Raw genomic sequence first — 56,171 nt, forward strand, 5'->3', positions numbered from 1 at the left:
CTGGGGCATGGTGACCACGTGCTTCTACGAGTTCTGCCACTGCATCCAGCACCTCAACTACGCCCCGCAGCAGAAGTGGCTGAAGGACATCAAGCGCCTGCACATGTCCCACCACTTCCACAACGAGCAGGGCAACTACGGCATCACCAACTACTTCTGGGACCGCGTGTTCGGCACGCTGTACGAGAAGGCCTCCGACAAGCCCAAGAGCCCCACCGTCTTCAACCTGGGCTACACGGCCGAAGAGGCGCAGAAGTACCCCTGGGTGGACAAGCTCTCCGGTGGCACCCGTGGCGACGGTCACCCGCGCCGCTTCTGGGGCGCTGAAGTCCTGGCCGCGCCGGAAGCTTCCAGCGAACAGCAGACCTGAGCGTCAGCTCCCGCTTCACCCCGGACCTCCCCGCGCGCTTCGTCGCCCGGGGAGGTTCTTCGTTTTCAGCGCAGGTCACGCGGAGAGCGGCTGGGCCATGTCCCGCTCCTGCTCCTCGCGAAAGCGCCGGGCGGACAGGGGCGGCAGGGTGTGCACGCGCGCCACGAGGCACGCCGCGCTGCCGCCGGCCAGGTGGAACTGATCCAACCTCACGCTGACGGGCCGGCGCCCCAGGCCGCGCAGCACCGCCTCCACGCGGGGCACGCGCGCGCCGACAATGACGGTGTTTCCCACCTCCACCAAATTGAGCCCGAACGCGAGCGCGTCCTCGCGCGCGATGGGGATCACCTGCTGGATGCCCTCCGTGCGCTCCAGCATGCGCAGCGACTCCGGCGTGAAGGCCTCCGGACACACCAGCGCGGTGCCGTCGGACAGGACGGTGAGCGCGGTGTCCAGGTGGTAGAGGTACGGGTCGCACAACTCCAGCGGCGTGACGGGCGCGGACAGGAACGCCTCCAGCACGCCCGCGGCGCGCTGCGTGGAGCGCATGCCCCAGCCCAGGAGGGCGCCCCGGCCCGAGGGCAGCATGGCCACGTCGCCCCCTTCGATGTGCACGCGCGGCGGCTCGATGACGTCGAAGCCGCGCGCGGCCAGCCACCGGGCGCGCGCGAGTTGTTCACTGCGACGCTGTCCGTGGCGCATGGTGGCGAGCAGGGCGCGCAGCTCTCCCTCCTGGGAGACGAGCACCGCGTTGTCCTTGGCGAACACGGAGTCGAACGCACCGTGGACGAAGGGCAGCTCGAAGAAGCTCGCGCCGGCTTCACGCAGGGCGCGCAGGAGCTCGCGGTGCTGCGTGCACGCGCGCCGCCACGCGACGGCGCCGGGCTTCATATGCGGGTTGATGTTCCATGCGACCTGATACGCGCAGTCGCGGGAGCGGACATGGTCCTTTTCGCAACGCACCTGACTGACGGCGAAGGTGGCGGGAGCGATGTGGCCGGTGTGCAAGGTCATCCCCATACATGTGACCGGAAGGCACTCCCGCCTTCCGGTATGTGTAGAGAGGGTGCGCACCATGAGCGGGCTTGGCGAGGTGGCTGGGGAAGCGGGGACGGAGGACGCACGCCTGTCCGAACGGCTTCACCGGACCCTCTTGCGCTTCAACCAGGCGCGACTGGCTCCGGGGTTTCCCACCGAGGGCTGGCGGGCAGCCGTGCAGGAAGAGACGCAGTTGCGCTTGCTCGAAGGCGAGTACGTGGAGGCGGAGCGACAGCGCGTGGCGGCATGGGCCGCCGAAGCACCGGAGGACGCGGACGGTTTCATCGCGTGGTTCGAGGACCTGAAGGAGTCCGGTCCCGGACAGCATGATCCACTGTTCCCGTGGCTGGCCACGCAGGCCACGCGTGAGCAGATGGACTGGTTCCTCACGCAGGAGGTCGCGGGCGAGGCGGGCTTCGACGACCTGGTGGCGCTGACGCAGTTGCAGCTGCCCACGCGGGCGAAGCTGGAGCTGGCGCGCAACTACTGGGATGAGATGGGCCGCGGGCGCGAGGACGCGATGCACGGACCGATGCTCGCGGAGATGGCCCAGAAGCTGGGGTTGAAGCCCACGGAAGAGGGCACGGTGTGGGAAGCGCACGCGCTGGCGAACCTGCTCTGCGCGTTCGCGTTCAACCGCCGCTACACGTACCACGCGGTGGGCGCGCTGGGCATCGTGGAGGAGACGGCGCCGGGCCGCACCGCGTGCGTCAACGAAGGCCTCAAGCGTCTGGGGTTCGACATGCGCGTGCGGCGCTATTACGCGCTGCACTCCACGCTGGACGTGAAGCACTCCGAGACCTGGAACAAGGAGGTCCTGCGTCCGCTGGTGGAGGCGAACCCCGCGTGCGCGCGTCCCCTGGCGGAAGGGGCGCTCTTGCGGCTGACGGCGGGCGCGCGGTGCTTCGAGCGCTACCGCCATGAGCTGGACCTGGACCTGAAGTCACTCAGCTGAAAGACGCGGAGCCTGGCCGTCCTTCCCCCCGGGACCTTGCGCGTGTGCGCTGGGCTCGGGGGTGCGTTTCCCGAAGGACGGTCCGCCCGGGGCCGGGGATGCGCCGGAAGCAGTGCGGGCGCCAGCTTGGGGGGTTTTCGAAGGCCGAGCTGGAGGTCCCGATGTCCCTGTTCCGATGCATTCCCGCCGCGCTGCTGCTCCTGACGGCGTGCGCTTCCCCGGGCACGTCCATGGAGGAGGTGATGCGCCGCACCGCGCCCCTGATGCCGAAGCGCCCGGATCCGCTGACCTACGGCACCCGGCCGGAGAACCCGGTGCGGGTGGGCTGGGGCGACAAGGGCGTGATGGCGTACTTCAAGCTCTTGCGCGGGCCGCAGGGCCAGCCGGTGGCGTGGCGCCGCATGGGGGACTGCTGCGAGTTCACCGAGGTGGATGGCCAGGGCAACGGCAAGGGCCGGCTGTCCATCTTCGAAGTGACCTACGAAGGCTTGGACACGCCGGTGGTTCTCTACGTGGACGCCTTCACCGGCGGGAACGTCTACGCGCCCTGGGGCTTCCTGCTGGAGGGCCAGGGCGACACGCCGCCGCCGTCCGGGCTGGAGCCGGAGGTCATCGACCTGTAGGGGCCGCCCACCAAACTCCTGAATCCGCGAAGTCGTGGGGACTCAAGCGACCCCCTTCCGAGCGGGGCCCTTCGTGCCTAGATGCAAGGGTCGACAGGAGTGTGACTTTCCCCCGGCTGTTGACCGTCACGCTTAAAACCTCCCCTCGTGCATGGGAGGTGCGGCCCTCTTGGCGCTGCGCTAAGCGTTCGACCGCTCTCCCGACGGAGGAGGAACCGTGGCGGCTGTGAAGAAGAAGCGTTGGCCGTATGTGCTGGGAGGCATCCTCGTCCTCCTGATCGCCATCGTGGCGGTGGTGCTGTGGCGCTTGGACGCCATCCTGCTGAAGACGGCGCGGGACCAGGCCGCGACGTACTCGCAGAAGCTGGGGCGCCCCATCGAGATTGGCGACGTCTCCACGAAGCTCTTTCCCTACGTGGGCGCTCGCATCCAGAACGTCAGCGTGGGCGCCGCCGAGGGCGAGGACCTGCCGCTCGCGGAGGTGAAGGACGTGACGGTGAGCGTGGCGGCGATGCCGCTGCTCACCTCCAAGGGCAAGGACATCCGCGTGCAGGACGCGGAGGTGTCCGGGCTCACCGTGAATGTCATCCGCCTGGCGGACGGCACCACCAACGTGCAGCGCCTCCAGGAGAAGCTGGCCGCGCAGCAGCCGAAGGAGGAGACGCCGGAAGAGGAGACGCAGCCCACGGACCTGTCGGGCGTGCACGTGGAGCGCGCGGCGCTCACCGACGGCGTCATCCGCTTCGTGGACCGCGCGGGTGGCGACAAGGCGCGCGAGCTGGCGGTGAAGGACCTGGACATCGAGGTGAAGGACCTGCGCGTGGGCCAGCCGCTGAAGGTGGACCTGGCGGCGGCGGTGCTCGCGGACAAGCAGAATTTGAAGATGACGCTCGCCGCGGCGCCGCTGCCGGCGACGCTCATCCCCACGCCGGAGCAGGTGACGCTGAAGGCGGAGCACATCGACCTGTCGCCCCTGGGGCCGTTCCTGCCCCCGGACGTGGGGCTGCAGGCGGGCACGCTGGACGCGGACTGGAAGGCGGACCTGGGCGGCGCGGTGCCCGGCGGCAAGGGCCCCACGAAGCTCGTGGGCGTCATCAAGGCGCTGGGGATGAAGTTCGCCGGCTCGGAGGGCGGCAAGGCGCTGGACGTGGTGCTCGACACGGACGTGACGGGCGACATGGCCACGGGTGACCTGGCGCTGGACAAGCTGAACCTGAACCTGGGCCCCGCGGCCATCACGGGCAAGGGCAAGGTGAAGGGGCTGCTCACGGACAAGCCCGCGGTGGAGGGGCTCGAGCTGGTGGGCCGCAACCTGGACCCGGCCGTGCTCGCCGAGTACTACCCGCCGCTGCGCAAGCAGCTCAACGGGATGATCGCCGGCCCCATTGGCCTGGACGTGCGCGGCAGCGGCACGCAGGAGGCGCAGGCCATCAACATCGCGGTGGACCTGACGCCTGTGCGGCTGCGGGTGCCGGATCAGCTGTCGAAGGAAGCCGGCGGCGCGATGAAGCTGAACGCGAAGGTGACGGGCGCGGCGGCGAGCGGTGGCGCGCTGCGCTTCGACGCGAAGGCGGACCTCAACGGCGTGGACATGCGGCCGGGCCTGCTGGTGAACAAGGCGCCGGGGCAGCGGCTGGAGGTCGCGGCGGCGGGCACGTACGCGCCGGCGAAGACGGGCAGCGGGATGACGGTGAACGTCACCAGCATGAGCCTGGGCGCGCTGGAGGACACGGTGACGGGCACCGCCACGGTGACGCTCGCGGGCACGGGCAAGAAGGCGACGACGACCTTCAAGGCGGACGTGAAGGCCGCGAAGCTGGATGCGGAGAAGTTGTTGATGAGCGAGGAGGAGGTCCTGGCGCGCAATGGCGGCAAGCCCCCGCCCGAGCCGCCGCCGGGAGAGGCCAACCGCTTCAACGGCTACCGGGGTGACATCCAGTTCGCCATCGCGTCGCTGCGCTACACGGCGATGGACCTGACCAACGTGACGGGCGTCGTGAAGATGGTGGACGACCTCATCACGGTGGAGAAGTTCTCGACGGGCGTCTACGGCGGCAAGGTGGTGGCGGACGGGACGACCCTCCGCCTGGGGCCCGCGCCGGAGGCCCGGCCCTTCACCGCGAAGGTGCAGGTGCAGGGCCTGGAGGTCGCGCAGGCGCTGGCGGAGCGCACGCCGAAGCAGGTGCTGACGGGCAAGTTCAACGGCAACGTGGACGTGCAGGGCGTGGGCTACACGCCGGACAAGCTGAAGCAGACGTTGCTGGGCGGCATCAGCGGCAACCTGCTGGGAGGCACGTTCCTGGGCAAGGACCTGGTGTCGTCCGTGACGGGGCCGCTGGCCAAGGCGGTGCCCTTCGCGAAGGCGCTCAAGAGCGGCGAGGTGACGTCGCTGGGTGGGGACCTGCCCTTCAGCGTGACCATCAAGAACGGCGTGGCGCAGCTCTCCAAGCCCATCACGTGGACGCGGCCGGAGGCGGCGATGAGCTTCGACGGCGGCATCGGGCTGGACGGCACGCTGGACTTGACGGGCGGCGTGTCGCTGACGCCCGCGACCATCAAGACGCTGACGGTGGGCAAGGTGACGCCGACGGAGGCCATCCCGGTGGGGCTGAAGATTACCGGCAAGGCGTGGAGCCCGGAGGTCACGGGCATCGACGTGAAGCCGGCGGCGACGACCATCCTGAAGCTGGCCGGCGGGGCCGCGCTGAGCGGCGTGCTGGGTGAGAAGGGCAAGGCCGTGGAAGACATCATCACGGGCGGCCAGGACAAGGCGAAGGCCGAAGCGGAGGCGAAGCGTCAGGAATTGGAGGCGCGCGCCAACGAGGAGAAGAAGAAGCTGGAGGACCAGGCCCGCCTCGAGCAGGAGAAGGCCAAGCAGCGCGCCGAGGAAGAGGCGAAGAAGCGCCTCAAGGGCATCTTCGGCGGGAAGTAGCCGCCGCTCGGTTCCGGGCACCACTCGCGCCGCGAGGTTCCTCCGGGAGCTTCGCGGCGTTCGTGTCTCCGGTGTCTGGCGTAGGCTCTCAGTCCATGTCCTACCGGCTCACGCGAATCCAGGCCGAGGGCCTCCCGTCGCTCCGCGACATCGTGCCGCGACCACTGACCGTGCTGCTGGACATCGAGGGCTCCGCCACGCGCGACCTGGTGGTCTTCTTCACGCTGCTGCGCGAACTGGCCCATGGCCGGCTTCAACAGACGCAGGTGCTGGACGCGGTGGACGGCCCCGTGAAGCTGGTGCTGGGCGTGGATGACGACGACTACACCGTGACGCTGCGGCGTTTTCCGGACGGCCGATGGCACGTCGTCCAGGAGGAACTGTCCCTGCTCGCGGGGATATCGATCCCCTTCGTGGAGCCTGACGCGCCTCGCGACGAGGCCTTTCTCTCCACCTTCCCTCCCGGCCCCACGATTCGAATGGGCGACGGAGAAGCGGCGTGGCTGGGAGAGATCGCCGACAGCGCGTCGCGGGCGATGAACGGCTTCCTGCGCGGCTTCCGTGTCCAGCCCGCGGAGTCCTTTGACGCGAACGTCCCGTTCCTCCTTCTGGAGGAACGGGACGTGGACCTGCCCTCGAATGCCGTCTGGGACCGGGTCCAATCCGCTCGCGCGGCGTCCTCTCGGGTCCCCGTGCTGCTGTGCACCCCGTCGGTGGCCCTGGCGGACGCCTTCGACCTGGAAGACGTCCTGCGGGACTGAGCGGCTACTGTCCCCCGGCGGCGCGCGTGTCCCAGCCACCGCCGATGGGCCCGCCCCGGGGACCACCCGCGCCGCGCGGGTTCATGTCGTCGCGGCGCATCTGCTGGTACTGCGTCATCTGCTCCGCGCTGAGGACCTTCTGCATCTCCGCGTCGGTCTGCGTGCGCAGGTCGCGCATCTGCTGGCGCATGTCACGCCCCGGCCGGCCTCCCGTCATCGCCGCCGCCAGCTCCTGGCGCTTCGCGTCCTCGGCCTGCATCGCCTTCGTCAGCGTCTGCTCCTGGCTGTAGTTGAGCCCCGCGTTGCGGATGAAGTCCTTCATGCGCTGGGAGCGCTCGGTCTCCGCCTGCGCGCGCATCTGGTCCACCTGCTGCTGCCACTGCTGGCGCTGCTCGGTGCGCTGCTCGTCCTGCACCGTGCGCATCAGCTCCTTCAGCGACTGCTTCGCGCTGTCGTTGCTCAGCGCCTCGCCCACCACCACGCCGCGCAGCTCCTCGCGCAGCTTCGCGACCTCCGCCTCCAGGCCCGCGGGCGGAGGCCCCCCCGTGCCTGCCGAGGCCGTGCCGCCGCCCTGCTCGAAGGCCATCATGCGCCGGGACAGCAGCTGCACCGTCTCCTCCAGCGCCTTCACGCGGTTCTGGAGCGCCCGGACGTCCGCCGTCGAGTCCTGCACGCGGGGCGCCTCCTGGACGACGGGGGCCTCCGACTTCCCGGGCCCCCACAGGGCCACCCCGAGTGCCAGCGAAGCCATCCCCACCGATGCGATGCCGAGAATGCGGTTCATGATGCTCTCCCTGACGGAACTCCCGGCCGCGTATTCCATCCGCGCCCCCGGGCTCCGCCCTGCGCCTGCATCCTCCCACCCCGCCCGCCTCCCGGGGAACCGGCCTGCGACGCGCGCCTGCCTGCCCCCCATGTCGCGAGCGTTGACCTCCTCCCGAGGGACACGGAGAGTCCCCGGCCATGACGCTCCGTCCCATCACTGAAGTCGGCGCCGAGCTGGGTCTCGCGCCGGAAGACGTCCTCCCCTGGGGCCGCGACCGCGCGAAGGTGTCGCTGGACGCCCTGGGCCGCGGCTCGCGCCAGGGCCGCATGGTACTGGTGTCGGCCATCAACCCCACGCCCCCGGGCGAGGGCAAGACGACCATGTCCGTGGCGCTGGCCATGGGCCTGCGCAAGCGGGGCCGCAAGGCGGTGGCCGCGCTGCGCGAGCCGTCGCTGGGGCCTGTCTTCGGCGTGAAGGGCGGCGGCACCGGCGGCGGGCAGGCGAGCCTGGAGCCGGCGGCGGACATCAACCTGCACTTCACCGGCGACCTGCACGCCATCACCAGCGCGCACAACCTGCTGTCCGCGCTGGTGGACAACGCCGTGTACTACGGCCATCCGGTGGCGCTGGAGGGCACGAAGGTGCGCTGGCGCCGCGCGATGGACATGAACGACCGGTTCCTGCGCAACGTCATCGTGGGACTGGGTGGCAAGGCGCACGGCGTACCGCGCGAGACGTCCTTCGACATCACGGCCGCCAGCGAGGTGATGGCCATCCTCGCGCTGGCGGAGAACCTGAAGGACCTGGAGGCGCGGCTGGGCCGCATCGTGGTGGGGCAGGCGCCGGACGGCTCGCCGGTGCGCGCGAACGACGTGAACGCGGCGGCGTCCATGGTGGCGCTGCTGAAGGACGCGCTGATGCCCAACCTCGCCCAGACGCGCGAGGGTGGCCCGGCCATCGTCCACGCGGGACCGTTCGGCAACATCGCGCACGGGTGTTCGTCGGTGGTGGGCACGCGGCTGGCGCTCGCGTACGCGGACGAGGTGGTGACGGAGGCGGGCTTCGGCTTCGACCTGGGCGCGGAGAAGTTCCTGGACATCAAGTGCCGGAGCGCGGGCGTGTGGCCCCGGGGCGTGATGCTGGTGGTGACGCTGCGGGCGCTGAAGCACCACGGCGGCGCGGCGGCCGCGAAGGTCGCGGATCCGGACCGCGAGGCGCTCCTGAAGGGCTTCAACCACCTGGAGAAGCACCTGGAGTCGGTGGCGGCGTTCGGCCTGCCGGCGGTGCTGTGCGTGAACCGCTTCCCGCAGGACACGGAAGCCGAGCTGGACGAACTGCGCGCGTTCGCGAAGGCGAGGGGCGTGGGCATCGCCGTATGCGACGGCTTCGGCAAGGGCGGCGAGGGCTCGCTGGAGCTGGCGGACACGGTGCTGGCGATGCTGGACGCGACGGACGCGGCGCCGCCGAAGCCGCGCTTCCTCTACGAGCTGGACCAGACGCCGGAGGAGAAGATCCGCGCCATCGCGCGCACGGTGTACGGCGCGGACGACGTGGCCTTCACGCCGGGGGCACGCAAGGACCTGGAGACGGCGCGGGCGCTGGGAGGCGCGGCGCTGCCGGTGTGCATGGCGAAGACGCACCTGTCCCTGTCGGACGACCCGGCGAAGACAGGCCGCCCCCGGGGCTTCACGTTGACGGTGCGAGAGGTGCGCCTGTCCGCGGGAGCCGGCTTCCTGGTGGCGCTGACCGGAGAGCTGCTCACCATGCCGGGCCTGCCGCGCGAGCCCGCCGCCCGCCGCGTCACGGTCCATCCGGACGGCAGCATCACGGGCCTGATGCAGGGCGAGTGACGTCAGAGGTAGGGCCTAGCGTCTCCCGTCTTCACTCGACGGGAGCACGCGACCCTGCCCCACTCCAAGCGCACCAAGACGTCCCCCCATCATCTTGACGGAATATCATCCAAGAATGATATTCCGTCTCATCAGCCTGAAGTCGTTGGCACCGATGAGTTCCGGGACTGGTTCCTTGCTCTCGACGAGGACACAGCGCGGTCCGTGGACCACGGGGTGGAGCTTCTGGCCGCGAAGGGGGTCGCACTTGGGTTCCCATACAGCAGTCAGCTCAAGGGCTCTTCCCAGCCGCTCCGGGAGCTTCGCATCCAGTCCGGAGGGCATCCCATCCGGGCCTTCTACGCCTTCGACCCTGCGCGCAACGCGGTCCTGCTCCTGGGGGGCGACAAGACCGGAGACAGGCGCTTCTACGAGCGGATGATCCCCCAGGCAGAGAAAATCTGGCTGCAATACCTCTGGGAGAGGGCCGCAGGACTTCACGACGATTCAAAGAAGGAGACGGAGTCATGAAGCTCCACAGCTGGAAGGGGATGCGCCGGGAGAAGTTCACGCCCGCGCAGCTCAAGGAGCAGGACGCACGCGTCCGGAAGGAACTCCTGGAGATGAGCCTACGGGAGGTGCGCGAGTTCGCGGGGATGACGCAGACACAGCTCGCCGAACGGATGGGCATCTCCCAGGGACAGCTCTCCCAGACCGAGGCCCGGGACGACCACCGGCTCTCCACGCTCCGGCGCGCCGTGGAGGCCATGGGCGGAGAAATCGAGGTCTCCGCCGTCTTCGGCGACAAGCGGATCATCCTCAAGGGCGTCTGACGCACGACGGGCCGCCCCGGTGTTCCGGAGCGGCCCGTGGGCCCTGCTGGACGCTGTCCTGGACGGCTAGACGCGGAAGGTGGTGGACAGCTCCTGGAGCTTGCCCAGGGAGGTGTTGATCTGCCCCACCGCCTGCTCGGCGTTGCTCGTGGCCATCACCACGTCGCTCATCATCTCCGACAGCTGCGTCACCACTTCCGTCATCTGCGTGATGCCCGCGTTCTGCTGCGTCACCGAGGCGACGATCTGCCGCGCCGCCTGGCTGCTCTCCTGCACCACCTGGGTGATGTCCTTCAGCGTCGTCGCGGACGAGAGCACCTGCTCGATGCCCTCCTCCATCTTCTGGCTGTCCTCCTCCGCGATGCCCACCGTCTCGCGGATGGCCTGGTTGATCTCCAGGAGGATCTTCCCGATGCGCTGCGTGCTCTGCAGCGACTGGCTGGAGAGCGCCCGCATCTCCTTCGCCACCACCGCGAAGCCCCGGCCCTCTTCACCGGCCCGCGCCGCCTCGATGGCCGCGTTCAACGCGAGCACGTTCGACTGGTCCGCCAGGTCCTTCACGCTGCCGATGATTTCACCCGCGTGCACCGCCTGCTCGGACAGCACGCCGATACTCCCCACCAGCGCGCCCACCCGCGCGCGGATCTGCTGCAACCCCTCCGCGCTGCGCTCGATGGACACCTGCCCGGAGGCGCTGTACGCGTCCGCCTGCGCCGCCACCTTCAACACCATCTCCGCGCGGCTGGCCGCCATGCCGGACGTCTGGGCGATCTCCGCGATGGTGGAGCTGGCCTCCGTGAGGCTGCGCGACTGGCTGGTCAGGAAGTTGAGCTGCTCGTGGCTCGCCGCGTTCAGCCGCGCCGCCGCCGCCGTCAGCTCCGTCACCACCGAGTGCAGCGTGTTGGGCACCGAGCCCAGCCGCGTCATCAGCGACTGGATGCTGCGCGCCAGCTCGCCCACCTCGTCCTGCGCGCTCGTGTCGATGGCCAGCGACAGGTCGCCCTCCCGCACGATGCGCGTCGCCGTCGCCGTCAGCCGCGCCAGGGGCGTCGTCACCTCGCGCAGCAGCCACACCGTGGCCACCGCGAGCGCCACGATGCACGCCACCGACAGCACCAGCACCCACGTCAGCGTCGTGCCGTGCAGCGAGGACACCTCCATGAAGGTCTCGCGCTGCGACGCCTCCTGCTGCGCCGTCACGGACTCCAGGCCGTCATGCATCGTCCGGTACGCGGGCTCCAGCTTCGCGAGCGCGGCCTCCGCGGCAGCGTCATTGCTCGCCGCCAGCGCCACCACCTGCGACGCTTCCTTCCAGTAGCGCGTGAAGGCCGCCTGCAGCACCTCCACCTTCGGGCCATCCACGTCCGGATACGTGCGCAGCGCCGTGAGCCCCTTCTGGAGCTCCGCCACCTGCGCGTCCAGCGTCTCCTGCTTCACCGCGTTCAGCGCCACCGCGTCGCCGACGTCCTGGTGCAGCGCGGCGAACCCGGCGCGGGCCGTCTGCGCCTGGCTCACCGACGGCGCCAGGCTGGAACCAATGCGCTCCGAGGCGTTCCGCGTGCGCGCGCCCAGCACCACCGTCACCGTCACGATGGCCACCAGGAACACCGCCGCCACCGTCGGCAGCACCATCATCTTCTGCTTGAGCCGCATCGCCATCACGCACCCCCTCGCGCGCCCATGTCACCCATCCCGATGAAGCGCGGCCGTACTCCCGCGCCGGGCCTGCTGCGCCAGCTCATTGTCGCTCATCCTTCCGCGGCCCCCACGGGCTCTCCCGGGGGCCGGGGCTCCGTCAGGACTCGTAGGATAGACAACACCTCTCCCCCCGACTCAAGCCCGCGTCCCTTGAATTGTCTCAGAAACGGGTCGGCATTGCCCCGCAGGGTCATGCGGGACACTTCACCCTGTCAGGTGGGACTCGTGGCGAAGGACGCCGCACGTCAGCCTGAGAGGGCCCTCGGACCACCCTGGCGCGATCATTCCAGCCCACCGGCATGGATTCAACGACGGTGGGGCCGACCGGGCAGGCGGCAGGCCGGCCGCCCGGCAGGGGTCAGCGGGTGGGCTGTGGGAGGAAGGGCTCCACCTCGCGGCGGCAGGCGTCGTCGCACTCGGAGAAGCGGACGAGGAACGCCGCGTGACTCGCGCACTTCTTGGGCCAGCGCGAGGCGCCGCCATCCGCCAGGCACAGCAGGCGGAACTCCTCGCGGGTCTCCGTGAAGAGGGCTTCACGCTGCGAGGGGGACATGGCGTCCAGCGCGCGGTTCTCCCCGCCCTGGAGCCAGATGAAGACGCCCACCATCGCCACGAAGACGAGGCCCAGCCAGGTGCCCTTGCGCAGCCAGATGCTGGGCGGTGGGGCCAGCTCCTTCGCGAAGATGTTCTTCTCGTCGCCCGCCTCGTCCGGAGGCGTCCCTTCGTTGCCCATGGGCTCCCTTCCATCCATGGCGCGTGCCAGCCGCACGGCCTTGCCGCAGCAGACACCAGCCCGTTCCACGTTGCACCTTGCAACCGCCATCCGGGGCACACCGTGCCGGACGCGATGCGCCCCCCGAGGCTTGCGCCGCCCGGCATCCGACAGACGGGCCCGGCACACGGCGTGCTCTTAGACTGTGACCATGGAAGTGCGTGCCAGTGCCGAGGCCACCGAGCGCCCCATGCGGGTGCTCGTGGTGGACGACGAGCGAAACATCCGCCACACCCTGCGCGTGTGCCTGGAGGGCCTGGGCTGCGAGGTGCGCGAGGCCGCCACGCCGGAGGCCGCGCTCGCGGCGCTCGCCCAGGGCCCGGCGGACCTGGCGTTCGTGGATCTGCGGCTGGGCAACGCGTCCGGTCTGGAGCTGCTGCCCCGCCTGCTCGCCGAGTCGCCCGCGCTGGACGTCATCCTCATCACCGCCTACGCGACGTTCGACACGGCCGTGGAGGCGGTGAAGCGTGGCGCGCGCGACTACCTGCCCAAGCCTTTCACCCCCGCGCAGATCCGCCACGTCCTGGAGCGCGCGAAGGCGCAGCGGGAGCTGACGTCACACCTGGGAGACCTGGAGGGGCAGCTCGCGCAGGCGGTGCCGGAGGCCACGCTGGAGACGGCGTCGCCAGCCATGCACGCGGCCATCGGCTTCATCCAGCGCGCGGCCACGTCGGACGCCTCGGTGCTGCTGCGCGGGGAGAGCGGCACGGGCAAGGGGGTGCTCGCGCGGGCGCTGCATTCGATGAGCGCGCGGCGCAAGCGGCCCTTCGTCACCATCAACTGCCCCACCCTGTCCGAACAACTGCTGGCGAGCGAGCTGTTCGGCCACGCGCGCGGCGCCTTCACGGGCGCGGTGAAGGACCAGCCGGGGCGCGTGGAGCAGGCGGAAGGGGGCACGCTCTTCCTGGATGAAGTGGCGGAGATGAGCCCCGCGCTCCAGGCGCAGCTGTTGCGCTTCCTCCAGGAGAAGCAGTTCGAACGGCTGGGCGAGGCACGCACGCGCAAGGCGGACGTGCGCGTGGTGGCGGCCACGCACCGCGACCTGGAGAAGGACGTGGCGGAGGGCCGCTTCCGCGAGGACCTGATGTACCGGTTGAACGTCCTGGAGGTGAAGCTCCCTTCGTTGCGCGAGCGGCCGGAGGACCTGCTCCCGCTGGCCCGCCGCTTCATCGCCTTCTTCGCGAAGGCGGCGCAGCGTCCGGCCCCGGAGCTGTCGCCCGCCACGGAGGCGATGCTGAAGGCCTACCCCTGGCCGGGCAACGTGCGCGAGCTGCGCAACGCGCTGGAGCGGGCGCTCATCGTGGGCGCGTCGGGCGTGGTGGAGCCGCAGGCGTTCCCGGAGCGCATCGCGTCCGCGGTGGGGCCGGGGGTGACGCTGGGCGGGCCGCACACGCTGGAAGCGGTGGAGCGCGAACACATCCTGCGGGTAATGGCCTCCGTGCCGACGCTGGATGAAGCGGCCCGGCTGCTCGGCATCGACGCGTCGACGCTGTGGCGCAAGCGCAAGAAGTACGAAGCGGAGACGTGACGCAAGCGGCCTGTGCGCCAGTGCATGCAGCCCGGCACTGGCGGCCGGGGCGTGCAGGGGCGCTCGTCCTGGAGAGTGGATTGCGTCCTTGCGCGCGCGTGCGAACCCTGGCCCTTCATGAACCTCATCGACGTGCTCATCCAGCAGCACCGCGACGCCGAGGCCCTCTTCGAGGCCTGGCACCATGCGCCGGACGAAGAGAAGGCGGAGCTGAGCCTGCGCCTGGCCGAAACGCTCACCCTGCACAGCACTCTCGAGGAGCGCTGGGTGTATCCCGTCGCGCGGAGCGTCGTGGACGGGCCGCGCATCGACTTCGCGGTGGAAGAGCACGGGGAGATGACCCAGCTCATCTCCGAACTGTTGCGCGTCCGCCACGACGCGCGCCGCCGCGAGGCCACGGTGCGGCAACTGGAGGCGGTGGCCGCGCAACACATGACGGAGGAGGAGCGCGAGGTGATTCCCCGCCTGCGCAAGATGGACGCGAGCGCGTTCGGCCTGTCCAGCGCTGAAATCGTCCGCTCCGCGTCCGATGCGCGCAAGGAAGCGATGCGCCAGTTGGAGACGTCCGCGCCGATGTGACCGTGGGCCTCAGCCCTGTTCGGGCCGCGGCAGCGTGAACCAGAAGGTGCTCCCCTGCCCCGGGGTGCTCACCACGCCCAGCTCGCCGCCGTGGGCCTGGACGATGTCGCGGGCGATGGACAGCCCCAGCCCCGCGCCTCCCGCTGGCGCGCCCGGGGCCCGGTAGAACTTCTCGAAGATGCGCGCCTGCTCCTGGGCGGGGATGCCCTCGCCGGTGTCCTTCACCTCGAAGCGCACGTGGGGGCCTTCGCGCGACACGCGCACGGACACCTCGCCGTCGTGCGGCGTGTGCTTCACGCCGTTGCCCACCAGGTTGCCCAGCACCAGCTGCATCCGGTCCGGATCCACCCGCACCGTCTCCACGTCCGGTGACAGGGATTGCGACAGGCGCACGCCCCGGTCCTCCGCCAGCGCTCGCTGCGCGGACAGCGCCTGCTCCACCAATTCCTCCGTGCGCACCTCCCGCACGTCCAACTGGAGCTGGCCGGCCTGGATGCGCGACAGGTCCAGCAGGTCGTCCACGATGCCCTGCAAGCGCTCGCAGTCCTCGCGCGCCGCGAAGAGCAGGTCCGCCTGCTTCTCCGTCACCTGCCCCACGACCCCTTCGGCCACCAGGTGGATGGCCATGCGCAGCGACGTGAGCGGCGTGCGGAACTCGTGCGCCACCGTGGCCACCAGGTCGTTCTTCAGCTCGTCGAAGCGCCGCAGCCGCGTCACGTCCTGGAGGATGAGCGTGGCGCCCACCACGTCCCCGGTCTCTCCGTGCACCGGGCTGCCTCGCGGCAGGAGCCACCGGACGCCCTCCGGGGATGCCTCGACGCGCACCGCCTCCTCGTAGCCTCGGGGCTGGTACGCGCCCCTTCCTCCCACGACGTGGGCTCGCACGCGCTCCAACACGGCGCGCACCTCTGGCTCCACGCGGCCCAGCGCGTCCCCGCCTTCGTCCAGCCGCAGGCGCAGCACGTCCTCCGCCGCCGCGTTCACGTTGAGCAGCCCGCCTTCCGCGCCCAGCACCAGCACGGGGTCGGGCAGGCTGTCGATGGCTGCCTGGGACACCGCTTGCGCCTGGAGCAGCTCGCCCAGGCTGCTCTTGCGGTACTGCGCCAGCCGCTCCGCCATGGTGTTGAAGTCCCGCGCGAGCCCGGCGATCTCGTCCCGCCCCTCCACCACCGCTCGCGCCTCCACGTCGCCCTGCCCCAGACGGCGCACGGCTTGCGACAGCACGGACACCGGCCGGAGCGCTCGCTGCACCAGCGACGTGGTGAAGAACAGGCCGAAGCCCAGCGCCGCCACCACCGCCAGCACCATCAGCGTGTTCACCCGCTCGCTCTGCTGGCGCAGCCGGTCGTTCTTGCGCACCATCGCGTCCTGGTTCAGCGCGAGGACGGACGACGCCGCGGCCTTCGCCTCCTGGAAGGCCGGCGCGAGCGCTTCGAAGTAGCGCGTGCGCGCGGCCTCCGCGTCACGTGCCTGGAGGAATACGTCGAACTCCTCGCGGTACTTCGTCCACGCGGTGCGCAGCCGCTGCGTGGCCTCCGCCTCACCGGGTTCGGTGATGTTGCCCTGCTGGATGCCCAGCTCTGTTTCCAGCGATGGGCGCTGCGTGGCCTGCTGGGTGAGGCCCCGCTCGCGCTCTCCCGCGATGATGAACAGCGCCGCGCTGTCCATGCGCTCCAGCTGCTCCGTGATGCGCTGAGTGGCGAGCACGCTGCGGTAGTTGTCCTCCAGCACCTGCTGGCCGGAGCGGCCCACGCGCGCCAAGGTGATGACGGCCGTGGTCCCCAGGAAGAGCAACGCCAGCACCAGCGGCACCTGGGCCAGCAGCAGACGCGAGCGCAGCGTCATGGGCGCTTCTCCTCGTGGGATTCGAAGGACACGACGTGGATGTCGAAGCCCTCCCCTTCCCGCAGGAGGCGCGCGTCCGCGGTCATCCCCAATCGCTGGCGCCACTTCGCCTGGTTCGAACGGCCGATGATGATGTGCCCCACGCCGTGCGAGCGGGCGAAGTCCAAGAGCGCCGCCACCGGGTCGCTGGAGCGCAGGCGCACCACCTCCGCGCCCAGCTCCTTCGCCTTCTCGATGTTCGTCAGCAGGTGCCGCTGCGCCTCCGCGTCGATGAGGTTCGGCGCCTCGCGCGGCGTCTCCACGTACACCACGAACCAGTCCGTGTTGAGCCGGCCCGCCATGCGTGAGCCCCGGCGCAGCAGTGTCGCCGCTCGCGGTGGATGGCTGGAGAGGGCCACCATCACCCGGCCCCATGCGCCTCCCTTCTGGGATGGGTCCTCGCCTGCGCGGACCTGTCTGCCCGTGGTGGCGCGGTCCAGGCTCTCCGCCACCTCGCGCAGGGCCAGCTCGCGCAGGGTGGAGAGGTTGTCTCCGGTGAAGAAGCGCTCAAGCGCGTGCGGCACCTTGTCCGGCGCGTAGATCTTCCCCGCCTTGAGCCGTTCGTGCAGGTCCTCCACCGCGAGGTCCAGGTTCACCACCTGATCCGCCGTCTTGAGGAAGCTGTCCGGCAGCGTCTCCCGCACGGTGACGCCGGTGTTGCGCTCCACCAGGTCGTTGAGGCTCTCCAGGTGCTGCACGTTGAAGGCGCCGATGACGTTGATGCCCGCAGCCAGCAGCTCCTGCACGTCCTGGTAGCGCTTGCGGTGACGGCACACGGGCGCGTTGGTGTGGGCCAGCTCGTCCACGATGGCCACCTGCGGCTTGCGCGCGAGGACGGCGTCCAGGTCCAGCTCCTCCACGGTGACGTCGCGGTACGTGAGGCGCTGGCGGGGCACGAGCTCCAGGCCCTCGACCAGGGCCTGCGTCTCCGGACGGCCGTGGGTCTCGACGAAGCCCAGCACCACGTCCACGCCTCGCGCCTTGAGCGCGTGCGCCTCCTCCAGCATGCGGAACGTCTTGCCCACGCCCGCCGCGAAGCCGATGTAGAGCTTCAGCCGGCCGCGCCGGCCTCGCTCCACCAGCTCCAGGAAGTCCTCCGCGCGAGGGCGCCGCGTCGTCATGCCTGCGTTCTCCTCACCGGGAGGCCGTGGGCGCGGGCCCGCCGAACTGACGGTCCATCGCGAGGTTCAACGTGAGCACGTTCACCCGGGGTTCTCCCAGCACGCCGAACGTCCGTCCTTCCACCCGTGACAGCACCAACGCCCGCACGCGCGCCGGGTGCACGCCGCGCGCCCTGGCCACGCGGGGAACCTGCCACAGCGCGGCTTCCGGCGACACCTGCGGATCCAACCCGGACGCGGAGGCTGTCACCAATTCAGCGGGCACGGGGCCTTCGGCCTCGGGGTTCTCGCGGCGCAGCCGGTCTGCTTCCGCCACGGCCCGGTCGCGGAGCTTCTGGGAGGTGGGGCCCAGGTTGCTGCCGCCGGAGGCCGTCGCGTCCCAGCCCGTGCCGGCGGCGGAGGGACGCGGTTGGAAGTAGCCGGCTTGAGTGAAGCCCTGGGCGATGAGCGCGCTGCCCACCACCCGGCCCCGGTCGTCCTTCACCAGCGACCCGTTGGCTTCATGCGGGAACAGCACCTGCGCCACGCCGGTGACGGTCAGGGGATACAGCACGCCCGTGAGGGCCAGCGTGACGGCGCTGACGCGCAGGGCGGTGAGGAGCGAGGAGACCATGGGTGTTCCTTTCTTGTGTGCTCAGGCCAGGCCCACGGTGGTGAGCAGCACGTCGATGACCTTGATGCCCACGAACGGGACGATGACGCCGCCCACGCCGTAGAGGAGCAGGCTGCGGCGCAGCAGGGCCGCCGCTCCTAGAGGGCGGTAGCGCACGCCCTTCAGCGCCAGCGGGATGAGCGCCACGATGATGAGCGCGTTGAAGATGACGGCGGACAGGATGGCGCTGAACGGCGACGTCAGGCCCATCACGTTGAGCGGGGCAATCTGCGGGAAGACGCCCATGAAGAGCGCCGGGAGGATGGCGAAGTACTTCGCGACGTCGTTGGCGATCGAGAACGTCGTCAGCGTTCCTCGCGTCATCAGGAGCTGCTTGCCCACCTCCACCACCTCCAGGAGCTTGGTGGGGTTGGAGTCCAGGTCCACCATGTTGCCGGCCTCCTTGGCGGCCTGGGTGCCGGTGTTCATCGCCACGCCCACGTCCGCCTGGGCCAGCGCGGGCGCGTCGTTGGTGCCGTCGCCCGTCATCGCCACGAGCTTGCCCTTGCCCTGCTCCGCTCGGATGAGCGCGAGCTTCGCCTCCGGGGTCGCTTCCGCCAGGAAGTCGTCCACGCCGGCCTCCCGCGCGATGGCCGCCGCGGTGCGCGGGTTGTCTCCGGTGATCATCACCGTGCGGATGCCCATGGCGCGGAAGCGGTCGAAGCGCTCCCTGATGCCGCCCTTCACCACGTCCTTCAGGTGGATGATGCCCAGCACCCGCGCGCCCTCCGCCACCGCGAGCGGCGTGCCTCCCGCGTCACCGATGCGGCCCGCCGCCTGGGTCAGCTCCTCCGGCACGGTGCCGCCCTGCGCTTGCGTGTGGCGGACGATGGCGTCTACGGCGCCCTTGCGGATGCTTCGCGGGTGCGGATCCACCAGGTCGCAGCCGCTCATGCGCGTCTGCGCGGTGAAGGGGACGAAGGTGGCCTGATGCGCTCGCAGCTCGCGCGGACGCATCTTGTAGGTGTCCTTGACCAGCGTGACGACGGAGCGTCCTTCCGGGGTCTCGTCCGCGAGGCTCGCGAGCTGCGCGGCCTCCGCCAGCTCCTCCACGCGCACGCCTGGCATGGGCAAGAGCTCCGTGGCCATGCGGTTGCCCAGGGTGATGGTGCCTGTCTTGTCGAGCAGCAGCGTGTCCACGTCCCCTGCTGCCTCCACCGCTCGACCGCTGAGCGCGAGCACGTTCTTGCGCAGGAGCCGGTCCATGCCCGCGATGCCGATGGCGCTCAGGAGGCCGCCGATGGTCGTGGGGATGAGGCACACCAGCAGCGCCACCACCGCCGTGCCAGAGAGCGGCACGCCCGAGTAGAGCGCCAGCGGCACCAGCGTCACGCACGCCATCAGGAACACCAGCGTGAGCCCCACCAGCAGGATGTGCAGGGCGATTTCATTGGGCGTCTTCTTGCGGGCCGCGCCCTCCACCAAGCCAATCATCCGGTCGAGGAACGACTCGCCCGGGTCCACGCTGATGCGGACGACGATGCGGTCGGACAGCACCTTCGTGCCTCCGGTCACGGCGGAGCGGTCGCCACCCGACTCGCGGATGACGGGGGCGGACTCGCCGGTGACGGCGGACTCGTCCACGCTGGCGATGCCCTCCAGCACCTCTCCGTCGCCGGGGATGATGTCTCCGGCCTCGCACACCACGCGGTCGCCCTTGCGCAGGGCGGGGGCTCCGACGCGTTCTTCTCGTCCATCGTCGGTGAGGCGGCGGGCCTGGGTGTCCTGACGCATGCGGCGCAGGGCGCTTGCCTGGGCCTTGCCCCGGCCCTCCGCCACGGCTTCCGCGAAGTTGGCGAAGAGGACGGTGAACCACAGCCACAGCATCACGGACACTGTGAACCACATGGGCGCGGTGGGTTCGTGCTGGGACGTGAGGTCCTTGAGGACGAACACGGTGGTGAGCAGGCTTCCGGCCCACACCACGAACATCACGGGGTTCCGGGCCACGTCGCGAGGGTGGAGCTTCTTGAGGCTCTCCCAGACGGCGGGCTTGAGCAGCGCGGGGTCCAACAGCGAGGCCTGTTTGCTTGCGGGGGCCATGGTCAGAACACCTTTCCGGCCTTGCCGAGGAAGTGCTCGACGATGGGGCCCAGGGACAGCGCGGGGAAGAACGTCAGCGCGCCCACGACGACGACGACGCTCACGAGCAGGCCGGTGAAGAGGACTCCGTCGGTGGGGAAGGTGCCGGGCCCGGGAGCCACGGTCTTCTTGCCCACGAGCGAGCCCGCCAGCGCCAACACCGGCACCATCATCAGGAAGCGGCCCGCGAGCATCGACACGCCCAGGCTGATGTTCCAGAACGGCGTGTTGGCGTTGAGGCCCGCGAAGGCGCTGCCGTTGTTGGCGACACCGCTGGTGAACGCGTAGAGGATTTCGGACAGGCCGTGCGGCCCGGCGTTGTTGAGGGACGACGTGCCCTGCGGGAGCACCGCGCCCACGGCCGACAGGCCCAGGATGACCAGCGGGAAGACGAGCACGTACAGCATCGCGAGCGTCATCTCGCGCGCTTCGATCTTCTTGCCGAGGAACTCCGGCGTGCGGCCCACCATCAGGCCCGCGATGAAGACGGCGAGCACCGCCATCACGAGGATGCCGTAGAGGCCCGCGCCGACGCCGCCGAAGATGACCTCGCCCAGCTGCATGTTGACCATGGGCACGAGCCCGCCGAGCGGCGTGAAGCTGTCATGCATGGCGTTGACCGCGCCGCAGGACGCGTCGGTGGTGACGGTGGCGAACAGCGTGGAGGCCGCGACGCCGAAGCGCGTCTCCTTGCCCTCCAGGTTTCCGGAGGGGAGGACGTTCGCGGCGGTGAGCGCGGGGTTCGGTTGGGATTCGGCGGCGTAGCTGGCGCCAGCGCCCACGAGGAAGAGGACGGACATGGCCGCGAAGAGGACCCAGCCCTGCTTCGTGTCGCCGGTCATCTTGCCATAGGTGTACGTGAGGCCCGCGGGCAGCAGGAAGATGAGCAGCAATTGGACCAGGTTGGTGAGCGGGGTCGGGTTTTCGAAAGGGTGGGCGCTGTTGGCGTTGAAGAAGCCACCGCCGTTGGTGCCCAGCATCTTGATGGCCTCCTGCGAGGCCACGGGGCCGAAGGCGAGCGTCTGCTTCACGCCCTCCACGGTGGTGTGCTCGGGGTACGGCGCGAGGTTCTGGAGCACACCCTGCGAGACGAAGAACAGGGCCGCGAGGAAGCTCAGGGGCAGGAGCACGTAGAGCGTGCCGCGCACCAGGTCGACCCAGAAGTTGCCCAGGGACCGGCGGGTGAGGCCGCGCGCGAGGGCGAGCGCGACGCCCAGGCCCGTGGCCGCGGAGACGAAGTTCTGCCACGTCAGCCCCAGCATCTGGGTGGCGTAGCTCATCGTGGATTCACCGGCGTACGACTGCCAGTTGGTGTTGGCCACGAAGCTGGCGGCGGTGTTGAAGGCGAGCGCAGGGCCCACGGCGGGCAGGCCCTGGGGGTTGAGCGGGAGCACGTGCTGGAGCCGCTGGAGCGCGTAGAGGACGACAAGGCCCACGGCGCTGAAGGCGAGCAGGGCGACGGTGTACTGGCCCCATGTCTGCTCGTGTTTGGGGTCCACGCCGCACAGGCGCAGCAGGGCGCGCTCGATGAGGCCGAGCACTCGGGGCAGGGGTTGGGTGTCGGCCTCGAAGACGCGGAAGAGGTAGAGGCCCACGGGCTTCGTCAGCGCGAGGATGAGCGCGAAGAACAGCAGGGTCTGGAGCCAGCCAATGAGGGTCATGGCGGGCTCCTAGAAGCGCTCGGGCCGAAGCAGGGCGTAGACGAGGTAGATGGACAGGAGGACCGCGAGCGCGGTCCCTGCGGCGTATTCGAAGCTCATGGCTCCAAGGGCATGAGCATCCGCCGTACCGGAGCGGGCCTCCGTCAGGCCCAGGCATTCCGAGGGGTTGCGGACGTGGCACTCACGCCCGGATTGCAATGTGCACGAACCCGCTCCGTGCGCCCCTGCGAGGTGAAAGGGGGCGACGGCGTTACAGTGGAGAGCGGAGGTGGTTGGCGTGCATCGGTACCGGTGGAGCGAGAGCATCGAACCCAGGCTTCAGCAGGCGACCGAGCGCATGCGCCGGTTGCGTGCCACCCGGATGCCTCCTGCGGCAGTGGAGAACCTGCGGCACTGGTTCCGGATCCACCACACGTACAACTCGAATGCGATTGAGGGGAACCGGCTGACCCTGCCGGAGACGCGCGCCGTCGTGGAGGATGGCATCACCATCGCGGGCAAGTCGCTGAAGGACCACTTCGAAGCGGTGAACCTCGCGCATGCGCTCGACTTTGTCGAAGCGTTGGCCAGCAAGGATTCCGTCCTGGGTGAGCGGGACGTGCGCGAGATGCATGGCATCGTCCTGCGGGCAATCGACACCGAGAACGCCGGAGCCTATCGGCGCATCAACGTACGAATCGGCGGTACGAAGTACGTTCCTCCACAAGCGGTCCAGGTGCCGGAGGAGATGCGGACGTTCGGAGAGTGGTTGGCTGGAGCCAAGACCGAGCATCCGGTGGTCGTCTGTGCCATCGCGCATGCGTGGTTCGAGACCATTCATCCCTTCGTGGATGGGAACGGACGGACAGGGAGGTTGCTCGCCAACCTGTTGCTGATGCGGGAGCACTACCCTGCCATCGTCCTGCTCGTCGAGGACCGGGCCCGGTATTACCTGGCGCTCGATGCATCCCATTCGGGAGACATCACCGCGATGGTGGAGTTGACGCTCGATCGTCTGGACCAGAGCTTCGAAGAATACGAGCGCGCGTCCCGTGAGATTACCGAGGTCCGTGAGCCTGCGATTGATTACCTGGCGGAGCAACTGGGCAAGACGCGAGCCGCGACGTCATCCCAGTTCGGTCGTTGGTACGAAGCCGTCCGTGTGCTTCATGGATCACTCGTGGACTTCGCGGGGCAGTTGATGGCGAAGTTCCCGGAGGGCAATCGACCGCGCCTGCAGGTGTCCGACCTTCCTGCACTGACTGAGCGTGAGTGGGCCTCCATCCAGAAAGCTCCCTACTGGCTCTTCGGCCTGGTGGGCGACAGCCATGGCGCGCACATGGACCTGTCCTTCAGTGCGATCCCTCCGGGAGGAGGGATTGGCGGATGGAACAAGGAAGGCACTGGCGTTCGACTGACCCTTCCCGGCACGGAAGCCGCGCCCCGGGACCACCGCATCGAGGCCGTTCCCACAGGGCACACCTTTCGCGTCCTAAGCGACGGGAACTCCAGCCAGGCCGAGTCCGATGTCTCCGTGATCAAGCTCGCCACGGAGCTCTGGACCGCCGCCATTCAGCATCTGCTCCAGACTCGCTGACATCACGGGCTGCTGGACGTGGATGAATCGCAGTCCGAGGTGCACTTGCCCGAGCAGGCGACCTGTCCGGGGTACGAGTCCAGGATGGCGCACGTGGTGCCGCCCGTGCAGGACACGAGCTCGGTGCAGACCTTGGAATCGTCCACACAGCGTGCCTTGGACTCGCCGTCCAGCTTGAGCACGAGGCAGGACAGGCCTTGCGGACACTGGGGCAGGTCCACGCCGCACTCCTGCGCCAGGTCCAGCGACTGCCCTTCGCGCAGCTTCAGCCTCCCCTGCCCTCCCTCGCCGTCCGAACCACAGGCCGCGAGGGCCATCACCGTCAGACAACCGCCCAGCATCCGCATCCAGCGCATCGTGGCTCCTTGGAATCGTGAAGCTCCATGCCGGGAGCAAGGCGTGGACCAGGGGAGCGTCGCTGGGATTCCGCGCGCTTGGCGACAGGCGGCTGCCTCGGAATTCTGATGCAGCCTCGAATCCCTGGCGGCTCACGCTTCAGCGGAACTCGTCCACGATAGACTCGGGGATGAGGATGTTCTGCCCCTTGATGACCAGGGAGAGCGTCTCCAGGAGCATCTATGCGATTGATGTGGTTTATCGCGCTACTCCTTTTCGTGGGAGGGTGTGCGACGACTCGTGTTGTCCACATTGATGTTGGAGACGGCAGGCAGGTGGTTCACGAGTCCCGGGAGATTGGTCCGGTTCAGGTGAGTGAGGACGCGTTCGAAGCGGCCCTCACGCAGCTCATCCTGGACATGCGCATGGACGTTGCCTTCCGCGAGACGGATGCGGCCGACCAGCAAGGATGGGTGAGGTCCGGATCGCTGCTCGCATCCTCGAAGGGGCTCCCGAATCCAGGGACTGGGGCGTCTCCGGAGTCCCTCTATTCGCGCATCTGCCCCGATGGGGACGACTGTCTGACCCTGGTGAGAGGAACAGGGCTGCCCTTCTCGCGCAAGGACCGGACATTGATGGCCTTGTCGTTCGCGCTGGATGCGGTCTGGGAGAGTGTCGAGGCCGAAATCGGCAAACTGCTGAACCCGGTGGTGCTCAAGGCCATGGTGACCTCGGCCGCGTTGTCCGTACTCCTCACGATGACGCTGCCCGAACCCGTCACGAAGGTCATCGCGGTGGCACTGACCGCGGCGATGGTGGCCTACCTGGGGGTGGTGCCGGTCTGGGAGATGGGCCGGGGCTTTGTGCGACTGTGGGATGATGCAGGGAGGGCGACGAGCGTCATCGAGTTGCAAGATATCGGACACCGCTTCGGGCGTGTATTGGGGACGAACGGAACACGCGTCCTGGTTCTGCTCGTGACGACGGCCCTTGGCGGCAAGAGTGCGATGGCGGCTCAGGGGCCCAGGCTCCCGGGCTTCCCCCAAGCCGCGATTCGGGCCCAGACTGAGTCAGGATTCCAGCTGACAGCAGCGTTGACGGGCGGAGTGGGCTCCATCTCATTGCCGGCTGCCGGTGTGCTCAACGTGGCGCTGGCTCCGGGAGCCGCAGCGGCACTGGCGATGTACTCGGACGGGCGGTTTCCGGGTGACGAGTCGGGACCTGTTCATCACATCTGCACGAACAAGAACCCCATCTCCGATGCTACCGGCGGTCCCTGGACGCCACGGTGCGAGAAGGTCTTCAAGAAGGCCGGGATGACGCTCGAAGATGCCGCGAACAAGGTGCGGCTCAATGGACATGAGGGGCCACATCCAGAGCGCTACCATAAAGAAGTGATGGACCGCTTGGAGCGAGCTGTCGAGCGATGCAGATCAACGGAAACCTGCCGGACCCGCTTGATGAAGGAACTCGCGCGGATAGCGAACGAGCTTCTGACACAGGGCTCCGATTTGCGGAGTCTCATCGTGAAGGCGGAGGGGTGAGGTGGAGCGCGATTTCTACTGGGTGCGACTGGGTGATGTGCCGCAATGGCTCATCGAGACACCGACACGGGATTCAGGTGAGGCCTTTGACGAGCCTTGGATGTTCGCGGATGGCCGTGTCCTCGATGAACCAGGGAGGATGAAGGCCTTCATTGCAACCCCAGGCCAGACGCGGGCGTTCGTATTCTCCGTGATCGAGCGGGCCCCCATTGTCAGCGAGGCCATCGCGAACGTTTTCCGAGCACTGGCCCCCGATGACGTTCAGCTCTTTCCGGTGATGGTGGAGGGAGAGGCCAACCCTTTCTTCGTCGTCAATGCGACCAAGGTGCTCGATTGCATCGATGAGGCCCGGTGCCGGGAGGTTCACCACGATGACGAGGACGATCCCTCCCCTGGCCATGAAGGGGAATACCAGTGGATCTATGGACTGCGAATCGACCCCTCCAAGACCGGGGGCGCGCGTGTCTTCCGGCTGAAGAAGTTCAAGACGGCGTTCATCGTGTCGGAGGACATCAAGAACGCACTCGAGGGAGTCGGGAACCTGGGCGTGTCGTTCGAGCGCGTGACTGGAGCGCCTGAGCCCCACTGACGAGTGTTCAGGGCTCGAAGCGCGCCAGGAAGACCTTGTACTGGAGCGAGACGAAGAGCGTCTTCGGCGCCACCAGTCCCGCCTGCGCGAACATCGCGAACAGCGCCGCATCGGACTCGATGGGCTGCATCTTCGCCATGGCCTGCCCCCGGGCCTCCAGCTTCTCCCGCGTCACGCCATACGCCCGCAGCCGCCGGAACTCGATGTTCGTCAGCTCGGGGTCCTGGCCGATGCGGCAGCCCAGCACCAGCGGCGATCCCGGCTTGAGCCTCCGCGTCACCTCGCGCAGCAGTTCGACGCGAGCCTCCTCCCCCTCGACGTGGTGCAGGACACCCATCAACTGCGCGCCGTCGAACGGCGGACCTTGCGGCAACGTCCGCAGCTCGCCTTCGTGCAACTGCGTGCGCGAGAGCAGCCCCTCCTCTTCCAGACGCTTGCGCGCGACGGCGAGCATCGGCGCGGAGGGCTCCACGCCCGTGAAGCGCCAGCCCGGCACGTTGAAGCGGTGATAGGGCAGCAGCTCCGCGCCCGTGCCCAGGCCCACGTGGAGCAGTGACGCCGTCTCCTGGCCGTCCAGGTGGGCGGCCAGGGCGCTGACGCCCAGCTCGTATGCCGCCTGGTAGCCGGCGAGGCTCACCGCGGCCTGGGCGTCGTAGTGGGGCGCGCGGTCGGCACCGAAGCCATGCACGGGGGCGTGGGCGGAATGGTCGTGGTTCATGACCGGAAGATGCTTCCGCACCGCGCTGAATGGCAGAGCGGGGATTCAGACGGAATCAGCGGATCTTTCGGTGGCGGCTCACTCCTCCGGAACGAACCCGTTCCCCTCGCGCCGGAACACCGCGCCGACCGGCGCGTCCAGGATGGCGTCCAATTCCTTGTACCGTCCCAGCAACGCGCGCAGCGGGACGATGACCGCGTTGTCGCTCTCCTCCATGTACTCCTCTGTCTCCAGCCCCGAGGTGAAGAGCCAGCCGCTGTCCTCCTCCGCCGCGGGCTCCGAGCGCTCCGCGAAGCGGATGGGCTCCCCGTTCTCCGTGATGAAGCGCGTGGCGAGCGCCTTGCGCTGACGCAGCCGGATGCCGCGCAGCAACTTCTGCCGCTCCTCCGTGCCCAGCTCCACCCGGACGCGCACCGTTCGCCCCTCCGCGTCCAGGTGCCGGCTCACCGTGAAGATGCCGTCTCCCCAGCGGTTCCCGCACCCCACCACGCGCGCACCGTCCAGCACGAGCGAGGCCGCGTCCTCCTCGCTCCCACGCAGCGCGGCGTTCAGCTTCTCCAGGTTGCAGTGCGGCCGGTAGTCCACGCCCACCGCGAGCCCTTCGTTCTCGATGCGCTCCTGCAACGGCGTGGCCTTCTCCCCCACCCGCTCCACGGGCAGGTCCTTCCACCCATACAGCCCGCCCCCCAGGTCACTCGCGCCCAGTTCCTTCGCGAGCTTCGGCGCGTCCCGGCCGTGAAACACATAGTCGGCCAGCCCGTCCTCCGGCTCCCACATGCGGAACCGTCCCATCGGGCCCAACCCGGTGAACATCAATTGACCGTGGTCCACCATCACCCCGGCCACCTGCTCCGACCGGACCGCTTCCGCCTGCCCGTCCACGACGATGTCGATGGAGTGCCAACGCCCGCCGAACTCCCCCGGCGGCATGGGGATTCCAATCACTTTCAAGCCCTGGCCCACGGGCAGGTCTCCCACCACCACCGCCCACAGGCCGTTGTACTTCACAACCCCCAATCCCTCTCCATGCTCCAGCGCCAGCCGCGCCCGCTCCATGTGTGGAACCCGCGCTGACAACACCTCTGCTCGTGCGTTGAACCCCCGCTCCTTCGCGAACGCCGCGAAGTGCGCCGCGGCGTCCGCCGGGTCCTTCCGGTCGAAGAGGAAGCGCGGGTCGAACTCACGGTCATAGGCCCGGCCCGCGGCGTCCGCGTCCGGCCCGGTGATGCGCAGGTCGTACTCTGGCGGCGCCTTCTTCCGAGGTGACAACGGCTCCGCGTCATGCCGCCAGAAGCGCCCGAGGCCTGGATCCAGGATGAGCAACACCCCCTCTGGCAGGTCGATGTGCCCCAGCTCCACGGGCTTCGGTGTCGTCACGGTTCGAGCCATGGCTCCGACCCTATGCCACGCGGTCAAACACACCCCAGACAAACATTCCAAATCCTGGACTGCGTGGCTTTCCCCAGTGCCGAGACACGAGAACCGCCAGCCAAATCCACCCAACCCGTAAGGGTTTAACAAGGTCTTAAAGGAATCAGACCTATTACGTTTTCTTTCCAGTACCGGCACTGGGGGCCGCACGATGAGAGAAGAACTCGACAATTCCGACATGGAGTACGCCGATTTCGCGGTCCGTCATCAGCCCATCCTGATGGCGGTCGCGCGAAACATCTGTGGGGGGAACGCCACGGCTTGTGACGACCTGGTCCAGGACGTCCTGCTGCGGGCCCTGTTGAAGTGGGACTCGCTGCGCGGCTGGGGGGAGCCGGAGCGGCGCGCGTGGCTGGTGCGGGTGCTGCACAACCGCTTCCTCGACCAGTGCCGCCGCACGCGCACGGAGGCCACCACCGCCATCAACCTGGGCAACGTGCACAAGCTCTTCGAGGAGCCGCAGGCGCCGGACCTGGAGCTGTGGGAGTGCATCACCGAGGCGGAGCTACAGAAGGCCGTCGCGACGCTGCCCTTCAACCTGCGCCGCACCTTCGAGCTTCACTCGGAAGGGCTGCGCCACGCGGAGATTGGCCGCCTGCTCGGGTCGCCCGTGGGCACGGTGGGCACCTGGCTCTACCACGCGCGGCTGAAACTGCGTGACCAGCTTCGCGACATGGCCGAGGCCCGTCGGAAGCTGGGGAGCGGATGAACAGCCACTGCGCCCACCTCCCGGCTTTCGTGGACGGGGAGCTTCCGCTCGAACACCACGAGGACTTCCGCGCGCACCTGGCCTCCTGCGAGGACTGCAGCGTGCGGTTCCATGACCTGCTCCAGGCGGACATCCTGGGGCGGCTGGCGCACGCGAAGGCGCCGCCCACTCCGGAGGCCACGGGCATCCCCCCCGCCCCGTGGCCCCTCACCCCATCCGAGCCTGCTGGCGTCCGGGCACCTCCACCACCTCCCCGCCGCTGGCGCCCCCACTGGAGTCACGTGGGGGCGTTGGCCCTGGCCCTCGCCGCCGTGGGCACCTGGACCGCGCGCGTCCTCCGCGAGCCGTCCCCGTCCTGGCCCGCGCCAGCGTCCACTCGCGCGCTCGAAGCCCGGCTGACCTCCGGCCCCCTGGATACGCACCGCCCCTACGTGCCCATGCGCGGAGGGGCTCCCGCGGCGGCCCCGCTGCCGCTGCGGGAGCTGGCCGGGATGGAGGACCGCCAGGACTGGCGGGGCATCGCCTCCGCGTACCTGCTCGCGGGCGACGCGCGGCAGGCCCTGAACTACCTGGGCAACGCGCCCGCGTCCCCGGATGTGGACTCCGACCGCGCGGTGGCGCTGGCGCTGGCCCATGCCGGGGCCTCCGAACAGGCGTCGCTCGACGAGGCCCTGGCCGTGCTGGAGGACGTGCTCCGGAAGCAGCCAGAACATCCGCAGGCCCTGTGGAACCTGGCGCTCGTCCTGCGCGGCCTGGACCTGCCCCTGCTGGCGGCGGACGCGTTCGACGCCGTGGCGAACCTGGGCGAGCCCGGCTGGCGCGAGGAGGCGCGGACCAAGGCACGCGGGCTGCGCGAACAGACGCTGGCCCGGGGCCGCGCCTGGAAGCAGGCCTTCGCCGCGACGCAGGACCTGATGGCGGACGCCAACGCACCGCTGCCCCTGGAGGAGGCCGCGAAGCTGCCGGGCATCGTCCGGCTGGCCTTCTATGACGCGGTCCGCGCGGCGCCCTCGAAGGACGCGGCGCTGCGGCTGCTGCCGCTGGCGGACACGCTGGACCGGGCCTACGGCGGCGGCACGGTGCTGCGCGCGACCGTCACCCGCGTGGCCGCCCGGGACTTCCAGAAGCGCGGGCCGCTGGCACGGGACTACGCGCGGTTCGTGCGCGGCAGGACCCCGTTCCCTCCGGCCTTCCTGGAGACGCTGCGGAGCTCCGGCGAGGACGACCTGTACGTGGGTGCGCTCGGCTACGAGCTCCAGGCGGGACGGCCCGTGGACGTGGCGGCGTTCGCTCGCGCCGCGGACGGACTGGGCGACCCGTGGTTCCACCTCATCGCCGAACGCGAGCGCGCCAACCTGGAGGTGCGCGACGGCCAGTGGTGGAAGGCGGAGGCGCGCGTGCTGGAGGCGCTGCGCACATGCGAGGCGGAGCGGCTGGACTACCGCTGCGTCGACCTGCGGGCGTGGCTCACGGACATGTACCTGGGCGAGTTGCACCGGCCCGCCGAGGCCCAGGCGCATGCGCTGGCCGGCTGGCGGCTGGCGAAGCAGCACGGGGAATGGCAGCAGGAGCGGCTGTTCCTCCAGGAGCTGGCGCAGGTGGCGCGCTTCCACCACGTCGCCCCCACCTCGGGCGCGTACCTCCGCGAGTCGCTGGCGCGCGTGCCGGACGACCCCGCGCAGGTGGGCTACGTGCACCGCAACCTGGCCACCCTGGCGTGGATGGACTTCCGCGTGGACGAGGCCCGGCGGCACTTGGAGCGGGCGATGGAGTCCGGCGGGCCGCTGGGGCTGAATGGCGTGGGCGTGCTCGCGGACCTGGCCCGCTTCGGACCCATGCCCGGCGCGGCGGACGCGCTGTCCCGAGCCCTCTCCGGACTGAGACAGGTCCAGCAACGTCCAGGCGAGCGCGCGCTGCTGGACGCCCTCCAGGGCGAGTTCGAGCTGGAGCGCGACCCCGCCGCCGGACGCGCCCTGCTGAACAGCGCCCTCACACAGGCGGAGCTCGCGCCCGACGACACGTACGCCCGACGCGCGCGGGCCCGCGCCTCCGCCGCGCTCATCTCCGACGCCGGACGCACGGGCGCGTACCTGGAGGCGCTCACCCTCACGGGCCGCCAGCTCCAGGTGACGGAGGTGCCGGAGCGCTGCGTGCTCGCGGTGTCCGTGCAGCATGAGCGCACGCTGACGGTGGCGCGGGGACCTTCGGGCGCGGTGCTCGGGGACTTCACCGGGACGCGCACGGCGCCGCTCGGACAGGACGCGTCCGGGCTGGTGCCCCCCGCGTTGCAGGAAGCGCTGCGCGGGTGCGACCAGGTGCGGGTGCTGGCACCGCCTCCGGTGAACGGCCTGCCCCGGCTGCTGTCGCCGGACATCGCCTGGAGCTACCGGTCGGGCCACGCGACGCCAGGCACGCCCCCGCCGGTGGACGGCGGCACGCACCTGGTCGTCTCCAACGTGGACACGCCCGCGGCCTTGGGCCTCCCGCGCCTTCCGCCCATGTCTCCTCCCCCAGGGGAAGACACCCGGCGCGTGATGCTGGAGGGGGCACGGGCCACGCCCGCGCACGTGCTGAAGGCGATGTCCACCGCCACCGAGGTGGAGATCCACACGCATGGCGTGTTCAGCCCGGACCTGTCGGACGCATCGCTCCTCATGCTGGCGCCGGAGCGGGATGGCCGGTACGCGCTCACCGCCGGACAGGTGCGCGCGCACGGACTGCCCAAGGCACCGCTGGTGTTCCTCGCGGCCTGCGGCGCCGCGCGCACCGCTCCTTTCCCGCATGAGTCGTTCAGCCTGCCGGTGGCCTTCCTCGACGCCGGAGCGCGCGCGGTGCTGGCCGCCACGGTGGACATCCCGGATTCGGCGGGCCGCTTCTTCAACGACGTGCGTGAGCGCATCCACGCGGGCGCCACTCCCGCCGTGGCCCTGCGCGATGAGCGCCAGGCGTGGCTCCGGGCCGCTCCTGGAGACCGCTGGGTGCACGACGTGCTCCTGTTCGAATGAAGACCTGAAGGGTCGCTGAAAAGAACCCGACCTGACACGTTTTCAAGAGGAAGCCGCACGCGGGGGTTGGCAAGGCCGGACCCCGCGGCGGCCGCGTCAGGAGGACACGGTCATGTCGAGATGCCGGATCAGCCCCATCCTGGTACCCATCCCCCACAAGCCCCAGCAGGACCTCCCGGACAAGCCGCCCCCGGGACCCGCCGGACTGGATACGAAGACCGCCGTGTCTCCGAAGAAGCCCCGCCACGAGCCCCAGGACAACCCGCCGACCATGCCTTCGTCATGGCTGGATGGCTTCGATCGCTGACGCTTCAAGGCATGGCGCGGGCCTATGCTCCCGCGCCATGCCGTCGCATCCGTATGTCGTGAGGGCCGTGCAGTCCCGGGATGAGCTGGAGCAGGTGCTGGCCCTGCAGCGCCGCAACCTGCCCCCGTCGCTGTCACCGGAGGAGCAGCGGGCCCAGGGCTTCGTCACCGTCCAGCATGACCTGGCCACGCTTCTGCGCATGCATGCGCTGGAGCCCAGCGTCATCGCCGTGCAGGGGTCGGACGTCGTGGCGTACGCGCTGGTGATGCCCCGCGAGTGCCGCGCGTGGGTCCCCGTCCTGGACCCGATGTTCGCGCTCCTCGAGGGGCTCGAACACCGGGGCCGGCCGCTGAAGGACCAGCGCTTCTACGTGATGGGGCAGGTGTGCGTGGACAAGGCCCACCGGGGGACGGGCCTCTTCGACGCGCTCTACCACCAGCACCGCGAGCAGCTTCGCTCGCGCTTCGACTGCGTGGTGACGGAGGTCTCGGTGCGCAACACCCGCTCCCTGCGCGCGCACGCGCGGGTCGGGTTCGAGACCGTCCACACCTACCGCGACGCCACCGACACCTGGGCCGTGGTGCTCTGGGACTGGGGCGCGGGCACGTCGCGCTGAAGCAGCGGATCCACACGCACTGCCGGCGTGGGCCGGTTCGCCATCCGCTTGTGGTGCATACCGGACAGTTTCAGCGCCAGCTCCGGACCGGTGACACCCTTGGGGATGTAGCCGTCCGCGCCGGACGCGCGCACCAGCTCGCGCAGCCGCGACTCGTCCATGGACGAGTACAGGATGAAGAGCGTGTCCGGGTCCGCGAACTGGCGCACCACGCCCAGGATGCGGTCGCCGCTCAGCGCCGGGATGTTCACGTCCAGGAGCACGATGTCCGGCTGCTCGGTCCGCAGCAGGTTGGCCACGCCCAGCGCCGCGCGCGTGGTGACGACATCGAAGCCGTAGCGGCTGATGGAGCGCTCCACCAGCTCCAGCACGAGTGGGTCATCATCCACCACAAGCGCCTTCAATTTGCCTTCCGCCATCGCGTCTCCGCCTTTCAAGACCCCGGGGGAAAGGTCTGAAGTGCATTACGTCCAGGTAGGCTGTGCAATATACGCCATACCTGTATTCATGCACAATGCCCCAAGGCCTGAAGACCTGGGAGACCTGTACTTTGAGTACGGATTCCCGGTCTCGAAGTCGCGCGGAGGTGGGGAAAAAGGGCCCTACGCCGCAGGGGCGGCGGCGACCCCAGACTGATACTCGCGGTGAATGATGGGCGGCCTCGCGCGGGTGGGAGGGCGGGCTTCGAAGCGGCCTTCGGCGCGGGCGCGGCAGTTGTCGCAGCGGGCGCAGTCGTCCTCCAGCGGCTCCTCGAAGTAGGTGCCCAGCACCTTCCAGCGGCACGCGGTGGTGCTCCCGTAGCGCATCATCGCGTCCAGGCGCTCGCGGTCTCCCTGGTGGCGGTCCTCGTACGCGCGCAGGTACGCATCCAGCTCCTCGAGTGACTCGAACGCGCGCAGCCGCTTCACGCCTCGCGCGCCCTTCTCCAGCACGCCCGCGGCCACCAGCTGCGCCACCAGCACGCGGGTGCGCTTGTCGCCCAGGCCGCTCGCTTCGGACAGCCGCTTGAGGGCCACGGGCTTGCCGTCCGCGCACAGCGTGTTCGCGGCCTGGTAGAGGCGCTGGCTCTCGTCGCGGCGCGGGTACTTGCCGCCCAGGAAGAAGCCCTGGATGCGCCGGTCCTCCAGCCGGTACAGCAGCGCCGCCTTCGCGGGCAGCCCGTCGCGGCCCGCGCGGCCGCCTCCTGGTAGTAGCTCTCCAGCGAGTCGGGGAAGTGGTAGTGCACCACGAGCCGCAGGTCCGGCTTGTCGATGCCCAGGCCGAAGGCCTTCGTCGCCACCACCACCGGCGTGGTGCCGTCCATGAAGTGGCGCTGGTTCTCCTCGCGCTCGGCGGCCTTGAGCTTGCCGTGGTAGCGGCCCGCCTCCAGTCCCTCCGCGCGCAGCCAGCGCCACAGCTCGTCCGCCTTGCGCACCGTGGCCGTGTAGACGATGGCGCTGCCGTCGTTGGCGCGCAGCAGCTCCAGCAGCTTCTGGCGCTTGAGCTCCGGGTTCACCGTGCGGTGGACCTCCAGCGTGAGGTTGTCGCGCTGGATGCCGGTGCACACCACCACCGGGTCCTCCATCCCCAGCTGCGCGCGGATGTCCTCGCGCACGCGGGGCGTGGCGGTCGCCGTGAGCGCGAGCACCCGGGGGCGGCCGAGCGCGCGGATGGCGTCACCCAACGACAGGTACGCGGGCCGGAAGTCGTGGCCCCACTGCGAGACGCAGTGCGCTTCGTCCACCACGAAGAGGCTCACGTTCGCGCGCTTGAGCAGCGCCAGCCGCTCCGGGTTCTCCAACTGCTCGGGGGTGACGTAGATGAACTCGTGCTCGCCCCGGCGGATCTCCTTCTGAAGCGCCTTGAGCTCACCGGCCTTCAGCGTGGAGTCCAGCTTCGCCGCGTCCAGGTCGTAGCGCTCCGTGAGGTGTTCGCGCTGGTCGTGCATCAGCGCGAGCAGCGGGCTCACCACCACCGTGGCGCCGGGCACGAAGAGGGCGGGGAGCTGGAAGGTGAGGCTCTTGCCCGCGCCCGTGGGCAGCACGCCCAGCACGTCGCGCCCCGCGAGCACCGCCTCGATGATGTCCCGTTGGCCCGGCCGGAAGTCCTCCACGCCGAACCGCTCGCGCGCCTCCTGCTCGAGCTGGGGCCAGAGGGGGGAGCGGTCCTGCGTCGCGGTGGTCATGGCCTGAAGGTAGGGATGGCCCCCGTCTGGCTCCTCCCCGTCACGCGCGGTGCGCCTGGCCGCCTGCCGGGCTGGGAGGGGGTGTCCTCCCGTGGTGCTCCGTTCACGGGCTCTCGTAGGAAAGCCGTGCGCGGGGGGGCGGGGCGAGGCAGCTTTGCGGGATGGATGACTTTGCCCTGCTGGTGGCGGTCCTGCCGCCGTCGCTCCAGGAGGCGGTGCGGCAACTCCCCGAGGCGGAGCTGCTGGAAGTGGTGATGGACCTGGGCCGGCCTCCGGAGGCGCGGCTGGTGCACGGCGTGGCGCGCCTGTCGGAAGCGCCCGTGACGCAAGAGGCGCTCCAGGCGGTGCTCGCCCACGTGGGCGAGGTGGGCGGCGACAACCGCGCGGGCATCGAGCGCACGCTCCACCGCGTGTCGGCCATCCGCAACCGGCAGGGCCGCGTGGTGGGGCTCACGCTGCGCGTGGGGCGCGCCATCCAGGGCACCATCGACATGCTGCGCGACCTGGTGGAGTCCGGGCGCAACCTGCTGCTGCTCGGGCGGCCGGGCGTGGGCAAGACGACGAAGCTGCGCGAGGTGGCGCGCGTGCTCGCGGACGCGCTGGGCAAGCGCGTGATGGTGGTGGACACGTCCAACGAGATTGGCGGCGACGGGGACATCCCGCACCCGGGCATCGGCGGTGCCCGGCGCATGCAGGTGAGCCGGCCGGACCGCCAGCACGACGTGATGATCGAGGCAGTGGAGAACCACATGCCCGAGGCCATCGTGGTGGATGAGATTGGCACCGCCGCGGAGGCCGCCGCCGCGCGCACCATCGCGGAGCGCGGCGTGCAGTTGGTGGCGACGGCGCACGGCAACACGCTGGAGAACCTGGTGTTGAACCCCACGCTGTCGGACCTGGTGGGCGGCGTGCAGACCGTCACGCTGAGCGACGACGAGGCCCGTCGCCGGGGCACGCAGAAGACCGTCACGGAGCGCAAGGGCACGCCCACGTTCGACATCGTGGTGGAGATGGTGAGCCGCGACGAGGTGCGCGTGCACCGCGACACGGGCGGCGCGGTGGACCGGCTGCTCGCGGGCGCGGAGGTGGGCGGAGAGAAGCGGCGGCAGCAGGACGGCGCCGTGCACGTGGAGGCCGCGCCGGAGGTAGTGGAGGCCACGCCGCCGGGAGGACGCGTGCCGAAGGGGACTCCCGCGCTGGGTGCACCCCGGCCCGGGCCCACGCGCATCGCAGCGCACGCGGTGAGCCGTGAGTTGCTGGAGCGCGTGCTGCGCGACCTGCCGGTGGAGGCCGTGGTGGTGGGCCGTCCGGAGAACGCGGAGGTGGTGCTCACGCTGCGAAGCCGCGCGAATTCGCCCCGGCTGCGCCGCGCGGCGGAGCGCGTGGGCGCGCGGGTGCTGGCCATCAAGCGCAACAGCGCCACGGAGATCCGCCGCGCGCTGCGCACGGAGTTCCACCTGCTGGAGGGCGTGGACCCGGCGGACGTGCACGCCGCGGTCGCGGACGTGGAGGAGGCCATCCAGCGCGTGCTCTCGGAGGGCATCAGCCTGCCGCTCGCGCCGCGCCCGTCACGCTTGCGGAAGTTGCAGCACACGGTGGTGGTGAAGAACCACCTGGAGGCCGTGAGCGTGGGCAGCGAGCCCCTGCGCCACCTGGTCATCTACCCGCTGGGCACCGTGCTCACGGAAGCGTCCGACAGAGCACCGGAGTACGTGGACGATCCGGAGCCGGACGACGAGGTGGAGGACGACGACACTTTGTCCGCGGACGAAGAAGCCGGGGATGACGAGGACACGGCTCCGGAAGCCTCGTCCTCGGACGAAGGCATCGCTCAGCTCCCCAGGACCTGAGTGCTGCCGCCCCTCCGGCGGCGACCCGCGGAAACCTGTCCGACTGTCGGACAGGTTTTGGACCGGGGGCCGGCGGGGCGGACTGCCTGAACCGGTCCGACTGTCGGACAGGTTTTGAGCCGGGCGGGCGCCGGGAGGTGGAGCCTCGAACTGGTCCGACTGTCGGACAGGTTTTTGGACCGGAGGGGGCGGGGGCGGACCGCGCGAACTGGTCCGACTGTCCTACAAGTTGTTGATCACCGCGTCCGTCGGGAGGCGAAGCGCGCGAACTTGTCCGACTGTCCTACAGGTTGTGGCTCGGGCCGGGCGGCGGAGCGCTCGAACCAGTCCGATTGTCGGACAGGTTTGATCATCGTCTCCGGAAGGAGGCGCATCGCTCGAACCGCTCCGACTGTCGGACAAGTTGGGCCTGGGGCCAGCGGGTGGCGGAGCGCTCGAACCGGCCCGATTGTCGGACAGGTTTGATCATCGTCTCGGGAAAGAGGCGCATCGTTCGAGCCGCTCCGACTGTCGGACAAGTTGGGCCTGGGACCAGCGGGCGGTGGACCGCGCGAACTTGTCCGACTGTCGGACATGTTTGACCGGCTCAGGCCAGGTGGACCGCATGAACCAGTCCGACTGTCCGACAGGTTTGGACCGGGCCGGGCGGGTGGAGCGCGCGAGCTTGTCCGACTGTCGGACTGGTTTTGGACCCTGACCTGCCGACGGCGGACCGCGCGAGCTGGTCCGACTGTCGGACAGGTTTTGGACCGGAGGGGGCGGGGGCGGACCGCGCGAACTGGTCCGACTGTCGGACAGGTTTTGGACCGGGCGGGCCCGGACAGGGCCGCCCCTGGGTGCGCAGCGTGCTGCACACGCCGCAGGGAGTCATGGAGGCCCCTTTCCCTGGAGATTCGCGGGGTTGAGGGGGGCATGACGGTTGCTGAAGGCTCGGGTACGGTCCCTCGCGATGGCGCGGGGGGAGCCGCACCGTCTTTCCGGAGACCTTCATGCGCCGCATTGCCTTCGCTGCCCTCGCTGCCCTCGCCACCACCGCCTGTGGGGACAACCTGCCCACGCAGGAGGAGATCGACGACGCGAAGGCCCGCGTGGAACGCCTGGCGGCCTCCACGCACCAGGTGCGGGGCGCGTTCGAGATTCTCGGCCTGATGCCCGTGTACACGTGTGGCGAGCCCCGGCCCTCCTTCCTGAACCAGGCCGTGAAGGGGTTGAGCGCCTCGGTGGCCTGCGCGACCGCTCGCGTGGAGGCCGTGGACGACGTCACCGACGCCGTCATCGTGACCTTCCCCTCCAGCGGCTGTGACGTTCACGGCCTGCGCTTCACCGGACGCGCGGTGCTGGAGTACCGCGGCGGCGAGGACCTGATGGAGATGAAGGCCGACCTGCGCGAGCTCGCCGTGGATGGCCAGACGCTCCAGGCCAAGGTGGGCTACGGCACGTGCTCGGATGAGACGCGCCTGTTCGCGGAGGTCGAAGGCCAGGTGCCGGGCCGCGAGGGCCACATCTTCCACATCAACAGCACCGTGGGGAAGCGCGACGGGCTGCCCATCATCGGCGGCACGGCGCTGGTGTTCGACGGTCCGGGTGAGCTGACGGGCCCGAACGGCACGGACCGCATCACGCTCACCGCGCTCGAATATGAAGTCGGCAACTACCTTCCCAAGGAGGGCACCGCCCTGCTGGAGACCGCGGACGGACACCGCCTGAGCTTCGCGTTCCAGCCCGTGCTCTGGCGCGTGGGCAAGGTGGAGGTCACCGTGGACGAAAAGGACCCGGTGACCGTGCCCGTCGTGCGCTGAGGCCTACTCCTGGAACGACCGGGTGAGCCGGGCGATGGCGCCCGGCAGCCCCCGCACGCGCAGCCGGCTGCCCGTCTCGTCGTAGGCCTGGGACACCACGGTGGTGTGCTCGTACACCTCGCCGATGCGGGCCTGCCGCGCGTAGGGAATCACCAGGTCCGCCTCCACCATGGAGGCCTCGAAGAAGGCGATGATCTCCCTGCGCAGCCCGGCCACGTCGTCCGGCCGGTGCGCGGACACGAGGAGCGCTTCGGGGTGTCCGGCCCGGAGCGCCTCCTGCGCCGCCGCGTCCAGCCGGTCCACCTTGTTGAAGACCAGCTTGCCCGGCACCACGTCCGCGCCAATCTCGCGGAGCACCGTGCGGGTGACCTCCAGCTGCGCGGCCCAGGTGGGGTCGGACGCGTCCACCACGTAGAGCAGCAGCGACGCCTCCAGCGCCTCGTCCAGCGTGGAGCGGAAGGACGCCACCAGGTCGTGCGGCAGCTTCTGGATGAAGCCCACCGTGTCGGAGACGAGGATGCGCGGCCGGGTCTCCGGCTGCATCGCGCGCACCGTCGTGTCGAGCGTGGCGAAGAGCTGATCCGCCACCAGCACCGTGCTGCCCGTCAGCGCCCGCATCAGCGAGGACTTGCCCGCGTTCGTGTAGCCCACCAGCGCCACGCGCAGCTGGTCGCGGCGCGCGTAGCGGCGCTGGTCCTGGTCCTTCTGGATGGCGGCCAGGTCCTCGCGCAGTTCCGCCAGCCGGTCGCGAATCTTGCGGCGGTCCAGCTCGATCGCGGAGTCACCGGAGCCTCGGCCCTGCTGGCGCTCGCGGCCTCCCGGGGCTTCGCGCAGACGCGGGGCCAGGTAGTTGAGCCGGGCGATCTCCACCTGCATGCGCGCCTCATGGCTCCTGGCGTGACGGTGGAAGATGTCCACGATGACGCCCGCGCGGTCCAGCACCTGCACGCCCGTGGCGCGCTCCAGGTTGCGCAGCTGACTGGGGGACAGCTCGTGGTCCACGACCACCACCGTGGGCCTGGGGCCCGGTTCGATGGCGGTGGCCTCCGCGTCCGTGTCCGCGTCTGACTCCGAGTCCGGGAAGGCGTCGTCGTCCTCATCCGACGGCTCGGCTCCAGAGCCGTCCGGGTCCGCGTCGCCGGGCGCGACCGGGGCGTCCAGCTCCTCGGGCTCCGCGTCGGTCGCGGCTTCCCACTTCTCACGTGCCTTCGACGTCTTGCCCTGCGCGCCGGACGGGATGACGCCCGAGCCGCCGGTGAGCGCGGACAGCTCCTTGAGCTTGCCGGAGCCGAGCACCGTGCCGGTGGCCAGCCGCTGCCGGCGCTGGGTCACGGTCGCCACCGCATCGAAGCCCAGCGTGTGCACCAGCCGCTTCAGCTCCGCCAGGTCCGCGGCATGCGCCTCGTCCGTGACACCGGGAAGCTGGACGCCAACGAGGACCGCGCGCGGGCGCTCGGGAAGGGTTTTCGCCATGCAGGGCTCGTAACACGCCGGGCCCGGCCGTGCCCCTGCATCGCCCATTCAATTTTCCGCTTAGTCTTGAATAACCAGTTTAAAAGCAACTCAATCCCAGACATTGAGACAACCCTGTCACCGCGCTCCCGTCGCGGTTTCCCCATCCCCTGGAGTGAAATGACACATCGATTTCTCGCACTCACCGTGATGACGCTGATGGGCGGCTCCGCCTTCGCGGAAGCGCCTCCGAACCCGACGGACCTGCGCCGCGTGACCAGGGCGCGCGAGAGCCTGGTCCCCGCCGTGGAGAAGGCCTTCGGGCCCAAGGCTCGCTTCGTCCAGCTCTTCGGCCAGGGCCGCGAGATGCTGGCGGGCATCGTCGCGGAGATCCCCGCGGAGCCGCTAGGGACGGATGACCTGCCGCTGCTGGCCATCGTCCGGTACGCCGAGGACACCGGCACGGTCCGCGTGGTGGCCCCGGAGTTCAAGTACCGCGAGGCGCGCATCGTGGGGCAGGAGGTGGCGCTGCTGGACGGCGAGGGCACGCTGCGGCTGCGCGACGCGAACGGCAGGGAGCGGCTGCTCGCCGAGCAGGTGGGCGGCGACCTGTTCCCCTCGGCGAAGGGGGACGCGCTGGTGGCCACGCTGAAGACGGGCGCCCCGGGTCCGCATGAGACGGCGGTGGGCATCATCGACATGAAGGGGCGCGTGAAGGTGCTGGCGGACGGCCCGGGCGTGGACGCGACGCCGAGCATCTCTCCGGACGGCAGGACGGTGGTGTTCGTGTCGGGCCGGACGAGCGTGGCGTCGTTCTTCGTCACGACGGTGGAGGGCGCGGAGCCCCGGCAGCTCACCAACGTGGGCCTGGAGAACTGGATGCTGTTCGGCGGGCCGCCGAAGGAGTTCGTGCCCCCGCCCGTCTCCAGCCACCACATGGAATGGCTGAACGACGACGTGCTCCGCTACAACGCGGGCGGCGGCGCGTTCTGGACGCTCAACGTGCGCACCGGCCATGCGGCCGCGGACGTGGGAGGTGCCAAGTGATGCGCCTTCAGCGGCTCATGGTGGTGGCGGCGTTCGCGCTGCTTTCGTTCCCGGCGGTCTCCACCGCGCAGACGATGTTCCGCTTCCCCGCGTCGCAGCTCGCGGACCAGTGCGGCAACGGCGGCTGCACGGTGAGCGCGTACAAGGACTACGGCGGCCGGGACTACGCCTGCGGCGGCGTGCGCTACAGCGGGCACACGGGCACGGACTACGCGCTGGTGGGCGGCTTCTCCAAGATGGACTACGGCGTCTGGGCGATGAACGCCGCCCGGGGCTACGTCGAGGCGTCGGTGGATGGGTACTACGACCGGTGCAACTACTGGAACCAGTCCAATCCCTATGCCGCGTGCGGCCTCTACACGGCGAACTACATCATCATGCGGCACCCGGACAACACGCAGACCTGGTACTGGCACCTGAAGGCATACACGCAGCAGTTCGCGAGGGGCACCACGCTCGCCTGCGGCAACTGGATTGCGCGCGTGGGTTCGTCCGGCGCTTCCACGGGCCCGCACCTGCACTTCGAGTACTGGGTCCCGGGCTACGGCACGGATGACCCCTACGCGGGCTCCTGCGGCACGCCCTACACGCGGTGGACCGCGCAGGGTGCGTACCGGGGTCTTCCCGGCATCACCTGCCAGTAGGCCGTGGGGACGGGAGAGGCCAGGGATGGCCCTCCCGTCCTGAACCGGGCGTCGCGCGGAGGAAAACCCGTGAGCGGCGGGGCGAAGCCGTTAGCGTGTCCGGGAACCCCACGGGTCCATTGCTCCGTGGCGCCGGAAGGAAGTGCCCGTGCTGCTTCGTGGTGATGCCGCCGTCCTGCTGGAGAACGCCCCTCCGAAGCGCCAGGCGCTGGCGGAGGCGGCGTTCGTGTTCTTCGCGGTGCTGGGCCCCGCTTCGGTGGCCCGGCTGAGCCAGTGGGCCGCCGTCGCGGTGGAGCTGGTGCTGCTGGCGTGGGGGCTGATGCTCCTGCGGCCCTGGGAGTCCTCGCGGCGCGGGGCGTGGTGGGGCGTGCTGGGCCTGGTGGTGGCGCTGGGCGGCGCGGGCGCGGGCGCGTGGGTGGCGGCGTCGGAAGCGGAGATGGCGAAGGGCTTCTCGCTGTCCATGGCGCCGCTGGTGGTTCGGGCGCTGGGCATGTGCCTGCTGGTGGCGGTGCTGCTGTGGCGCGACGGTCAGGGCCCCGCGCAGGTGGGGCTGGTGCGCGAGGGCTGGGCGCGCGAGCTGTTGCTGGGCGGCGTGGTGCTGGCGGGCACGTACGCGGTGCACATCGCGGTGTCGGTGCCGCTGGCGGCAGTCGCGGTGGCGCTGAAGCTGGCGGGCGCGGAGCTGGCGGCGCGCAAGGGCGTGGCGGCGGCGCTGCTGGACACGGGGCTGGGCATCCCGGCCTTCGCGGCCATCATGGTGGTGGTGACGGGCTTCGAGGAGTTCGTCTTCCGAGGCTTCCTCGTCCCCCGGCTGAAGGTGGTGCTGGGAGGCTGGGTGCCGGCCATCCTGGGGGCCGCGGTCCTCTTCTCCGTGGGGCACTTCTACGAGGGCACGCTCGCGGTCGTTCAGACGTTCGTGATGGGCGCCTGGTTCGGCTTCGTCCTCTGGTACCGGGGACGGCTGCTGCCGCTCATCGTGGCCCACGCGGCCTTCAACACCATCAGCTTCGCGCTGATGCTGTGGCTGTCACGCTCGGGCTTCCTGGAGAAGCTGCCGCCCCTGTGACGCGAGGAGCGGCGCAGGAGCAATGGATTACGCCAGCGCTCCGGGCATCAGCTCGGACGCCAGCTCCCTGACGAGCCCGCGGGCGACTTCCGCGGAGGGCAGCCCGGAGTGGCGGGCCACTTCGTCCGGCAGGTGGCTGGAGGCCGCGTCCTGCTCCAGCTCGCGCCAGGCTTCGCGGCGGGCTGATTCCACGCGCTCGCGGGCTTCCGGGGGCAGTTGTTTCAGCGCCCATGCGTGGATGGCCCAGGACAGCTCCGCGTGCCTCAGCTCGTCCGGGGCGATGGCGCTCAGGGACTCGCGCACCTGCGCGTCCTCCGCGCTCCGGGCCTGCCAGCCCGCCAGCAGCGCGCCGTAGGTCTCCCGCACGCAGCCCTCCACCGCGTTCTCGATGGCGAGCGCCTCCAGTGACCTCGCCTGGAACGGCGCCACCTTCAGCTCCGGCATCGGGGCTCCGTGGCGGCGGGCCAGCGACTCCATCGCCTCCGCGTGGCGCACCTCTTCCTTCGCGGAACGCCTGGCGCCCCGCACCAGGTGCCCCGGGGCTCCGTGCGCGGCCAGCTCTTCCGCGAGCCTTTCGAAGGCCGGCACGGACGCGGCCTCCAGGTGCGCCATCTTCGCGAAGAGCGCTCCCAGCGTGGGCGTCCCCCGCGCCACCGCGCCGTCACTGCACAGCCCTTCCGGCCTGCGGCCATCGCAGATGAGCGGCGCCTCACAGCTCACCGTGTCGGGATAGGTGCCGCCGTCCGTGTCTCCTGGAATGCGAAAGCAGGGCGCGGACTCCCCGAGTGCCTCGCACAAAGCTTCGCAGGACGTGTCCGCCGTGGGCACGCTTCCGTCACGCAGGGTGGCGGGCAGGGGAAAGACCTGCTGCTCCGTGCCCTTCTTGCAATCCCACGTCGAGGAACACCCCACCCCCAACGTGGCGACGGGCGCGAGCAACCACAGACGCTTGAACACGGGACGCAGCTTGGGGCGGGACATGCGGACTCCTGATTCCATCACGAACCCGCCGGCCCCCGGGCCACCGCAGCCTATCTCAATCCTTGTCAGGCCTGGGGTGCCTGAGTTTGCGCGGAGCGCCTCCGCAACCAGTTGCGCAGGAAGGCCTTCACCTCCGGGTGCTGCGACTGGCGGAAGTGGTCCGGCGGGCCGTACTCCACCACGCGGCCCTCGTGCATCAGCGCCAGGTTGTCCGCCATGCCGAAGGCGGAGGCCACGTCCGGCGTAATCACCAACGACGTGGCGCCCAGCTGCTGCTTGCCCGTGGTGATGATTTCGTTCACCGCCGCCGTGGTCAGCGGATCCAGGCCCGCCGTGGGGTCGTCGTAGAGGAGAATCTTCGGCTGGAGGATGGTCGCTCGCGCGAAGCCCACGCGCTTCTGCATGCCGCCGGACAGCTCTCCCGGAAAGCGCGTGGCCGCGTGCGACAGGCCCACCTTCCCCAGGGTCTCGTTCACCGTCTTGGTGATATCCGGCTCGGACATCTTCGTGCGCTCGCGCAGCGGGAACGCCACGTTGTCGAAGACGTTGAGCGAGTCGAACAGCGCGTTCGCCTGGAAGAGGATGCCCAGCTTGCGGCGCATCTGGTTGAGCTCGGGCTCGTTCATCTTCGCCACCTCCGCGCCCTCCACCAGCACCACGCCCCGGTCCGGCCGCATCAGGCCCATGATGTGCTTCATCAGCACCGTCTTGCCCGAACCGGACACGCCCATCAGCACGCAGGTCGTGCCCTCTGGCACCACCAGGTCCACGCCCCGCAGCGCCGCCTGCCCGCCAAACGACTTGTGCAGGTCCCGCACCTCGAGGGTCAGCTTCGGCGCCGGCTCACGGCTCGCGTCACTCATCGCCTGGAACCCTACCGCGCACGCCCCGCCGGCCGCTTCGGATTCACGCCGTCGCCTGCCCGCTCCCCCGCTTCCGGCGGCGCATCCCGAACCCCCACAGCCCCAGCGCCAGCAGGCTGGCCCCCGTGGACACGCCCAGCAGGACACCCCGCCCCATGCCTCCGGTGGCGGGCCGCACCGGCACCAGCGCCGCGTCCCCCATCACCCCCAGCCCGGCCCACATGGCCGCGGGCTCACCGTCCTCCCAGGCCTCGCGCTGGGCTTCTCGCAGCGCGGACGCCGCGCTCCGTCCCTTCGACAGGTGCCGGTAGTAACGCTCCAGCAGCTCCGCGGCCTCGGCGTCGCGCATGGGCCACAGGCTGGCCACCACGGCTCGCGCTCCCGACTCGAAGAAGGCTCGCGCGAGGCTCAGCACGCCTTCTCCCGCGAGCAGCGCGCCGGAGGCTCCCCGGCAACTGGAGAGCACCACCAGCGCGTCCCGCAGCCGCAGCTCCGCGATCTCCCGCGGCTGGAGCAGACCATCCTCCTCCGCCTCGCCCGGGGCCAGCACCAGGGCGGAGCGCTCCGGGGATTCGACGTCCACGACCGCGTGCGCGGCCACGTGGAGGATGCGCACCACGTCCCAACGGGACGCCTTGAGGGCCTGCTCGGAGGCTTCCGCGCCGATGAGCAACCGGGGCTTCACGGCCGTGTCCTCCAGGGACTCGCTCACGGTGCGGCCTTCGCGCCGTGCCTCTGGAAGCGCGCCCAGGCTCGCGGTCTCCAGGAACATGCCGCCTCTCGCGGAGGCCACTCGCGTACCCTGGAGGGTTTCGCTCCGGTCGGGATCCGCCAGGACCAGGGCCTCGCCCTCGGGAGGACGGGCGGGCTGCGCGCGCCAGTAGTGGAGCAGGCTCGCGGAGGGCACTCGCGCCAGTTCGTACCGGGCCATCAATGGCGGAGCGTCCGCGTGCTCCCGCAGCGCGGCGAAGGGCAGGTCGTGCAGCGGACCATCCGGCACGAGCAGCAGGCGGGACACCTTCGACGGAAGGTCCCGCAGCGCGGGAGCAAGCAGCTGCGAGTACAGCGCCGCGGCGGCCGATGCCTCCGAACCATCGCGGCGCTCGATGAGCCCCGACAGGAGCGCCACCGAGGGGCGCAGCCGTGCTCGCTCCGGAATGCGGTACGCGCGCGTGCCCTCGCGTGTCACCGCCATCACCCACGCGCCTCCCGCGCGCTCGCCCACGAGGTCGTGGTCCACACCCGCGAGGAAGACGAGCAGTGCCTCCTCCTCCCCCAGGCGTTGCTCCGTCGCGGCGAGCGACGCGAAGGGAAGCTCCGCATGGTTGACCGCGGAGCCTGACTCGCGTTCCTGCTCCGGTTGTGTCCCGGTCGTGGTGCGCGATGCGGACGGGAGCTCCCTTCTCCTCGTCGCGGGTCGCAGCTCTCGCTCGCGGCGCTCCAGGTCCTGGAGCTCTCCCAGCAGCCGTGTTCGCTCGGACTTGGACAGGGCCGGGTCCAGCAGCCTGCGCTGGATCGCGGACAGGTTCCGCAGCACGCCGTCCCGGGCCTTGCGCTGCTCCGGTGTCTCCTCTTGCGTGGGGAGCGCGCGTGAAGCCACCAGGGCCTCGAACAACGTCCTCGCCCGCAGGCGCTCACTCACCGCGAAGGCTCGCTCCAGGGCCTCGCGGGGTGGCAGGGCGGAGGTCTCTGCGGCCTCCAGGGTGAAGCCCGCGAGCCGGTGGTAGTCACTGGCCCAGTTGGAGAAGAGCTCGGCCTGGCTGGAGGCGTCCCGCTGCCACTGGCGCAGCACCTCCACCGCGTCGAGCGCTCGCTCCGCGTGTCCCAGGGCCTCCGGCAACGGACGCGTGCGGAACGCCACCGTCGCCCGCGTGCGCCACACCGAGGCGAGGTAGAGCGGGTTGTCGTGCTCAGCGGCCAGCGCCAGGGCCTCGTCCACGTCACGCCACGCGGCGGCCGCGTCCACCGCCGCTCTGCGTTCGGCGCGCGTCCACAGACAGGTGATGCGCCGCTCGGTCATGCCCGTCTCCCGGGCGATGTCGATGCAGCGGCCGAGCGCGTCCTCCGCTTCGCTCCGCTCTCCAGGCCCGTCGCCCAGCAGCTCCGCCACGAGGCGCAGCGAGCTCGTCTCCAAGACCTTGCTGCCCGCGCGCTCGGACGCCGCGAGCGCCGCGCGTCCGAGCCGCAGCAGCGCCGCCCGGCCTCCCGCGTCGGGACGCGCGTCCAGCCGCCGCCAAGCGAGGCTCGCGAGCGCGAAGCGGACGCGCGCCTCCGTGCTCGCGTCCTTCGTGCGCTCCGCCAGCTCCGCGAGCCGCCCGTACACGTCCAGCGCCTCGTCGAAGCGCCCCAGGTTCACGCTCACCGCGGCCAGCGGGACCAGCAGCTGCTTCTTCAGGCCGTCCGTCCCGTCCGGAAAGGCGAGCCCTTCCGCGCGCTTGAGCAGGCGCCAGGCACGCCCCAGGTCCTGGCCCAGGTCGGAGAGCTCGGCCGCCTCCAGGATGAGCGCGCGCACCTCCAGCCAGGGGTTCCCGGAGGCCCGGGCCACCTCGCCCACGCGCAGCACCCACTGGTGCGCCTCCTCCGTCTGGCCGCGCAGGCCCAGCGCGTTGCGCACGTTGATGCCGGCCATCACCTCGCCCTCGGCATCCCCCTGACTCCGGAAGGCGAGGGCCGCGCGGCGGTAGGACACCTCCGCCAGCGCGGGATCGGAGGGCAGCTCCATGTGGCCGAGCACCAGCATGAGCCAGGGGCGCTCCGGGTGCCGTGCGATGAGGGCCTGCAGCCTGCGCCGGGCCTCGTCGCGCGCCTCCTGCCCCTGGGCGCTCCGGAAGAAGCACATCGCCGCGTCGGAGGTCTCCGGATGGGCGTCGAAGCCCTCCTCGCACCGGGCGAGCGCGGAGGACTCCGCGGCGGCCCGCGTGGGGGCGCACAGGGCCAGCCCTACCGAAAGGGTGAAGCCGCCCCATTGCCATACGCGCAGCCGCCGCATCACCATCACCTCAGGTCTTCTGGGTTTCCACCCTGCATCCCCAGAGGGTGACAGGGTCTCCGCCCGGTCCGGGATCCCTGCTGACCGGAATCTCACAGACCTCCCGCGTGGGCGGCGGCGGCGGGTCGCCCTGCCCCAAGCGCTCGATGACCAGGATGCCAGCGGACATCTTCCCGGCACCGGGCGGCAGGGTGAGCTGCGCGCGAACGCCGCCGGCCGAAGGCGCCAGCACGCTCACCCGCAGCGGCGCCGTCGTGCTCACGGTGCCCGTGACGGTCGCGAGCACGGCCCCGGCGTCATCCAGGATGCGCAGGGTCATGGGCACCGTGGACGACGGCCCCAGGACGCCCGCGTCCACCACGGAGGCCACCACCGTGTCGTTCGCGGCGCCCGTCAGCGGCTCCGTGGTGATGATCATCGTGTACGTCACGGGCGCGGGCTGCGCCACGGCCGAAACGCCCCACAGCATCGCCATCATCGACAGCGCGCGCACCCATCCCCTGCAAGCATTGATTGTCTTCATACATCCCCCAACTGCATGTCATTGGGCCGCCGGCCTGGCCCAAGGTGGCGCGGCACTCACCGCAACCGGTTCACGAACGTACTGCCGCGCTGGACGCTTCCATCCGGAAGCCGCGCCTCCACCTGCCACAGGACGCGCGCTCCGGAGGGCAGCTCCGCGAGCACCTCCGGCGGCACCGTGTACTCGCGCGACTCCAGCCGCTCCGCGCGATGGAACACCTTCAAGTCCTCCGACGACACCTGCACGCTCCAGGACACCGCCTGGGGCACCCCACTCCAGCGGAGCACGAACTGCTCGCGGGGAAGCGCGGTGGCCTCCGGCACCTGCGAGGCGATGGCCCCCGAAGCGCCGCCCCGGATGCGCGTTGGATCCACCCCCGCCTGCTGCTGCCGCACCACCACGACCGCGCCCACCAGGACCACCACCGTCGCCGCCATCGCGGCCATTGCCCCCATCGCCGGCCTTGCCTGCCAGAAGCGCCGGGCGGTCAGCGGCACCACCTTCGCGGGTGCCTCCTCGCGTGTCGCTGGCACCTCCGCCCTTCCCCCCACCGGAGCCCCCCGCTCCACCTCCGCCGCTGCCTGCGACATCGCCTTGGCCAACCGCCACGCCTGCGCCCACGCGGGATCCGCCGCGACGCGCTCGACGACCGCCCGGCGCTCCTCCACCGGCAACTCCTGCCTCACCGCGCGCCAGACGAGGTCCGCGTCCACCGGCTCCCCTGCCGCGTCATCCTCACGCAGCGCCGTGCGCAGCCGCTCCACGCCCGCGGCATCCTGCGTGTCATCCTCGGGACGGCGGTCGCTCACGGCTGGACTCCCTTCAGGGAGAGACAGGCACGCAGCGCGCTCAGCCCCCGGTAGATGAGGTTCTCCGTCCGCTTGGCCTCCCACCCCAACAGCTCCGCGGCCTCCGGAACGGTGTGTCCCTGCAGGTGCAGCGTCACGGCGAGGCGGCGGTCCTGCACCAGCCCCTGAAGACAGTCACGCACGGCCCGGGCAATCTGCGCGGCCCCCGCCGCACGCTCCGGGTCCCCTGGCGCCACCGGTTGGGCGGGCCCCTGCTCGACCTCCTCCAACGCCACCTCCTTGCGCGCCCCCATCCGGCGAAGCTCGTCGATGAGCGTCGTGTACGCCACCCGGTACAGGTACGCGGGGGTCAGCTCCGCCTGGCCCTGGGTGCGCCCGCGCAGCTCCACCACCTTCATCATCGCGACCTGCAACAGGTCCTCCCGCCGGTCCGCGAGCGACGCGGGACAGACGCTCGCGAGCGCCCGGCCCAGGTCACGCCGCAGCGTCTCCAACCCGGCGTCCGGGGATGCACCCGCCCATGGGCCGTGCCGCAACTCCAAGATGCCTCTCCTCGCGAATAGGGCGCCGTGCGTCGTTCGACCGCATCATCGGCGCCTGGGAGAAGCCGGGCAATCCGGGAAAATTCCCCGGAGCCCACCGGCTCCGGGGACAACACTCGTGCTACCGGAGGTTCGCGTCCCAGGCAATCAGACGCAGGTCCCCGCCCCCCGTGCCCGTCGTCAGGCGCACGGCGGTGACGACGAGGCGGACGCCCACGGTGGTGGAGGTGGCGGACAGGCCGGACACGATGGCGCCCGCGCGCTCCTTGCCGGTGCGGCGCACCTTGCCGTCCGAGCCCACATCCCAGGTGTAGACGCGCAGGTTGCCCGTGGTGTCGCGCACCGGGGTCACCAGGTGCTGGGCCCCCACGCGCGTCGCGCTCAGGTCCAGGATGGTCTCGCCGTCCTCGTGGTCACGGCGCACGAACTGTCCGGCCGCGGTGACGTCGAAGGAGATGTTGCGCAGCACGCCGTTGGTCAGGCGCGTGCTGGCCACCACCATCTCGCGCGAACCGTCAGGCACCATGACGGTGCTGAGGGCCACGTCCGTCACCGCGCCGGCCAGGTGGGAGCCCCGCTGGATGAGCGTCTTCTGCGGAGTGATTTCCCACGCCGTCAGGCTCAGGTTGCCCGTGGGCGTGCGCACCGCCGTGACGACGCCGGTGAAGCGGTTCACGTCCCCGGCCACGCGGCCATTGAGGACGGTCGTCATGGCCACCTTCGTCGCCTCCTCGCCGTAGCCGTTGTCCATGCGGGTCAACGTGTCCAGCGTCGTAGGCGTCTCCCAGGTGCTGACCTTCAGGTGGCCCGTGGCGTCGCGGATGGCGCTCACCACGCCCAGCCCCGAAGGCAGGGGAGCGACGTTGATCTCCGTCGCGTCCGCGTCACCGCCGGCCTCGCCCTTGCGCACGATGGCGCCGGTCGAGCCGACCTGCCACGCGATGAGCTTGAGGTTCCCGCTCCCATCCCGCAGCGCCGTCACCACGTCGCGGGTGCTGCCGGTGTGCGGGTGGGCCATGGCGATGGAGCTCGCCGCGCCCGCGGAGGCCTCCTGAAGCTTCGTGAACTGGCCGCCCGCCGTGAGCTGCCACGAGCCCAGCGCCAGCCGCCCCGTCACGTCCCGCGTGGCCGTCACCACCATGCTGCCCGAGGACGCCGTCGCCACCTCCAGCACCGGGTCCCCGGTGATGTCCCCCCGGCGCAGCAGCGGATCCGGGTGGATGGCGGAGGGGAACTGGTTGAGCGCCTGGTTCTGGAGCGGGACGAAGTGGATCGACGAGTCGTGGTCCGCATTCCCGTTCTTCTGCCATGCGTGGGAGAAGGGCAGCGGCAGGGACGTGCCCACCGTCGTCTCGCTCGTCATGGGTTGCAGGTGCACGTGCAGGTGGGGATGCGCCGAAGCGCCGGAGCTGCCCACGCGGCCCAGGAACTGCCCGCGCTTCACGCGCACCCGCTGCGCTGCGGGGACAATCACTTCACGAGGCAGGTCCCCCACGCGGTCCTCCGCGTCGTCCACGTAGGTGTCGTTGAAGGGGCAGAGCTCCTCCGGGACGCTCCCGGGCTGGAGGTGCGCGTAGAGGATGATCTTCCCGTCGTCCGTGCGGACGTTCACGTGGTTGCCCGAGCGCGGGATGCGCAGCGGGTTGGACGTGCGGCCCGGGTGGGGCACGTCGTCACCGCCGTGCACCGCCGGCTTGAGGCCCTCCGGAGCGTTGCGCCAGCAGGTGAGCACCTCGCCATCCGCGATGGCGGAGACGGGCAGCCCGTAGATGACCCAGTCGGAGTTCTTCGGGTCGGCCTCGTAGTCCGCGAAGGGAATCTTCACGCGGGTGAAGCGCTTCTCGCCGTCGTCGAAGCGCGCGGCTTCCAGGTCGCGGTTGTTCGTGCCGTCGTGGTCGCTGGCGATCCACCAGTGGCTGCCTTCAGGCAGGTCCGCGCTGGCGCCGGGAAAGGCATACGTCGTCGTCTGCGCGGACGCGCTGAAGCCCAGGGTGGTGAAGGCCACGGCGGTGAGCCGGGCCATGGAACGAAGGCGAGGGGACGGTGACATGGGGTTGCTCCCGATGGATGGCGCCCGGCGGCCGTGAGGGCCCTTCCGGTTTCGCGCCTGTCCCCACCCAACGGAAATGACCCCTTTTTTCCCTCACCCCCTCCGCGCGACTCCTCCTCCGCCTACCCGGCCACCACCGGCAGCGACAGCGCGAAGCACGTGCCGGCCGGGGACGAGGAGACCACCTCCAGGGTGCCGCCATGCGCCTCCGCGATGCGCCGCGCGAGGTACAGGCCGAGGCCCAGCCCCTTGGAGCCGGGACCCCGCGAGAAGCGCTCGAAGAGCGTGGGCAGCTGCACGGGCGGAATGCCCGTCCCCTGGTCGGTCACCGTCACACGCACCCACGGCCCCTCTGGACGCGACTGCGCTTGCAGGTGGAGGTCCACGGACCGCCCCGGGGGCGAGTGCTTGAGCGCGTTCGCCACCAGGTTCTCCAGCACCTGCCGCACGCGCTCCGGATCCGCGACCGTCACCAGCTCCTCGGGCCCCTCGAAGCGCACCGGGTGCTCGGGCGTGCTCGCGGTCGCGGCCAGCTCCCGCACCAGCCCCGTCAGGTCCACCGGATGGGAGCGCAGGCTGAAGAGCCCCTGGTCCAGGCGCCCCACGTCGAGCAGGTCGTTGATGAGCCGGGTGAGGGAGCGCAGCGACGCGGCGGCGCCTGTCGCGTCCCGCAGGTCCTCCGGCGCATTGTTTCGCTTTGCCCGCCGCTGGATGAGCTGGATGCGGGCCTGGAGCGGCAGCAGGTGGTTGGCCATGTCGTGCGCGAGCACGGTGATGAGCTCCTCGGCCGCCTTGCGGCGGGCCTGCTTCACCGCCAGCTTCGTCAGCTCCTGCACCAGCTCCACGCGGTGGGCCACCATGCCCACCCAGCGCGCCACGGCCTGGAGGAAGCGCAGGTCGTGCTCGGTGAAGAAGTCGTTCCGGGCCGACGCCACGGCGAGGACGCCCCGCGTCTCCATGCCGATGGGCAGGGGCACCATCAGGGCGGAGCGCACCCCCAGCCGGTGCTTGATGCCGGGGAGCTCGTTCGGGTCCTCCTCCTGGTGGCCGGCCATGAACGGTTCTTCCGTTTCGTACACCTGGACCGCGCGCCCTCCATTGGCCAGCGGCATCCGGTCCAGGCCCAGCGACTTCTGGAGATGGGCCATGGGCGTCTGGCTGGTGCCCATCGCGACCAGGCTCTGGGTGGCCTGTTCGAAGAGAAAGACGTCCACCTTGTCGGCGTGCAGCAGCTCCGAGACGAGCTGGCCCGCGGTGTCCAGCGTGGGGCGCAGCTCGGCCACGGGGAGGTCCAGCAACTGCTCCAGCGCCCGCAGCCGGGGGTCCTCCCATCCACTGCCCATTCCTGGCTTCTCGTCGCTCACGCACCAAATGGTGGGAACGCCTGCCGCCTGGAGCCACCCGCCGGCGTGGGCATCCCTTCCGGAGCGCGGGCCCCCTGGGCCGCCCGGTCCCCTGCCCGCACGTCAGGCGTTCAGACCATGCCGCCGTTGGCGCGCAGGACCTGACCGTTGATCCACCCGCCCTCCGGGCCTACGAGGAAGGCCACGGACGCGGCGATGTCCTCCGGCGTGCCCAGCCGCTCCAGCGGGTTCAGCTTCGCCATGCGCTCCACCAGCTCCGGGGACTTGCCGTCGAAGAAGAGCTCCGTGGCGGTGGGGCCGGGCGCCACGCAGTTGACGGTGATGTTCCGGCCGCGCAGCTCCTTGGACAGGACCGCGCTCATGGTCTCCACGGCGGCCTTGGTGGCCGAATAGACGCCGTAGTTCTCCATCCGCAGGCCAATGACGCTGGTGGAGAAGTTGATGACGCGCCCCCCGTCGCGCAGGCGGCGCGCGGCTTCGCGCATGCCGTTGAACGTGCCCTTGATGTTGACGGCCACGTGCTGGTCGAACAGCGCGTCGTCGAAGTCCGCGAAGCGCACGAACTTGCCGATGCCGGCGTTGTTCACCAGCACGTCCACGCCGCCGAACGCCGCTTCCGCCGCGTCGAACATCCGGGGGAACGCGGTGGGGTCCGCGACATCCGCCTGGAGGCTCAGGGCCCGGCCGCCCGCCGCTTCAATCCGGCGCACCACGGCCTCCGCCGCGTCCCGGTTGCCCGCGTAGTTGATGAGGACGTTGAAGCCGTCGCGAGCGAGCCGCTCCGCCACCGCGGCGCCGATGCCGCGCGAGCCCCCCGTCACAAGGGCCGTCTTCTTCTGGGTCTGGGTCGTCATGGGTCTTCTCCTTGAGGTGGAGACAAGATGGACCTTTCCGCGCCACGGATAATCGGCTTTGTTCCGGCATCACTGTTCGACAGGGCGGACAATGGACCGGTTCGACGCCATGAAGGCCTTCACGCGCATCGTGGAGCGCCGGAGCTTCACGCAGGCCGCGAAGGACCTGGGGCTGCCGCGCTCGTCGGTGACGGACGCGGTGAAGCAGTTGGAGGAGCGGCTGGGGGTGCGGCTGCTCCAGCGCACCACGCGGCACGTGAGCCCCACGCTGGATGGCGAGGCGTACTACCAGCGCTGCGTGTCGCTGCTGGCGGACCTGGAGGAGGCGGACGCGGCGTTCGTGGGAGGCCAGCCGAAGGGGCTGGTGCGCGTGGACGTGCAGGGGACGCTGGCGCGCAGGGTCGTGCTGCCGCGGCTGCCGGAGTTCCTGGAGCGCTACCCGGGCATCGAACTCTACATGAGCGAAGGCGACCGGCTGGTGGACCTGGTGCGCGAGGGCGTGGACTGCGTGCTGCGCGCGGGCGAGCCCAGGGACAGCGACATGGTGGCCCGCCGGGTGGCGCTGCTGGAGGAGGTGACGTGCGCGTCCCCGGCCTACCTGGCGCGGCACGGCGTGCCGGAGAGTGTCGAGGCGCTCCAGCACGGGCACCGCATGGTGGGCTTCCGCTCGTCGCTGACGGGGAGCCTGATTCCGCTGGAGTTCACGGTGGGCGGCGAGGTGCGCCACGTCGTGCTGCCCACCACGATGTCCGTGAACGGCGCGGAGACCTTCGTCGCCGCCGCGCGGCTGGGCCTGGGACTCATCCAGGCGCCGCGCTACCGCCTGGAGGAGGACTTCGGGCGAGGCACGCTGGTGCCCGTGCTGCCCCAGCACCCGCCGACGCCCACGCCCGTGTCCCTGATGTACCCGCGCAACCGGCAACTGTCCCCGCGCGTGCGCGTCTTCATCGACTGGCTGACGCGGGGCTTCACCGCGCCCTGAGGCTCGGAGCTGTCAGCCCAGCTTCAAGCCCTTGGGCCGGGCTTGCAGCCGGTCCACGTAGGCCTCCAGCTTCGGGCGCCCCGTCGAACCGCCCAGCATGCGCTGGTAGATGAACATGGAGCCGATCATCACGTCCGCGGCGGTGAACCAGTCGCCGAAGAGATAGGGGCCGTCCCCCAGCTCGCGCTCCACGGCGTCCAGCGTCTGCGTGTACTCCGTCCACCCGCGCTGCGGCAGCGTGGGGGCCTTGGCCATGTGGTCGCCCATGGACGGCTCCAGCTGCGACGTGGAGTACACCATCAGCGACAGGTACCGGCCGCGCTCGGGCGCATCCACCGCGGGCGCCAGCTTCGCCTTCGGGTACTTGTCCGCGATGTAGAGACAGAGGGCGGCGTTCTCGAACACGCGCGCCTCTCCGTCCACCAGCGCGGGCAGCTTGCCGGCGGGGTTCACCTTGAGGAACTCCGGCGACTTCTGCTCCCGCTTCTCCAGGTCGATGGGCACGATCTCGTACTCGACCCCCGCCTCGTCGAGCATCCACTTGCCAATGACGGCCCGGCTGCGCGGATTGAAATACAGCTTCATGCAGGCACCTCTCGTGCGTCAGGGAGCGGCCTGCGCCCCCAGCTTCTGAAGCGCGGCCGCCGCGTTGGTGTTCTTCGGGTCCAGCTCCACGGCCTTACTGTAGTTCACGCGGGCCTGCTGTTTGTCTCCGACCGCGAGGTACGCCTCGCCCAGGCTGTCGTAGACGTTGGCCACCTTGGGGAACATCTCCACGTTGAGCTTGAAGACCTCGACGGCGTCCGCCGGGCGCTTCATCCGGAGCAACTGGTAGCCCAGGCTGTTGAGCTCCCCGTCGGAGTAGTCATACGCGTCCGGCTTCGAGGCCTTCAGCTCGCGGTAGTGCGCGAGGGTCTTCGCGATGGGCTCCTGGTCGATCCGCTGGCTCAGCAGCTCCCGGATGCCGAGGCGGGGCGCCTTGGGCGGGATGCCGTGGAGCACGCTGAAGAGGCCCGCGGACAGCTCCTTGAGCTTGCCGCCGCGCGACGTGTTGTCCAGGAGGATGACCACCTCCCTGCCCACCGGCACGCGGTAGATGCGCGAGCTGAACCCGTTGATGCCGCCGCTGTGGCCGATGGTGGCGAGCACCGTCTTGCCGTCGTCCAGCGGCAGCGGGTCCATGCTCAGCCCGAAGCCATAGTTCTCCAGGCCGGGCGTGAACATCTTCTGCTTCAGGGCCTCCGGCAGCAGCTTGTTCTCATAGAGCGCGCGGTCCC

51 protein-coding genes (2 of these 51 running past the window's edge) are annotated in these 56,171 nt (G+C 70.3%); 23 read left to right on the forward strand and 28 right to left on the reverse strand.

Annotation, left to right across the window (positions count from 1 at the left end):
- Positions 1-370: the 3' end of a sterol desaturase family protein gene (locus ACX114_RS38930; RefSeq protein WP_459300396.1), read on the forward strand. The gene continues 383 nt to the left of window position 1, outside the view; the window shows 370 of its 753 coding nt (coding positions 384-753); its start codon lies off the left edge, out of view; it ends in the stop codon at positions 368-370.
- A 75-nt stretch (positions 371-445) separates the two neighbouring features.
- Here ACX114_RS38930 and ACX114_RS38935 read toward each other — a convergent pair whose 3' ends face one another.
- On the reverse strand, positions 446-1,384 hold the full coding sequence (locus tag ACX114_RS38935; protein WP_459292971.1) for a dimethylarginine dimethylaminohydrolase family protein: 939 nt from the start codon (positions 1,382-1,384) through the stop codon (positions 446-448).
- A 61-nt stretch (positions 1,385-1,445) separates the two neighbouring features.
- Here ACX114_RS38935 and ACX114_RS38940 point away from each other — a divergent pair, with 61 nt between their 5' ends.
- The 4 genes from ACX114_RS38940 (at position 1,446) to ACX114_RS38955 (ending at position 6,679) form a co-directional block, all read left to right on the forward strand.
- The gene (locus tag ACX114_RS38940; RefSeq protein ID WP_459292973.1) at positions 1,446-2,363 is read left to right on the forward strand and encodes an iron-containing redox enzyme family protein; all 918 of its coding nucleotides are present in this window, start codon (positions 1,446-1,448) and stop codon (positions 2,361-2,363) included.
- 161 nt (positions 2,364-2,524) lie between these two features.
- Positions 2,525-2,986, forward strand: a complete 462-nt coding sequence (locus ACX114_RS38945) for a fibril protein (protein ID WP_459292975.1) — start codon at positions 2,525-2,527, stop codon at positions 2,984-2,986.
- Positions 2,987-3,203: 217 nt separating this feature from the next.
- A complete protein-coding gene (locus ACX114_RS38950; protein WP_459292977.1) occupies positions 3,204-5,918 on the forward strand; it encodes an AsmA family protein in 2,715 nt (904 codons plus the stop codon).
- Positions 5,919-6,013: 95 nt separating this feature from the next.
- Positions 6,014-6,679, forward strand: a complete 666-nt coding sequence (locus tag ACX114_RS38955; RefSeq protein WP_459292979.1) for a hypothetical protein — start codon at positions 6,014-6,016, stop codon at positions 6,677-6,679.
- 4 nt (positions 6,680-6,683) lie between these two features.
- On the opposite strand, the gene ACX114_RS38960 is transcribed toward ACX114_RS38955, so the two are convergent.
- Positions 6,684-7,463: a hypothetical protein gene (locus ACX114_RS38960; RefSeq protein WP_459292981.1), complete on the reverse strand. Its 780-nt coding sequence runs from the start codon at positions 7,461-7,463 to the stop codon at positions 6,684-6,686.
- Positions 7,464-7,642: 179 nt separating this feature from the next.
- Here ACX114_RS38960 and ACX114_RS38965 point away from each other — a divergent pair, with 179 nt between their 5' ends.
- The 3 genes from ACX114_RS38965 (at position 7,643) to ACX114_RS38975 (ending at position 10,107) form a co-directional block, all read left to right on the forward strand.
- On the forward strand, positions 7,643-9,295 hold the full coding sequence (locus tag ACX114_RS38965; protein ID WP_459292983.1) for a formate--tetrahydrofolate ligase: 1,653 nt from the start codon (positions 7,643-7,645) through the stop codon (positions 9,293-9,295).
- Between the two features lie 120 nt (positions 9,296-9,415).
- Positions 9,416-9,805 carry a type II toxin-antitoxin system RelE/ParE family toxin gene (locus ACX114_RS38970; RefSeq protein WP_459300398.1) on the forward strand — a complete coding sequence of 130 codons (390 nt, stop codon included), beginning with the start codon at positions 9,416-9,418 and terminating at the stop codon, positions 9,803-9,805.
- Positions 9,802-10,107, forward strand: coding sequence for a helix-turn-helix domain-containing protein (locus ACX114_RS38975; RefSeq protein WP_459292985.1), 306 nt, complete (start codon positions 9,802-9,804; stop codon positions 10,105-10,107). The genes ACX114_RS38970 and ACX114_RS38975 overlap by 4 nt, the downstream gene beginning before the upstream one ends.
- Before the next feature lie 66 nt (positions 10,108-10,173).
- Here ACX114_RS38975 and ACX114_RS38980 read toward each other — a convergent pair whose 3' ends face one another.
- The gene (locus tag ACX114_RS38980; protein ID WP_459292987.1) at positions 10,174-11,766 is read right to left on the reverse strand and encodes a methyl-accepting chemotaxis protein; all 1,593 of its coding nucleotides are present in this window, start codon (positions 11,764-11,766) and stop codon (positions 10,174-10,176) included.
- Between the two features lie 397 nt (positions 11,767-12,163).
- On the reverse strand, positions 12,164-12,538 hold the full coding sequence (locus ACX114_RS38985) for a hypothetical protein (RefSeq protein WP_459292989.1): 375 nt from the start codon (positions 12,536-12,538) through the stop codon (positions 12,164-12,166).
- 229 nt (positions 12,539-12,767) lie between these two features.
- On the opposite strand from ACX114_RS38985, the gene ACX114_RS38990 reads away from it, so the two are divergent.
- Both ACX114_RS38990 and ACX114_RS38995 read left to right on the forward strand, forming a co-directional pair.
- Positions 12,768-14,105, forward strand: coding sequence for a sigma-54-dependent transcriptional regulator (locus ACX114_RS38990; RefSeq protein ID WP_459300400.1), 1,338 nt, complete (start codon positions 12,768-12,770; stop codon positions 14,103-14,105).
- A gap of 117 nt (positions 14,106-14,222) precedes the next feature.
- Positions 14,223-14,684: a hemerythrin domain-containing protein gene (locus ACX114_RS38995; RefSeq protein ID WP_459292991.1), complete on the forward strand. Its 462-nt coding sequence runs from the start codon at positions 14,223-14,225 to the stop codon at positions 14,682-14,684.
- A gap of 9 nt (positions 14,685-14,693) precedes the next feature.
- On the opposite strand, the gene ACX114_RS39000 is transcribed toward ACX114_RS38995, so the two are convergent.
- Genes ACX114_RS39000 through kdpF form a run of 6 tightly spaced genes read right to left on the reverse strand, consistent with a single transcriptional unit; the run spans position 14,694 to position 22,183 of the window.
- Positions 14,694-16,529, reverse strand: coding sequence for a HAMP domain-containing sensor histidine kinase (locus tag ACX114_RS39000; RefSeq protein ID WP_459292993.1), 1,836 nt, complete (start codon positions 16,527-16,529; stop codon positions 14,694-14,696).
- The gene (locus tag ACX114_RS39005) at positions 16,526-17,689 is read right to left on the reverse strand and encodes a sensor protein KdpD (protein WP_459292995.1); all 1,164 of its coding nucleotides are present in this window, start codon (positions 17,687-17,689) and stop codon (positions 16,526-16,528) included. The genes ACX114_RS39000 and ACX114_RS39005 overlap by 4 nt, the downstream gene beginning before the upstream one ends.
- A 13-nt stretch (positions 17,690-17,702) precedes the next feature.
- A complete protein-coding gene (gene kdpC, locus ACX114_RS39010) occupies positions 17,703-18,302 on the reverse strand; it encodes a potassium-transporting ATPase subunit KdpC (protein ID WP_459292997.1) in 600 nt (199 codons plus the stop codon).
- 21 nt (positions 18,303-18,323) lie between these two features.
- The gene (gene kdpB, locus ACX114_RS39015; protein ID WP_459292999.1) at positions 18,324-20,384 is read right to left on the reverse strand and encodes a potassium-transporting ATPase subunit KdpB; all 2,061 of its coding nucleotides are present in this window, start codon (positions 20,382-20,384) and stop codon (positions 18,324-18,326) included.
- A 2-nt stretch (positions 20,385-20,386) separates the two neighbouring features.
- Complete coding sequence (gene kdpA, locus ACX114_RS39020) at positions 20,387-22,084, reverse strand: potassium-transporting ATPase subunit KdpA (protein WP_459293001.1); 1,698 nt, start codon at positions 22,082-22,084, stop codon at positions 20,387-20,389.
- Between the two features lie 9 nt (positions 22,085-22,093).
- The gene (gene kdpF, locus ACX114_RS39025; protein ID WP_206786790.1) at positions 22,094-22,183 is read right to left on the reverse strand and encodes a K(+)-transporting ATPase subunit F; all 90 of its coding nucleotides are present in this window, start codon (positions 22,181-22,183) and stop codon (positions 22,094-22,096) included.
- Positions 22,184-22,352: 169 nt separating this feature from the next.
- Here kdpF and ACX114_RS39030 point away from each other — a divergent pair, with 169 nt between their 5' ends.
- Positions 22,353-23,660 carry a Fic family protein gene (locus tag ACX114_RS39030; RefSeq protein WP_459293003.1) on the forward strand — a complete coding sequence of 436 codons (1,308 nt, stop codon included), beginning with the start codon at positions 22,353-22,355 and terminating at the stop codon, positions 23,658-23,660.
- Between the two features lie 2 nt (positions 23,661-23,662).
- Here ACX114_RS39030 and ACX114_RS39035 read toward each other — a convergent pair whose 3' ends face one another.
- Positions 23,663-24,016 carry a hypothetical protein gene (locus tag ACX114_RS39035; protein WP_459293005.1) on the reverse strand — a complete coding sequence of 118 codons (354 nt, stop codon included), beginning with the start codon at positions 24,014-24,016 and terminating at the stop codon, positions 23,663-23,665.
- A gap of 222 nt (positions 24,017-24,238) precedes the next feature.
- Between ACX114_RS39035 and ACX114_RS39040 the strand changes: the two genes are divergently transcribed.
- Positions 24,239-25,540 carry an AHH domain-containing protein gene (locus ACX114_RS39040; protein ID WP_459293007.1) on the forward strand — a complete coding sequence of 434 codons (1,302 nt, stop codon included), beginning with the start codon at positions 24,239-24,241 and terminating at the stop codon, positions 25,538-25,540.
- A 1-nt stretch (position 25,541) separates the two neighbouring features.
- Positions 25,542-26,129 (forward strand): imm11 family protein, encoded by a 588-nt coding sequence (locus tag ACX114_RS39045; RefSeq protein ID WP_459293009.1) that lies wholly within the window; start codon positions 25,542-25,544, stop codon positions 26,127-26,129.
- 7 nt (positions 26,130-26,136) lie between these two features.
- Here ACX114_RS39045 and ACX114_RS39050 read toward each other — a convergent pair whose 3' ends face one another.
- Positions 26,137-26,847: a class I SAM-dependent methyltransferase gene (locus ACX114_RS39050; protein ID WP_459293011.1), complete on the reverse strand. Its 711-nt coding sequence runs from the start codon at positions 26,845-26,847 to the stop codon at positions 26,137-26,139.
- A 78-nt stretch (positions 26,848-26,925) separates the two neighbouring features.
- A complete protein-coding gene (locus ACX114_RS39055) occupies positions 26,926-28,236 on the reverse strand; it encodes a DUF2185 domain-containing protein (RefSeq protein WP_459293013.1) in 1,311 nt (436 codons plus the stop codon).
- Positions 28,237-28,456: 220 nt separating this feature from the next.
- Between ACX114_RS39055 and ACX114_RS39060 the strand changes: the two genes are divergently transcribed.
- The 4 genes from ACX114_RS39060 to ACX114_RS39075 all read left to right on the forward strand — a co-directional run bounded on the left by ACX114_RS39060 (position 28,457) and on the right by ACX114_RS39075 (position 32,915).
- Positions 28,457-28,987, forward strand: coding sequence for a sigma-70 family RNA polymerase sigma factor (locus tag ACX114_RS39060; RefSeq protein WP_052313186.1), 531 nt, complete (start codon positions 28,457-28,459; stop codon positions 28,985-28,987).
- A complete protein-coding gene (locus ACX114_RS39065) occupies positions 28,984-31,992 on the forward strand; it encodes a zf-HC2 domain-containing protein (protein ID WP_459293015.1) in 3,009 nt (1,002 codons plus the stop codon). The genes ACX114_RS39060 and ACX114_RS39065 overlap by 4 nt, the downstream gene beginning before the upstream one ends.
- A gap of 112 nt (positions 31,993-32,104) precedes the next feature.
- Complete coding sequence (locus ACX114_RS39070; protein WP_459293017.1) at positions 32,105-32,299, forward strand: hypothetical protein; 195 nt, start codon at positions 32,105-32,107, stop codon at positions 32,297-32,299.
- Positions 32,300-32,336: 37 nt separating this feature from the next.
- Complete coding sequence (locus tag ACX114_RS39075; RefSeq protein ID WP_459293019.1) at positions 32,337-32,915, forward strand: GNAT family N-acetyltransferase; 579 nt, start codon at positions 32,337-32,339, stop codon at positions 32,913-32,915.
- Here the strand turns inward: ACX114_RS39075 and ACX114_RS39080 are convergent.
- The 3 genes from ACX114_RS39080 to ACX114_RS39090 form a co-directional block, all read right to left on the reverse strand.
- Complete coding sequence (locus tag ACX114_RS39080; protein ID WP_459293021.1) at positions 32,849-33,304, reverse strand: response regulator; 456 nt, start codon at positions 33,302-33,304, stop codon at positions 32,849-32,851. The genes ACX114_RS39075 and ACX114_RS39080 overlap by 67 nt on opposite strands.
- 213 nt (positions 33,305-33,517) lie before the next feature.
- Positions 33,518-33,931 carry a RecQ family zinc-binding domain-containing protein gene (locus ACX114_RS39085; RefSeq protein ID WP_459293023.1) on the reverse strand — a complete coding sequence of 138 codons (414 nt, stop codon included), beginning with the start codon at positions 33,929-33,931 and terminating at the stop codon, positions 33,518-33,520.
- Positions 33,820-35,079 (reverse strand): RecQ family ATP-dependent DNA helicase, encoded by a 1,260-nt coding sequence (locus tag ACX114_RS39090; protein ID WP_459293025.1) that lies wholly within the window; start codon positions 35,077-35,079, stop codon positions 33,820-33,822. The genes ACX114_RS39085 and ACX114_RS39090 overlap by 112 nt, the downstream gene beginning before the upstream one ends.
- 161 nt (positions 35,080-35,240) lie before the next feature.
- On the opposite strand from ACX114_RS39090, the gene ACX114_RS39095 reads away from it, so the two are divergent.
- Both ACX114_RS39095 and ACX114_RS39100 read left to right on the forward strand, forming a co-directional pair.
- On the forward strand, positions 35,241-36,929 hold the full coding sequence (locus ACX114_RS39095) for a R3H domain-containing nucleic acid-binding protein (RefSeq protein ID WP_459293027.1): 1,689 nt from the start codon (positions 35,241-35,243) through the stop codon (positions 36,927-36,929).
- A gap of 989 nt (positions 36,930-37,918) precedes the next feature.
- Complete coding sequence (locus ACX114_RS39100) at positions 37,919-38,728, forward strand: hypothetical protein (protein ID WP_459293029.1); 810 nt, start codon at positions 37,919-37,921, stop codon at positions 38,726-38,728.
- 3 nt (positions 38,729-38,731) lie between these two features.
- On the opposite strand, the gene hflX is transcribed toward ACX114_RS39100, so the two are convergent.
- Complete coding sequence (gene hflX / locus ACX114_RS39105; protein WP_459293031.1) at positions 38,732-40,201, reverse strand: GTPase HflX; 1,470 nt, start codon at positions 40,199-40,201, stop codon at positions 38,732-38,734.
- Positions 40,202-40,360: 159 nt separating this feature from the next.
- Between hflX and ACX114_RS39110 the strand changes: the two genes are divergently transcribed.
- From ACX114_RS39110 to ACX114_RS39120, 3 genes are all read left to right on the forward strand, one after another.
- Positions 40,361-41,227, forward strand: a complete 867-nt coding sequence (locus tag ACX114_RS39110) for a TolB family protein (RefSeq protein ID WP_459293033.1) — start codon at positions 40,361-40,363, stop codon at positions 41,225-41,227.
- Positions 41,227-41,871 (forward strand): M23 family metallopeptidase, encoded by a 645-nt coding sequence (locus ACX114_RS39115; RefSeq protein ID WP_459293035.1) that lies wholly within the window; start codon positions 41,227-41,229, stop codon positions 41,869-41,871. Before ACX114_RS39110 ends, ACX114_RS39115 begins: the two co-directional genes overlap by 1 nt.
- A 148-nt stretch (positions 41,872-42,019) precedes the next feature.
- Positions 42,020-42,937, forward strand: coding sequence for a CPBP family intramembrane glutamic endopeptidase (locus ACX114_RS39120; RefSeq protein WP_459293037.1), 918 nt, complete (start codon positions 42,020-42,022; stop codon positions 42,935-42,937).
- A 27-nt stretch (positions 42,938-42,964) separates the two neighbouring features.
- On the opposite strand, the gene ACX114_RS39125 is transcribed toward ACX114_RS39120, so the two are convergent.
- The 9 genes from ACX114_RS39125 to ACX114_RS39165 all read right to left on the reverse strand — a co-directional run bounded on the left by ACX114_RS39125 (position 42,965) and on the right by ACX114_RS39165 (position 53,912).
- Positions 42,965-43,918, reverse strand: coding sequence for a hypothetical protein (locus tag ACX114_RS39125; RefSeq protein WP_459293039.1), 954 nt, complete (start codon positions 43,916-43,918; stop codon positions 42,965-42,967).
- Between the two features lie 65 nt (positions 43,919-43,983).
- A complete protein-coding gene (locus ACX114_RS39130) occupies positions 43,984-44,781 on the reverse strand; it encodes an ABC transporter ATP-binding protein (protein WP_014400664.1) in 798 nt (265 codons plus the stop codon).
- Between the two features lie 43 nt (positions 44,782-44,824).
- Positions 44,825-47,776, reverse strand: coding sequence for a CHAT domain-containing protein (locus tag ACX114_RS39135; protein ID WP_459293041.1), 2,952 nt, complete (start codon positions 47,774-47,776; stop codon positions 44,825-44,827).
- 4 nt (positions 47,777-47,780) lie between these two features.
- On the reverse strand, positions 47,781-48,293 hold the full coding sequence (locus ACX114_RS39140; RefSeq protein ID WP_459293043.1) for a hypothetical protein: 513 nt from the start codon (positions 48,291-48,293) through the stop codon (positions 47,781-47,783).
- Positions 48,294-48,349: 56 nt separating this feature from the next.
- Positions 48,350-49,102 carry a hypothetical protein gene (locus ACX114_RS39145; protein WP_459293045.1) on the reverse strand — a complete coding sequence of 251 codons (753 nt, stop codon included), beginning with the start codon at positions 49,100-49,102 and terminating at the stop codon, positions 48,350-48,352.
- On the reverse strand, positions 49,099-49,644 hold the full coding sequence (locus ACX114_RS39150) for an RNA polymerase sigma factor (protein WP_459293047.1): 546 nt from the start codon (positions 49,642-49,644) through the stop codon (positions 49,099-49,101). The genes ACX114_RS39145 and ACX114_RS39150 overlap by 4 nt, the downstream gene beginning before the upstream one ends.
- 121 nt (positions 49,645-49,765) lie before the next feature.
- Positions 49,766-51,694: a M23 family metallopeptidase gene (locus ACX114_RS39155; protein WP_459293049.1), complete on the reverse strand. Its 1,929-nt coding sequence runs from the start codon at positions 51,692-51,694 to the stop codon at positions 49,766-49,768.
- A gap of 122 nt (positions 51,695-51,816) precedes the next feature.
- Entirely contained in the window at positions 51,817-53,037 is a 1,221-nt protein-coding gene (locus ACX114_RS39160) for a GAF domain-containing sensor histidine kinase (RefSeq protein WP_459293051.1), read from the reverse strand.
- 131 nt (positions 53,038-53,168) lie between these two features.
- A complete protein-coding gene (locus tag ACX114_RS39165) occupies positions 53,169-53,912 on the reverse strand; it encodes an SDR family oxidoreductase (protein ID WP_459293053.1) in 744 nt (247 codons plus the stop codon).
- Positions 53,913-54,003: 91 nt separating this feature from the next.
- Between ACX114_RS39165 and ACX114_RS39170 the strand changes: the two genes are divergently transcribed.
- Positions 54,004-54,894, forward strand: a complete 891-nt coding sequence (locus tag ACX114_RS39170) for a LysR family transcriptional regulator (RefSeq protein WP_459293055.1) — start codon at positions 54,004-54,006, stop codon at positions 54,892-54,894.
- Positions 54,895-54,906: 12 nt separating this feature from the next.
- Here ACX114_RS39170 and ACX114_RS39175 read toward each other — a convergent pair whose 3' ends face one another.
- Together ACX114_RS39175 and ACX114_RS39180 are read right to left on the reverse strand one after the other, a co-directional pair.
- Positions 54,907-55,479, reverse strand: coding sequence for a glutathione S-transferase family protein (locus tag ACX114_RS39175; RefSeq protein ID WP_459293057.1), 573 nt, complete (start codon positions 55,477-55,479; stop codon positions 54,907-54,909).
- A gap of 18 nt (positions 55,480-55,497) precedes the next feature.
- A protein-coding gene (locus ACX114_RS39180) for a serine hydrolase (RefSeq protein ID WP_459293059.1) crosses the window boundary here: on the reverse strand, positions 55,498-56,171 show its final stretch. 793 nt of this gene lie beyond the right edge of the window; 674 of the gene's 1,467 nt are visible here — the last part of the coding sequence; the start codon falls outside the window, past its right edge; its stop codon occupies positions 55,498-55,500.

The sequence above is a fragment of the Corallococcus sp. M7 genome (assembly GCF_054512695.1).

Bases quoted from the DNA above. Each gene is read 5' to 3' on its own strand.
- ACX114_RS38935 (WP_459292971.1), bottom strand. From the start codon at position 1,384: ATGACCTTGCACACCGGCCACATCGCTCCCGCCACCTTCGCCGTCAGT.
- ACX114_RS38940 (WP_459292973.1), top strand. From the start codon at position 1,446: ATGAGCGGGCTTGGCGAGGTGGCTGGGGAAGCGGGGACGGAGGACGCA.
- ACX114_RS38945 (WP_459292975.1), top strand. From the start codon at position 2,525: ATGTCCCTGTTCCGATGCATTCCCGCCGCGCTGCTGCTCCTGACGGCG.
- ACX114_RS38955 (WP_459292979.1), top strand. From the start codon at position 6,014: ATGTCCTACCGGCTCACGCGAATCCAGGCCGAGGGCCTCCCGTCGCTC.
- ACX114_RS38960 (WP_459292981.1), bottom strand. From the start codon at position 7,463: ATGAACCGCATTCTCGGCATCGCATCGGTGGGGATGGCTTCGCTGGCA.
- ACX114_RS38965 (WP_459292983.1), top strand. From the start codon at position 7,643: ATGACGCTCCGTCCCATCACTGAAGTCGGCGCCGAGCTGGGTCTCGCG.
- ACX114_RS38975 (WP_459292985.1), top strand. From the start codon at position 9,802: ATGAAGCTCCACAGCTGGAAGGGGATGCGCCGGGAGAAGTTCACGCCC.
- ACX114_RS38980 (WP_459292987.1), bottom strand. From the start codon at position 11,766: ATGGCGATGCGGCTCAAGCAGAAGATGATGGTGCTGCCGACGGTGGCG.
- ACX114_RS38985 (WP_459292989.1), bottom strand. From the start codon at position 12,538: ATGGGCAACGAAGGGACGCCTCCGGACGAGGCGGGCGACGAGAAGAAC.
- ACX114_RS38990 (WP_459300400.1), top strand. From the start codon at position 12,768: ATGCGGGTGCTCGTGGTGGACGACGAGCGAAACATCCGCCACACCCTG.
- ACX114_RS38995 (WP_459292991.1), top strand. From the start codon at position 14,223: ATGAACCTCATCGACGTGCTCATCCAGCAGCACCGCGACGCCGAGGCC.
- ACX114_RS39000 (WP_459292993.1), bottom strand. From the start codon at position 16,529: ATGACGCTGCGCTCGCGTCTGCTGCTGGCCCAGGTGCCGCTGGTGCTG.
- ACX114_RS39005 (WP_459292995.1), bottom strand. From the start codon at position 17,689: ATGACGACGCGGCGCCCTCGCGCGGAGGACTTCCTGGAGCTGGTGGAG.
- kdpC (WP_459292997.1), bottom strand. From the start codon at position 18,302: ATGGTCTCCTCGCTCCTCACCGCCCTGCGCGTCAGCGCCGTCACGCTG.
- kdpB (WP_459292999.1), bottom strand. From the start codon at position 20,384: ATGGCCCCCGCAAGCAAACAGGCCTCGCTGTTGGACCCCGCGCTGCTC.
- kdpA (WP_459293001.1), bottom strand. From the start codon at position 22,084: ATGACCCTCATTGGCTGGCTCCAGACCCTGCTGTTCTTCGCGCTCATC.
- kdpF (WP_206786790.1), bottom strand. From the start codon at position 22,183: ATGAGCTTCGAATACGCCGCAGGGACCGCGCTCGCGGTCCTCCTGTCC.
- ACX114_RS39035 (WP_459293005.1), bottom strand. From the start codon at position 24,016: ATGCGCTGGATGCGGATGCTGGGCGGTTGTCTGACGGTGATGGCCCTC.
- ACX114_RS39040 (WP_459293007.1), top strand. From the start codon at position 24,239: ATGCGATTGATGTGGTTTATCGCGCTACTCCTTTTCGTGGGAGGGTGT.
- ACX114_RS39050 (WP_459293011.1), bottom strand. From the start codon at position 26,847: ATGAACCACGACCATTCCGCCCACGCCCCCGTGCATGGCTTCGGTGCC.
- ACX114_RS39055 (WP_459293013.1), bottom strand. From the start codon at position 28,236: ATGGCTCGAACCGTGACGACACCGAAGCCCGTGGAGCTGGGGCACATC.
- ACX114_RS39060 (WP_052313186.1), top strand. From the start codon at position 28,457: ATGGAGTACGCCGATTTCGCGGTCCGTCATCAGCCCATCCTGATGGCG.
- ACX114_RS39065 (WP_459293015.1), top strand. From the start codon at position 28,984: ATGAACAGCCACTGCGCCCACCTCCCGGCTTTCGTGGACGGGGAGCTT.
- ACX114_RS39070 (WP_459293017.1), top strand. From the start codon at position 32,105: ATGTCGAGATGCCGGATCAGCCCCATCCTGGTACCCATCCCCCACAAG.
- ACX114_RS39075 (WP_459293019.1), top strand. From the start codon at position 32,337: ATGCCGTCGCATCCGTATGTCGTGAGGGCCGTGCAGTCCCGGGATGAG.
- ACX114_RS39090 (WP_459293025.1), bottom strand. From the start codon at position 35,079: ATGACCACCGCGACGCAGGACCGCTCCCCCCTCTGGCCCCAGCTCGAG.
- ACX114_RS39095 (WP_459293027.1), top strand. From the start codon at position 35,241: ATGGATGACTTTGCCCTGCTGGTGGCGGTCCTGCCGCCGTCGCTCCAG.
- ACX114_RS39100 (WP_459293029.1), top strand. From the start codon at position 37,919: ATGCGCCGCATTGCCTTCGCTGCCCTCGCTGCCCTCGCCACCACCGCC.
- hflX (WP_459293031.1), bottom strand. From the start codon at position 40,201: ATGGCGAAAACCCTTCCCGAGCGCCCGCGCGCGGTCCTCGTTGGCGTC.
- ACX114_RS39110 (WP_459293033.1), top strand. From the start codon at position 40,361: ATGACACATCGATTTCTCGCACTCACCGTGATGACGCTGATGGGCGGC.
- ACX114_RS39115 (WP_459293035.1), top strand. From the start codon at position 41,227: ATGCGCCTTCAGCGGCTCATGGTGGTGGCGGCGTTCGCGCTGCTTTCG.
- ACX114_RS39125 (WP_459293039.1), bottom strand. From the start codon at position 43,918: ATGTCCCGCCCCAAGCTGCGTCCCGTGTTCAAGCGTCTGTGGTTGCTC.
- ACX114_RS39130 (WP_014400664.1), bottom strand. From the start codon at position 44,781: ATGAGTGACGCGAGCCGTGAGCCGGCGCCGAAGCTGACCCTCGAGGTG.
- ACX114_RS39135 (WP_459293041.1), bottom strand. From the start codon at position 47,776: ATGGTGATGCGGCGGCTGCGCGTATGGCAATGGGGCGGCTTCACCCTT.
- ACX114_RS39140 (WP_459293043.1), bottom strand. From the start codon at position 48,293: ATGAAGACAATCAATGCTTGCAGGGGATGGGTGCGCGCGCTGTCGATG.
- ACX114_RS39155 (WP_459293049.1), bottom strand. From the start codon at position 51,694: ATGTCACCGTCCCCTCGCCTTCGTTCCATGGCCCGGCTCACCGCCGTG.
- ACX114_RS39160 (WP_459293051.1), bottom strand. From the start codon at position 53,037: ATGGGCAGTGGATGGGAGGACCCCCGGCTGCGGGCGCTGGAGCAGTTG.
- ACX114_RS39165 (WP_459293053.1), bottom strand. From the start codon at position 53,912: ATGACGACCCAGACCCAGAAGAAGACGGCCCTTGTGACGGGGGGCTCG.
- ACX114_RS39170 (WP_459293055.1), top strand. From the start codon at position 54,004: ATGGACCGGTTCGACGCCATGAAGGCCTTCACGCGCATCGTGGAGCGC.
- ACX114_RS39175 (WP_459293057.1), bottom strand. From the start codon at position 55,479: ATGAAGCTGTATTTCAATCCGCGCAGCCGGGCCGTCATTGGCAAGTGG.